This window comes from Streptomyces sp. NPDC033178, assembly GCF_055577685.1.
Genome location: NZ_JBVIPT010000001.1, coordinates 501,412 through 559,082 on the forward strand (window position 1 = coordinate 501,412; position 57,671 = coordinate 559,082).

Genomic DNA, 57,671 nt, shown 5'->3' on the forward strand with positions numbered 1-57,671 from the left:
CGGCCTTCCCCGGTTGCCGGTCGTGGACTGGCCCACGACACACGACATACGCCCGGACGGCACGTTCTGGAAGACCCGTCACCTCGTCGCGCACGCCCAGGGCCGCCCGTTCGCCTGGGTCGACGACGACCTCGACGACACCGACCGCGCTTTCGTCGCCTCGCACCACGGGAGCCCGGCGCTTCTCCATCATGTCGACGCCCGGATCGGCCTGCTCGACACCGACTTCGCCGTCCTCGACTCCTTCGCCCGCGCGCTGTGATCCCCGGCGGACCCGGCCCTGCCGTACAACCTCCGAGCTGCTCGGAAGTCTTCCTTTCCGGGGTGGAACATGGGGTCGGAACACCAGATCGCCTTCTTCCTGAGGGAGTTGGCGGGACGGAACACGCAGCGTCGCGTGGCGGCGGCGAAGGGGCTGGGCAGGGTCGGCCGTCGCGAGCACGCCTGGGTGCTCGCCGAGGCGGCCGGTGACCCGGTGCCCCAGGTGCGCGAGGCCGCGGCCATCGGCCTCGGCCGACTCGGGGTTCCAGAGGCGGGCAAGGCTGTGCTGCCGCTCCTGATGGGCGACATGGATCCATGGGTACGCCGCAGGGCCTCGCTCGCCGCGATCCACCTCGAACTTCACGGCGACGGGATCGTACGGGCCTTCGCGGAGCTGCTCAAAGACCCGGAGTACCACGTCCGTATCAACGCTCTCGTCGGGCTGACGGCACTGGGCGTACCCGGAGATGTCCCGGCGCTGGTGAGCCTGCTCGGCGATCCGGACGGCGCCGTGTGGGGCCGGGCCCGCAGTCTGATCTACGTGCTGAGGGACGATCCGGCCGTGAAGGCCGAAGTGATCCGGACGGCCCGGGAGGGCGACGCCGCCGCACGCGTAGAGGCGCTCACGCTGCTGCCGCGCCAGTGCACCGAGCGACTGCTCGACTCACTGCTCGCGGGGCTGCGCGACCCGTCCCCGGACGTACGGATCGCGATGGCGGGACGGCTGTCCGACGTGGAGACGCCACAGGTTCGAGACGCCCTTGCCGCAGCTCTCGACGCCGAACGGAGCCCGGCCGTGGCAGCGCGCCTGCTGCGCATGCTGGAACAGCCGGACGACCGGCAGCTGATCGGCCCGGCACGGAGATGGCTTCGCGACCCGGTGGCCGGCCCTGCGGCCGCTCACGCGCTGGGCGAGGTGGACACCGGGACCGCCGTGGAACTCCTGCGCGGCGTCATCGCCGACACGGCCATAACGGGACCGACGCGTGCCGCCGCCGCGAAAGCCATCGGCGAGTGCGGGAGATGGGACGCCGTGTGGCTGCTGCTCCCGCTGCTCGACGACCCGGACACGGACGTGCAGGCAGGTGCCGTCGACGGCCTGGGCGCGGCCGTCCACGGCGGGCTGAGTCTCTGGGAGCGTCGGCCCGTGACCCGCGCCCTGATCGCCCGCCTCGCGGCGGAGCCGAGCACCGCATGGCGGACGGGCTATGCCCTGATCGGGCTGGCGGACGCCCTGCCTGCCCTGCGACGCCTGGCCGACAGCACCGAGGAGAGCGAGGTCCGGGCTGCGGTGCTCCGGCTGCTCGTCCCGGAAGAGGATGGCCCCAGTCACGACGGTTACGGCGGTTACGGCGCTGAGGAGGACGTACGCCGCTTGGTGCGGGGTCTCGACGACCCTCAGGATCCGGTCCGGTACAGCGCCGCGCTCGGTCTGCAGGAGTGGCTCAAGGTCGGCTTCGCGCTGCCGCCCGACCGCGATGCGCTGCACGACCGGCTCATGGACCTGGCCTGGGAGGACCCGTCCCCGCGGGTACGACAGGCCCTCGCCGCCGTGCTCCAGGCCCTCGCCGATCCAGGTGGCCGGAACTGACTGCCACGGAAAACCACCTGACAGGTCGACACGAGGGCGCTACTGTCGCTCGCGATGACGACTCACTCTGTTGACAGAATGGGGGTCCCGTCCGCGCAAGGTGAGTGCTGATGCTCACTGACGCCGCGTACGAGGATCTCCGCCTTTCCTTCTGGCCGCGCGTGCGAGAGTTCGCCGTGCCGCCCTCCATGATCGAGACTGCCACCACCCGTCGCCTCGCCGGGGACTGGGCAGGGGCGTGCGCCGCCGCGGGCGTCGATGTCGATCTCGATCTGCGGTCCCTGGCTAGAACCCGAGGCCGGGATCTGGCCGCACAAGTCCGCGTGGATCTCCGCCACTTGGCGCCTGATCTGTTGCGCTGGCACATGCCGAGGATCGCTCCCCACGGGTTGCTGCGTCCCGGACTGACGATCGCTCTGACGCGGTACGACGCGGTGGAGCGTGGCGGCCCGGGCACGCCTGACGGCCCTGGCCCGGTGTCTCTGGTGGTCCGGACGGCGCCCGCCTGGGCGGATGCCGGTCAGCGCATCAGCCTCGCGCTGTGGGACGGGTCCCCTGCCGATGCCGGCGCCCTCCGTCACCCGCACCCCCGTCCGAACCGGCGGTTCCGCCTCGATCTGCACCGTCATCTGTGGGACGCGCGCAGAAGCGAAGAGCTACGCGTCCGGTCGGGAGCCGATCGGCCGGCCGACGAGGTCCTTCCCCCGGTGAACCCGGATGTGCCGGAGCCGGTGCCGTGGGATCCACGTTGCGCCGTCGACCGGTGGGCCGCCGAGGCAGGGATACTGCTCCGCGCCGAGGAACGGTCCACCGGTACCGTCGCCGTGCGGCTGGGGTCCGGGCAGCGGTTGCTGCTGGACCTGGTCGCGGACGGTGAGGGCGCGGGACAGCCCGGGTTCACCGTCGCGGTGGCGCGCACGAGAGGGACCACCGCCGCGCTGCCCGTGCTGCCCGACGCGGCGACCTGGACGCTGCCCGACCTGGAACTGCTCCGCAGTGGTTCGATCGAGGTCGATCGGCTGCACCCGCTCGTCGCTTCGGCGTTGGCACCGGGCCACTCCCCGAAAGGTCCCTCCCGGACCCCCGGGCGGGCGACCGCCGTGCCAGGGCAACCGCACCTCGTGGAGTGCCGGGGAGAACAGCACCGGATCGGCCTGGTCGACGGAGTCCTGTCGCCGCTCGACCACGACCCCGCCGAGATCCGCCGGGAGGAACTCCTGGCGGAGCTGACCGGCACACCACTCCCCTGCCTCCAGGTCATCGACACGGCCCACCGTCGTCCGGACTGCCTCACGGGAGTCCGGGAACGCCTCCACCACGGCGACATCGCCGGAGCACTGGCCGTCGTCGAGGGCCTGCTGGGCCCCGACGCACTGCTGCGCGACGGCGCGCTGCGGGACGAACTGGAGACGGCCGCGCGGCGGCGCATCGCCCACGGGCTCTTCCGGGCGGACCTCGTCGGCCCGGGACCAGGACGGGTCCGCCCAGGTCTGCCTCGCCCTCGCAACCACCGCTCCCATCCACGCCACACGACCGGCCACTGATCCAGGGGCATCTCTGCCTGCCTTCCACTCGCCCCGGTCTTCTGCTCGCCCCGGCCTTCTACTCACTCCCGCCTTTACTCGCCGCTCCACGAACCCTCAGGTGATCAAACATGCCCTCATACAGCCCGTTCGCCGCGCCCGACGCACCCTCCGACCCGACGCACATCTCCCAACTGGACATCGCCGGCGACCTGTTGGCCCGCCTGCGCGACACCACCACGGAACCGCGCCCCGACGTCCAACTGGAGGCCCTGACACTGGCCGTCGCCGCGGACCTGCCCGTCCTTCTCTGGGGCGAGCCGGGTATCGGCAAGACCGCGGCCCTGACACAGCTCGCCGCGTCCCTGGACCTGCCACTGACCACCGTCATCGCCAGCGTGCACGAGCCGTCGGACTTCTCCGGGCTGCCCGTCATCGGCGACGATCCCGCGGAACAGGGCGTCCCGATGGCCCCGCCGGACTGGGCCGTCCGACTGGTACGGGCCGGCCGCGGGCTGCTGTTCCTGGACGAGCTGTCCACCGCGCCTCCCGCCGTGCAGGCCGCGCTGCTTCGCCTCGTACTCGAACGACGCATCGGCGCCCTGCAGTTGCCGCCCGGCGTACGCATCGTGGCCGCCGCCAACCCGCGGTCCTCGGCGGCCGACGGCTGGGAGCTGAGCCCGCCCCTGGCCAACCGGTTCGTCCATCTCCAGTGGACCCACGACCACGACGTGGTGGTTCGCGGACTCGGCGGGACCTGGCCGCGGGCCACACTGCCGCGGCTGGATCCGGAGCAGCTGCCGGAGGCCGTGAGCTTCGCCCGCCGCGCCGTCTGCGAACTCCTCTCCGCCCGCCCCGGACTCGTACACCGGCTGCCCAGCAACGAGACGCGTCGGGGCGGACCTTGGCCGTCTCCACGGAGCTGGGAGATGACCCTGTGTCTGATCGCCTTCGCGACCGCGGCCGACTCCTCCAGGGAGGTGCTGTCCCTGCTGGTCAGGGGAACCGTGGGAGACGGCCCCGGTCTTGAACTGCTGGCCGGCCTGGACCGTATGGACCTGCCGGACCCCGAACTGCTGCTCGCCGACCCGGAGTCCGCCGTCCTGCCCGAGCGGGGAGATCTGCGACAGGCCGTGCTCGACGGTGTCGTGGCGGCCGTCCGCAAGCGCCCGGACAAGGCGCGCTGGGACGCCGCCTGGGCACTTCTGGTGCGGGCACTGGACACCGGAGCCCCGGACCTTGTGGTCGTCCCCGCGACCACTCTCGCCTCGCTGCGACAACAGGACTGGGACGTTCCTGCATCGATCGAACGGCTCGCCGGAGCGGTGTCCATCTCCCGGCGGGCCGACCGGGCGGCGGCCCGGGCCGCGGTCGCCACCAAGGCCAGTCGGTGATCCCGGAGCCGACGAGGGCGCTGGACCTCGACAAGCTCTTCGCCGCCCGACTGCAGGCGGCCCGGGCCCGGCCCTACCTGGCGACGGCGTTGTTCGCCCTGCACGCCGTGGAGTCGCGTTCGGTGCCGACGATGGCCGTCGACCGGCACTGGCGGTGCTACGTCTCACCGGCGTTCGTGGATCACACACCGGTGGAGGAGCTGGCCGGTGTGTGGGTGCACGAGGTGTCGCACCTGCTGCGCGACCACCACGGGCGCAGTGACAGGGTCGCGAAGGAACGCGGGCTGACCGGCCCCGGGGAACGCCTGCGGATGAACATCGCCGCGGACTGCGAGATCAACGACGACGTGTACGGCGACGGGCTGGCCTGGCCCCAGGACATCGTCGAACCGGGCTCCCTGGGACTGCCCGAGGGGCAGCTCATGGAGGACTACCTGCGGCAGTTCCGGCTCGGGCCGCGCACCCAGAGCCACACCTGGCTGGACTGCGGCAGCGGGGCGGACGGTCTGGACAGGGAGTGGGAGCTGGGACCGAACGGCGCGCAAGGCCTCAGCGCCCAGGAACGCGACGCGGTTCGGTTCCGGGTGGCGCAGGGCATCAAGGGCCGTCCGGGGAACGCCCCGAAGGCGTGGCAGCGGTGGGCCGAGGAGGCGTTCCAACCACCGCAGCCGTGGCGGGAGTTGCTGGGCGCGGCGATCCGTTCGGCGACCTCGGGCTCCGGCGCGGGCCAGGACTACAGCTACGGCCGACCCTCACGCCGCTCGGCCGGGGTGCCGGGCGTGGTGCTCCCCAGTCTCCGGCGCAGACCGCCCCGGGTCTCCGTGATCATCGACACCTCCGGCTCGGTCAGCGACGCCGAACTGGGCAGCGCGCTCCGCGAGGTTGCCGCGATCTCCCGTGCCGTGGGCGGCCGCCGGGACCTGGTCTCCGTACTGCCGTGCGACGCGGCGGCCGACGTCGTGCACCCGCTGTGCCGTGCCGAGGGGATTCCGCTGCTGGGCGGCGGGGGCACGGACCTGCGCACGGGTTTCGCCAAGGCGCTCCGTACCCGGCCGCGGCCGGACGTGATCGTGGTCCTGACCGACGGCCAGACACCCTGGCCGAGCGCGCAGCCGTCCTGCCGGACGGTGGTGGGCCTGTTCCCGCGGCCGTACGACTCCGAGCCGTACTCCGGATCGTCGGACGAGGACGATCCCGAGTACGTCCCCGACAACCCGCCCGCGTGGGCTCGCGTGGTGGAGATCGGCTCGGCTCCCGCCGTTCGTTGATCCCTTCAGGTCAACTCGCGGACCGGGTTCAGGAGTTCATGCCCGTGGCCCGTTGACGTGATGTCCGGCTCGGCGGCCCCGGCCGGACATCACGCCTGTGCGAAAGGACTGCGCGCCGACGCGAAAGACGGCGTCCCACGGCGCTGCGAGAGTCGTCACCAGGCCGAACCCGGGGCTGTCCTCGGAGCGACGGTTCGACAGCAGCCCTCTCCCACCACACCCCGGCCGCCCGCTCGACGGGCGGGTCCCGGGCGAGCATCGAAGGATCCGCATGACCTCGACCCCGCAGGTACAGACCGTCCGCGGCCCCGTGGCGGCAAGTGACCTCGGCGCCGTACTGATGCACGAGCACGTCTTCGTCCTCAGCGAGGAACTCCGGCAGGCCCTTCCGGAGACCTGGGACGAGCAGGAGCACATCAGCGACGCCGTGACCCGGCTGAAGGCCCTTGCCGCGACCGGAGTCACCACCATCGTCGACCCCACCGTCATCGGCCTCGGACGCGATGTCGCCCGAGTCGCCCTGGTGAACGAGCAGGTCGACCTCAACATCGTGGCGGCGACCGGGCTTTACACGCTGGCCGGCATCCCCGACTTCTTCCGCTACCACGGACCGGGCACGATGCTCGGCGGCCCCGAGGGCATGACCGACCTGTTCGTCCGTGAACTCACCACGGGCATCGCGGACACGGGCATCAGGGCCGCGTTCCTGAAGTGCGCGATCGAGGACGAACTCACCCCGGGTGTGGAGCGGGTGATGCGGGCGGTGGCGCAGGCCCATCTGCGGACCGGTGCTCCGATCACGGTGCACACCAGCGCGAGCGCCCGTACGGGCCTCGTCGCACAGGACGTCCTGCGCAGCGAAGGTGTGGACCTCGGGGCGGTCGTCATCGGCCACAGCGGCGACACCGCCGACCTGGACTACCTGCACCGGCTCATCGACAACGGCTCGTACGTCGGAATGGACCGCTTCGGCCTCGACATCCTCCTGCCCACCGACCGGCGGGTGGCGACCGTCGCGGCTCTCGCGCGCGAGGGGTTCGCCGAGCGGATGGTCCTGTCGCACGACGCGTCGTGCCACATCGACTGGTTCCCGCCCGGCGTCCGGGAGCAGATCGCGCCCAACTGGCACTACACCCACCTGCACGACGAGGTGCTTCCGGCGCTGCTTCGCGTCGGCGTCACCGAGGCGCAGCTCACCACCATGCTGGTGGACAATCCCCGCCGGTACTTCAGCCCGCCCAACGGCTAGCCACGTCTGGCTTCGCGGGGCGTCATGCCGAACTCCGACCGGAACGCGGTGGCGAACGAGGCATGGCTGCCGAAGCCGCAGGAATGGGCGATCTCCGCGATCGAGTACGTGGCCCAACTCGCACTGACCAGACGGGCTCGGGCGACGTTCAGCCGTTCGCGGCGGATGAGGTCGCGTGAAGTGGTGTTGGCCGCCTGCAGCACCTGCTGGACATAGCGCGCGGACCAGCCGAGCGCCCGCGCGACGCCGACGACGTCCAGGTCCCTGTCGCAGGCGTGCTCGCGGATGTAGCGCCGGATCGCGGCCTCGACCGTCGCTCGTTGCCCGGTGGGCGCCGAATCGTCGCCGCCCTCCGCTGCCAGACACACCAGGTCCAGCAGCCGGTCGCACGCGATGTCGAAGGTCGACTCGGAGAGTTGGTCGCGCTCCTCGTGCAGTGTCGTCGTCAACTGCCGGATGACTCGGCCCAGTCCGCGGGCACCGCTGAGTACGTGCGGCCCCCCGGCCGCGACAGGGCTGCGCCCGGCGACGTTCTGGCCGGCCATGAGGAAGGAGATCCCCACGAGATCGTCACCGTGCGCGAATGTCAGCGGACGGTCGATGTCGCACAACACCATGCTGCCGGGCCCTATCTCACCGGACGACGACCCCTGTTCCACCCAGGCCGTCCCGGCGAGCGGTACGAGGAGTTCGTACGTGCCACGGGGATCGGACCGGATGTGCCGGGTGTCCCTGCTGACCACTTCCTCTCCGCCGGCGCACAGGGCGAGGCCGTAGGCCTTCGACCGCTGCCACTCCAGGCGTCCTGCCCACGGAGCGTGGCGATCCGGCACTTTGATGCGGCTCGCGCCGTGGAGGTCGGAGAAGACCTCGTCCCAGGCGCTCGCCGAGGAGACCGTGAGGTCTTGGCTCCAGGAAGACACGCCTCATCGTATGGGCCGGCCGAGGACCACTCCACAGCTGTGATTCAGCTCACGTCGCCCGGATCGAACTCCTGGGCCGGCCCTGCGTCTTGTCTGCGCGCAGCCGAACGGCGTCGTACCGGGATCCGCTCCATGAGATCCCCTCAATCAAAGGATGGACATGTTTGACCGCGTTGCGGAATTGACGGTTCGGTGGCCCAGAGCTGTGCTTGTGGTGGCCTCCGTCCTCGTGGCTGCGATGAGCGTCGTGGGCGTGGGCGCCTTCGGGAAACTGGTGGGCGGCGGCTTCGACGACCCGGACTCGCAGTCCACACAGGCCAGTCGGGTCATCGACGAGAAGTTCGGCGGCGAAGCCAACCTGGTGCTGCTGGTCGGCAGTGGCACGCAGCGCGTCACCGACCCGGCGGTGGAGCAGGACGGCCGAAAGCTGGTGGCCGAGCTCCGCAAGGAACCCGAGCTCGGCAACATCGTCTCCTACTGGGACACGCAGAGCGACTCGCTGCTTGCCCGTGACGGCCGTTCGGCCATGGTCCTGGCCCATGTGAAGGGCGACGAGTCGACGCGGGAAGAGCACGCGCACGACATCATCGACAGCTACACGGGCCGGTACGAAGGGCTCACGGTCGAGGCCGGCGGCGGTACGGCGGTGGGCGCCGAACTGTCGGAGCAGGTTCTGAAGGACCTCCTCCTCGCGGAGATCATCGCGGTCCCCGTGACGCTGCTCCTCCTTCTCATCGTGTTCGGGGGCGTGGTCGCGGCCCTGCTGCCGCTCGCCATCGGCACGGTGGCGGTGGCCGGGACCTTCGCGGAACTCGCGCTCCTGGGCAGCGTCACCGACGTGTCGGTCTTCTCGATCAACCTGACCACCGCCCTCGGGCTCGGACTCGGCATCGACTACGCACTGTTGATGATCAGCCGTTTCCGGGAGCAGCTCGCCTTGGGTGCGAGCGTCGCCGACGCGGTCCGAACGACGGTGCACACCGCGGGACGTACGGTCGTGTTCTCGGCCGGCACGGTCGCGGTGGCGCTCACCGCACTCCTGGTCTTCCCGCAGTACTTCCTCCGCTCGTTCGCCTATGCCGGCGTGGGCGTGGTCGTCATCGCGGCCGTCGGCACACTCTTCGTGATGCCCGCTCTGCTCATGCTGTTGGGGCACCGGATCAACAGCGGCAGGCTCCCCTGGCCCAAGGCCGACCGTCATCGCCGGCGCGCACCGTTCTGGGGCCGACTGGCCGGGACCGTGATGCGCCGGCCGGTGCTGACGAGCGTGCCGGTCCTCGCTGTGCTCCTGCTCGCCGCGGCCCCGCTCCTCGGTGTCACGTTCGGCACCCCCGACGAAAGGGTCCTTCCCGAAGACGCCGCGAGCCGGCAGGTGTCCGCCGCGCTGCAGACGGACTTCGAGGGCGACGACGAGGCGGCCATCCAAGTGGTGGCCGACGGGTCCGTGAACTACGAGGCTGTCGACGCGTACGCGGGGAAGCTGTCGCTCCTCGACGGGGTCGTTCGCGTCGAGGCGGCGACAGGCACCTACGAGAAGGGGAACGCTCAGGCCCCCGGCCCGGCGAACGAAGCCCTGGAACGCCCCGACGCGCAGCGGGTCACCGTCATCGGTACCGCTCCGCCCAAGTCGGACGACGCGCAGTCTCTCGTCCGGGCGGTCCGGGACGTCGCGGCGCCCGTCGGCTCCAAGGAGGTCCTGGTCGGAGGCGGCGACGCGGAGCTGCTGGACACCAAGGAATCGATCGCGAGCCGACTGCCCCTGGCCGGTGGCCTGGTCGCTGTCACCACCTTCATCCTGCTCTTCCTGTTCACCGGAAGCATCGTCCAGCCGGTCCGTGCGCTGGCCCTGAACATCATCAGCCTGGCGGCGGCGATCGGCGCGATGACCTGGATTTTCCAGGACGGCCATCTCAGCTCCGTACTGGGATTCACGGCCCAGCCGATGGACACATCCATGACGGTGCTGCTCTTCTGCATCGCCTTCGGTCTGTCCATGGACTACGAGGTGTTCGTCACCAGCAGGATCAAGGAACTCCACGACGACGGTGAGAGCACCGAGGACGCCGTCGTCCACGGCCTCGGACACACCGGGAAGATCGTCAGCGCCGCGGCCTGTCTCCTCGCCGTCGGATTCTTCGCGTTCGCCACGGCGAAGGTCAGCTTCATGCAGATGTTCGGCCTCGGCAGCGGTCTGGCCATCCTCATCGACGCCATCGCCGTACGCGGAGTGCTGCTGCCTGCCGCCATGCGGCTGCTCGGCCGCTCGGCCTGGTATGTGCCGGGGCCGCTTCGTAAGTTCCACCAACGTTTCGGAATCAGTGAGAACGGCCCCGCGAGCAGCCACGCCACCGCGGGAGTCGAACCAATTTCAATGAAGGAGTCCGCACGAAATGCGTAACTTTGTGAAGATCGGCGTTGCCGCCGGTGTCGGCGTCGTCCTGCTGACCGGCTGCCAGAGCGACGATTCCACCGACGACGCGTCGAACGACAGGCCGTCGGCGCCGGCGACGAACGCGGTCGAGGAAGTCCCGAGCACCCCTGGAACACCGAGCAGCACCGACGCGAGTGGCCAGGCGGACAGCCTCGACGGCGGATGGCTCGGAGAATCCGATGTCGACAAGGTCGCGATGATCGTCCAGAAGAAGAAGGTCATGCTCGCCTTTCAGTCCGCGGACGGTCAGAAGCGGCAGGCGTGCGAAGGCCTTCTTCAACAGAGGTCGATCCTCCTCAAATGCGTCGAGGACAACAAGGACCGGCTAAAGGGCACCGTCGAAATATCGAGCGGCGAGAAGATCGCGATTGCCTGGTCGTCAGGCAAGAAGGACCTCCTGACGAAGAGCGGTAACGGCCAGATGGACTTCTCGCAGTGGGGGCTTCCGTCGCCTCCGGCGGCCGGCTGATAACTCATTTCCCTCCCGCTTCGGCGGCTACGCTCCCCTGAATGGAGACGAATGCCGCCGAAGCGGGCGACCGTGCCCGACCATTGCGGGAGGCTTCATGGCACCCCTTTCACCGCCTGCCCCGGAAGGCAACCGGAATCGCACAGGCAATTGCGGTGTGAACTCGGTCGGTCGTCTCGTCGGACGGTCGGCGGAACTGGCGATCATCGACGGGCTCTTCGACACCGCCGTGGCAAGGGGTACGGCGCTGATGCTGACCGGAGAGGCCGGGGTGGGCAAGAGCGCGCTGCTGGACGCCGCGGCGCTGCGCGCTGCCGAAACCGGCTTCCGGGTTCTGCGTGTCATCGGCTCCCAGTTCGAGGAAGGCGTCAGCTTCTCGGCACTCAACCAGATACTGCAGCCGCTGGCCGGAGAGATCGCCGCGCTGCCCGCACGACAGGCGGAAACCCTGCAGGTGGTCCGCGGGCTGTCCGAGGGGCAGCCGACCGAGCTGCTGGCCATCGCGAACGCCGTGCACATCCTGCTGTCCCGGGCCGCCGCCGGGAGCAGCCCTCTTGCTCTCGTCATCGATGACGTCGCGTGGGTGGACCGGCCCAGCGCCGCGGTTCTGAGTACGGTCGCCCGCTACATACGCACCGGCTCCATCGCCCTGCTGGCCGCGTCCCGGACCGGCGACGAGTCCTTCCTCAGCAGCACCGGGATAACCACGTACGAGGTTCAGCCCCTGGACGACGTATCGGCGAACGAGCTGGTGACCGAGCGGTTCCCCGCCATGGCGGCCAGGGTCCGCCGGCGCCTTGTCGCGGAGGCCCGGGGAAACCCCCTGGCGCTGCTGGAGTTGCCCGTCTCGCTCAACGACGCACAGCAGTCGGAGCGGGGAACGCTGCCGACGGTGCTGCCGTTGACCGAGCGGCTCAAAAGGATCTTCTCCACGCGGGTCGGCGCGCTCCCGGACGCCACCCGGAAACTGCTCCTGCTCGCCGTCCTGGACGGCTCGGGCGAACTGCACATCCTTCGGCAGGCCATGGGCGCCCCCGACGGCCTGACGGAGCTGTCTCCTGCCGAGAGGAACGGGCTCGTACATGTCGACACCCTCACGGGTCGCCTGGTCTTCCGGCACCCGCTCACCCGGTCCGCGGTCATGGATCTGTCGACCAGCGCAGAACGCCGGTGGGGACACCTGGCGCTGGCCGCGGAACTCCCGGAAGGATCCGAGCGCCGGGCCCGGCACCTCGCCGAAGCCGCCGTGGGCCCCGACGACCAGGTGGCCGTCCTCCTGCACCAGGTGGCCTACAGCACCCTGCACCGCGGTGACGCCGTCGGTGCCGTCACCACCCTGCTGCGCGCCTCGGAACTGAGCAGCACGGGGACGGCCAAGGGGCGAAGGCTGGCCGAGGCGGCCTACCTGGGCGCCAACATCACCGGTGACCTCCGCAACGTACGCGCTCTGCTGGACCGTGCCGGCCGCGCCGATCCGGTCGGCACCGACTCCCTGGCGGCCGCCGTCGCCGCGGCCAGCCAACTCCTCAACGGCGAGGGCGACGTGGACACCGCCCACCGGCTTCTCGTCGGCGCCGTCGAACACCACGACCTGCCCGACGGGGCGGACGACACGATCCTCCGCGAGGCGCTGCACACCCTGCTGGGGGTGTGTTTCTTCGGCGGACGGCCGGACCTGTGGCGCGCCTTCGACCGTGCCGTCGCGCGATGCCGGCCGTGCTCCTCGGATCCCCTGCTGACGGTGATGCGGGGCACCTTCGGCGATCCGGCCCACGCGGCACTGTCCGTACTGGACGATCTCGACGAGCTGATCTCCGGCCTCCACCAGGAGGCCGACCCCACACGCATCATCCGGACCGCCATCTCCGCCGCCTATGCCGACCGACTGCCGGGCTGCCGCAGCGCGTTGCGGCGCGTCATCGACGACGGCCGGAACGGCGGCGCCATCACGTCGGCGATCGAGGCCCTCTTCCTCCTGGCGAACGACGCGTACACCAGCGGACAGTGGGACGAACTCCGCAGGACCACGGACGAGGGTCTCGGGTGGTGCGCGACCTACAACTACCGCGTGCTGGGATGCGCTGCCCAGTTCCTTCAGGGGCTGGTGGCCGCCGCACAAGGAGACAGCACCACCGCACGGCAGGTCGCGGACCGCCTCATCTCCTGGGGGAACCCCCGAGGCCTGGGCATGCTCCGCAGCTACGCCTCCCATATCCGGGCCCTGTCGGCGCTCGGCAGCGCGGACTTCGACGCCGCCTACCGCTTCCTGGGCGAAGTGGGCACCCCCGGAGAACTGCCGCCGCACATGCCGCACGCTCTGTGGCTCCTGCTGGACTTCACCGAAGCCGCCGCTCACTCCGGCCGCCACTCCGAAGCGGCCGCGCATGTCGCGGCGGTCAGAAAGACCGACATCCCGTCGATCTCGCCGCGGCTGGCCATGCTGACGGACGCCGCCGAGGCGATCGCCACCCCGGACGTCGTGGACCATGAACTGTTCGAAGCCGCCATCGCCACTCCCGGCGCCGAGCGATGGCCGTTCGACTGGGCCCGGATCTGTCTGGCGTACGGCGAAAGGCTGCGCCGGGCCAAAGCGGGCGTCGAGGCCCGCGTGCACCTGGAAGCCGCGCTCAGCACGTTCGAGCGCCTGGGAGCCGCCCCCTGGAGCGCGCGGGCCGGCAACGAGCTGCGGGCGAGCGGGATCCCCATCAGGACGGTCATACCCGGCGCGGCTCCGCCCTCACAACTGACCCCGCAGGAACGGCAGGTGGCGCAACTGGCCGCCACCGGGCTGACCAACAAGCAGATAGCCGCGCGGCTCTTCCTGTCCCCCCGAACCGTGGCCGCCCATCTGCGCAGTGTCTTCCGGAAGTTGAACGTCACCTCGCGCGCCGGACTGCGCGACGCCCTGACCGGACTGTCCCACCCGTCTTCGCCGCCTGCGCTCGAAGACAGCACGCCTTCGACTCCGTGACGGCTCGTCGCGGACGGCCCGCCTGCGAAGGGGAACAGGCGGGCCCTCGCTCAGTGGCGACCTTCTATCGGCGCGTGCCGCGGTCGGCCCGCTCGATGAGCTTGGTGACCGCCTCCGGGTGGCTGATCATGACGGAGTGGGAGGCGCCCCGGACCTCGACGGTGCCACGGGCTTGGGCGCGCTGGTACTCGAAGCGCTGCAGTGCCGGCGGAATGGCCTTGTCCGAGGTCGCGACCAGCCCCCAGGAGGGAATGGTGTGCCAGGCGGCGGCCTGGGTGACATCGGTCAGGGAGGACGCGCTGAACGGCCTCTGGGCCGCCTGCATGACGTTGGTGACCGACACCGGAAGGTCTCCGGCGAAGGCGCTGCGGAACTTGTCGGCCTTGAGGTAAAGGTCCGACCCGGTGCTGCCGTCCGGGTTCGGGAACGGTACGGGGTTGACCGCGTCGGGGATCTCGCTGCCCGGGTACTTGCCGAGGAGCTCACCCACCTGCTCGCCCTTGTCGGGCACGAACGCGGCAACGTAGACGAGCGCCTTGACGTTGGGGTTGCCGGCCGCGGCGTTGGTGATCACCGCGCCGCCGTAGGAATGGCCGGCCAGGATGATCGGCCCCTTGACGGACTTGAGGACGCTCGCCAGGTAGGGCGCGTCGGTCGGCAGCCCACGCAGCGGGTTGGCGGGGGCGACGACCGGATAGCCCTCCTTCTGGAGCTGCTTGATCACGTCGTTCCAGCTCGCGGACGCGTCGGCGAAGCCGCCGTGCACGAGCACCACCGTCGGCTTGGCAGCGTCCTTCGGGGTGGATGTCGGCGCCGCTGACGCCGATGTTGTCAGGAGGACAGCCGCTGCGGCACCAGCTGTACCCGCAGCGACTATTCCTTGACGTACGACCTTCTTGCGCATGTTCTTGGTTCTCTGCTTTCTGGTGGCATTTCTGGTGGCACGAGATCCCGTCGGGGTTCGTGAGAGCTCACGCTCGTGGTGGCCGGCCGTGGCGTTCGGGGTTACGCCTCGTGGGCTGCGGCCTGCTTGATCAGTTCCGCCACGGCTTCCGGCTGGGAGACGTAGATGGCGTGGCTTCCGGCGACCTCGCTGACGGTGGCTCCGGTTCGCTCGGCCATCGCTCGCTGCGCCGGCGGCGGGATCATGCGGTCGTCGGTCGCGACGAGATACCAGCTCGGCTTGGCACGCCAGGCGGCCTCCGTCACCGTTCCGTTGAGGGCCCCCAGACCCCAGGGCACCTGCGAGTCGGCCATGAACTGCGCGTCCTCGGGCGGCACATCGCCCGCGAACGACGCGGCGAACTTCTCGCGGTCCAGGAAGAGGAAGCCGTCCTGGGGCGGCAGGATCGGCGGAACGGGCGCGCCGGGAGCCGGGTCGGCGATCAGGGTGCCGACCGACTCGTCCTTGTCCGGTGCGAAGGCCGCGATGTAGACGAGGGCGGCCACACCGTCGTGCCGGCCGGCCTCGGTGATCACAGCTCCTCCGTAGGAGTGGCCGACGAGCACGGACGGCCCGTTCTGCGAGTCGAGGACCTGATGGGTGACCGCCACGTCGCCTTCGAGGGAGTGGGTCGGGTTCTGCACGACGCTGACGTCGAAGCCGTCGCGGGTGAGGAGGCGGTACACCGCCTGCCAGCCGGAGCCGTCGACGAATCCTCCATGTACGAGAACGATGTTCTTCACGGTGCTCATGCGATTGCTCCTTGTTTGTCGGAGGCTTCCGGGCAGATACAAGCTAGGTCGGACCGTTCGCGCAGGCTTCTGCCAAATGGCCTAGTTCACGAAGCGCGTCACTGCCCGCGCGAAGGTCTCCGGCTCCTCGATGTGGCCGAAGTGCCCGCTGTTCTCCAGGACCAGCAGCTGCGAGCCGGGGATCAGCCCGTGCAGTTCCTCGGCCCATCGCACCCCGCAGATGACGTCGTGGCGGCCGACGACGACGAGGGCCGGCACGGTCAGTGAGCCGAGGTCCGCACGGTCGTCGATGACGTGCGGGGCGAGTTTCTCGTCCAGCCCGGAGATGTGCGTGGCCCGCACGGAGGCGCGCAAGGGGGCGAACTCCTCCTCCCTGCCCCAGTAGTCGGCGAAGTACGAGGGGAGCAGTCCCCTGGCGACGGCTGTCATCTGTGCGTCGTCGGAGATCGTGGGGATGGCCTGGAAGGCCGCGAGGACCTCGGGGAGTCCGGGGTGGTCCGCGTGCCGCTCGGCGAACAGCTGGACCAGGCGCATGGCCTCGGCGCCGTGTTCTGGACCGGTCAGCGGCGCGCTGTCGTAGAGGATCACCCCGGCGACGCGCCCGGAGTGGTGCAGGGCGTGGTGCTGGACGACGAAGCCGCCGTGCGAGTGCCCCAGGAGGTGCACCTCGGGTACGCCGAGGTGGTCGATCAGCGCCCCGAGGAAGCGGCTGTACCGGGGCCGGGTGTAGCCGTGGGGGTGGGAGGGCAGCTTGCCGGAGGCGCCGGTGCCGATCGGCTCCGGGTACACGACCGTCAGATGCCGCTCCAGCGTGGGCATCCGCAGGTACTCCCAGAAGATGCCCGGTCCGCCGGAGTGGGCGATGCACACCGGTCCGGTGCCGTGGACGTGATAGCGCTGCGCGACTCCGTCGATCTCGACGGTGTGCGTTCCGGCGGCCAGGGGGTTGGTCAAAGAGGACGTTGTCATGGGGTCTCCGTGTCCGGCAGGTGTCGATGACACCGGCAGGACGCCGGAGAGAGGGCGAAGTTCGACCCGATCTACGTGACGCCCGTCACATCGGAGTCAGTGCCTGGAGGGCCTGGACCGGCCTGGGGTGCAGGAGGCGCAGCCGGTGCGGACGACCGGCGTCGTCCAGGGTCATGAGCCAGGCCACCGAGGGCGGGCAGTGGTCGGGATCGTCGGCGGGGGCGAGGAGGTCCATCTCCCACACGACGAGGGACCGGCCGGCCACGGCATGGGCCAGGCGCTGCCGTACACCGGCTTCGAGGTCGCCGTCCATGCCCCGCACGATGAGGCTCCGGTAGCCCACCGGTTCGTTCCCCCTGAGCAGTGCGATGTCGGGCGACCAGCGTTCGGTGAGCAGCGCGCCGAACCGTCCGCTCTCGGCGGCGGCCAGTGTCTCGCGTGCCTCGACACGGCTGGCACGGGTGCGCCGCGCGGTGTCGCCGTGCGGGGCGTCCGCGGTGGCGGCGAGGGCGGTCGCGAGCTTGGCCCGTCCCTGGTTGAGCCGGCTGCGAACCGTGCCGACCGGGACTCCGCATGCGTCGGCTATCCGCTCGTAGGACGTGACGCCGGTGCTGAAGTGACGCAGTACCAGGGGCAGTCGCAGTGCCGGGGAGAGCTCTTCGATGGCCTCCCAGATCCAGTCCCGCATCGCGTGGTGCTCCAACCGGCGCTCCGGTCCGGCGTCCGTGGACGGCACCTGCAGATCGTCGATCGGCCGGAAGGCAACGGCACCTCGCAACAGGGAACGGGCGGCGTTGCGCACGATCATCCGCAGCCATGCGCCGATGGCCGCCGGGTCGCGGACGTCGCCCACCCTGCGGAGCGCGGTCACGGCCGCGTCCTGGAGCACGTCGTCGACATCCGGCCCCGGTCCCAGGATGCTCAGTGCCACCGCGCGCATGCCTGCCCGGTGCCGTTCGAGCAGCAGACCCAGGGCAGTGACGTCACCCGCCTGCGCGGCACGCGTAAGCGCCGCGTCCTCCAGACGTGCGGCGTCATCTGCGCTCGGTCTCATGGGGTGTTCCTCTTCCGGCGTCTCCCGTCCTCGGTGTGACCGTACTGTGGGCGGCCCGGTGGCGTCACGGCCGCCCCGGGAGGACCGGGCTCCGGTACTCAGCCGTCCTGCACCGTGATCTGGCGGTCCTGGTCGGGAAGGCGGAGGAGTGCCGCTCCCAGCGGGGTGAGGGTGTGCAGGACGGTGTTCGCATGGCGGTGGCTGGCGATGAGTCCCGAGTCGCGCAGCACCGTGGTGTGGTGGCTGGCGTTGGCGGGGGACACCGAGACCGCGCGGGCGATCTCCGAGTTGGTGGCGCCGTACGTCACCGCGAGCAGTACCGCGGCGCGGGTGCGTCCGAGCAGTGCCGACAACGGCGCCTCGGCAGGGCGGTGTTGGGGCATGGGGCCGCCTGATGCCAGCGGATACAGCAGGACGGGCGGCAGATCGGGATCGGCGAAGGAGACCGGCTTCTGCCAGCAGAAGTACGAGGGGATCAGGACGAGGCCGCGGCCGCCCAGGTGCAGATCACGATCGACACCGCCCACGTACTCCACCTCCAGGACGGGGGCTCTCCAGCGCATCGCGGGACCCAGTCCCCCGAGCAGTGCTTCCGCTCCGCCGTGCAGCAGATCGCGGCCTCGGCGGGCGCACTCGGCGTCGACGCGGGCCTGCATTCGGTCGCTGTAGGGGGCGATGGCCGCGTTGTGGTACTTGCGCAGCGCCGCGACCAGGTCCGCGCGGACGTCCTTGTCGGCCAGGCGGTACATGTCCGTCGGCACGTTCCTCACCTGCGCCAGCAGACCGATCTCGTGCCGGACCCGGGCAGGCGGCGTGTCGAGAATCGCGTCGAGCCCGCTCTTCAGCCCGTGGCCCGCCTCGGCCGGGGTCAGGAAGTCGGGGAAGTACGTCGCGCGCGGGAAGAGCGGAAACAGCAATGTCCGTACGACGGCGCCCAGTTGCTGTGTGGCGATGGCGGCGCGGGCGTCGCGGTACCAGGCGGCATGGGCCCAGCGCCCGAGCTGGGACTGTAACCGGTGCAGACTGGCGGCGATCTCCCATAAGGGGTCGGGGCGGCAGGCGAGCCGCGTTCGGACGAGGTCCTCCGACGTGAAGTGGATACGCAGCACGGTCCCCCCATGCGTGATTCCTGCCCGATGCGGCAGACAATGCCGCGCCGGCCCCGTGAAGACAATGACTGGAACGGATCAACCTCGGGCGCACACAGCGGAGTCAGTGCTGTGTACGCCCGGGCCGTCAGCCCTGGATCAGGGCGGCCACCTCTGTGCGTATGGCGGGCATGTCGGCGAAGACCGTACCCGGGCAGTCGGTGGCTGCCCAGTGGAGGTGTCCGCCGATGGCAGGCGCGACGCGACCCACTCCGCTCACCGGATTGAGGTAGGACACCTTCCCCAAGGGGGTGATCGCATGGCGCTCGGCCAGTTCGGCCAGGAGCTGGATGAGCGCGGTGCGTGCGGCGGTCGTCGGGGGCGTGGTCGTCAGCGTCCCCAGAAGGGCTATTCCGATGTTTCCGCTGTTGTATCCCTGGACGTGCGCGCCGGTGACGAGCCGCCCCGACGCGTCGTGCGCGGGCGTGCCGTCGGTGCCCGACCAACGCCCTTCGTACACAAGGCCGTTCCTGTCGATCAGGAAGTTGTAGCCGATGTCGCCGTAGCCCTTGCCGACGGTGTCGTTGCGGTAGATCGCGCGTACCACGGCGGCCGGGTCCGGATCGGTGCTCCCGTCGTCGGTGTGGTGCACGGTGAGGGTCTGGACCGGGTAGTACTCCGGCGGCCAGGTCTCCGTGCCGTCGGCGGCGTACCGCAGGCTCTCGTCCGCGCCCCAGGCCGCGCGCGAGCGCAAGGTGTACGCGGCGGAGGCGGCAGCGGCCGCGGGCGGTCGGGGTACGACGCTCAACGCGGCGGCGGCTCCGAGGGCACCCAGGAACACGCGTCGCGGTACCGGGGACGCCGTGCGAGCTGGGCTCCGGGAGCCTGCGGGGTTCGAGTCCGGGTCCGTCATCGCGTGATTCCTCCAGTGGGGGTGTCCGGGCCGGTCGAAGCTGCCCGCTCCTTCGGTCGGAAGCGGGCAGCCGGTGGAACGGAGGAGTGCCCTACAGGGCGCAGGCGGGCTTGGGGCTGTACAGGCGGGACCAGGTGCTGGAGCCCACGATGCCGTCGGCACCGCCCGTGGTGCCGTTACAGGTCTGCACCCAGTAGATGCCCTGCGCGGTGGCCGGACCGTAGTCTCCGTCCACCTCAAGCCAGTTGGGGTAGGCGCTGTAGGTGTTGATGAGGCACTGCACCTGGCGGACCGCGTTGCCCTCGTCGTTGGGACGGACCGTGGGCCGGGCGGTGTCGGAGATGTAGTTGCAGTTCGGCTCGGCGACCGCGGCGCTCGCGGAGGGCGCGACCGCGAGGCTTCCTCCGAGGGCCAGTACGGCGGTACTGCACAGGAGGGCTAGGCGGTGGGTGCGCATGATGTCTCTCCCGAGGTGTGTGGTTGTTGTGATGAAAGCAAGAGTGCGTGTGAACACGACCGCCGGTCCACGAGATTCGAACAGGCCGAAAGAAGGCAGGTCAGGCGTTCCTCCGCGCCAGATGTCAGGACGCGGGATTCCAGACACCGTCGAACAACGCCAGTTCCAGCGGATCCGGGCGTGACCCGGGCCACCCGATCCCCGCGGAGGCGAGTTGCTCGCTCGCGGAGTGGATCCACCCCAGGTACACCCCGTACCGATGGGAGGTCCAGCCGCTGTCCGACCAGATCCAGGCGGCCACGTCCGACGCGGAGGCCAGTGCCATGTCCGCGCCGACCCGCGTGGCATGAGCCCTCATCACACACGCGACCCGCTGATCCAGGATCAGCGCGCGGGGAGCCCCTCCCTGCGAAGGGCGGCGCCGGATCCGGCCGGCCAAAGTCCCAGCGCGCGCATCGCGGTCGGGGGCAGCAGCCGCTTCCTCATCTCGTCGTCCAGCGTGTCCGCGAGATCCTGACGTCCCATCCCGCACCCCCGTTTCCCGCAACGCCTCGAAAACCCGCAGGGTACTGGGGACTTACCGACTTCAGGCTCGAAGTCGGCCCGCGGGCGGGGTCCGAGTGGGCTCGGAGGCGGGTCCCAGTGGGCTCGGAACAGGGGTGTCAGTGGTCTCACTTAGAGTTCCGGTCACTTGATCAGTGAAGTGCGGGGAGGCACATATGGGGTGGGTCACGGCCGGGGACTACGAGGTCGGCCTCGACGGCGGAAAGGTGGTGTGCCGCAACGCCGCGGGGCGGCAGTTGAAGTCCGTACCGGCCAAACTCGCCGACGATCCCGCGGTCATGGGACTGCGGCAGCTCGCCGAGTGGCTGGAACGGCACGAGCGCCAGTGCCTCGCCGATGTCGAGAAGTGGATGGTGCGCTCACTTCCGGTGCCACTCCCCGTCATCGCCCGCGTGTGGCCGGATCCCGCCTGGCAGGGCGCGCTGCGCGATCTCGTCGTCACCGGTCCGGACGGCGAAGTGGCGGGATTCCTCAGGGACGCCGACCTCGACCGCGGGCTCGGCCTCGTCGACCTCGACGGGGACAGCGTGCGCATCGCCTCCGCGCTCGTCCACCTCCCCCACCCCGTCCTTCTCGACGACCTTGAGGAACTGCGGGAGTTCGCGGTCGAACTCGGCGTGGAGCAGCGTGCCCAGCAACTCTTCCGCGAAGTGTGGCAGCGCCCCGTCGGCCTCGACGCCGAGGCCACCACCGTGGAGGACTACGCGGGCGGCGCGTTCAAGCAACTGCGCTTCCTGCACGGCAGGACCACCAAGCTCGGCTACCGCGTGCGCGGCGGCAACGCCGTCTGCTCCGTGCGGGAGGACGCCCGCGGCGTGGAGGCCCGCGTCTGGATCGGCGACTACGACGGCTACGAGGAGACCGAGACCGGCCCCCTCATGTGGACCGACGGCTCCGGCCGGGTGCTGAAGCTCGGTCAGGTGGGGCCCGTCGCCTGGTCGGAGGGCATGCGCATGGCTGCCGCACTGTTCGCCGGGCGTGACATCGAGGACGAGGAGCAGGCGGCATGACCACCTACGCACACACCACCGCGGCCGCGCTGCTCGAAGCCGGCGCCGTCCTGCCCCTGGGCACCACTGCGGGCGAGGATGCCGACTCCCTCACCGTACGGACGTACACCCATCCCGCGCTGGACGGCCGGCTCGCCGTCCGTCTCGTGCCGGGCACCCTCGGCGAGGCCGAGGATCTCGCCCTGGAGTTCCTCGGTCTGGTCCGCGAACCGGAGACCCCCGAGGTCGGACAGGTGCGCCGCGAGACCCTCGGCTTCCCCGCCTGGGCGCTGGTCAACGACCCGGCGAACGGCCATCACGCGCTGGCCCTGGTCAAGGACGTCGAACGGCTCGCACGCCAGGCCAAGTCCCGCCCCGGCACCGCCAAGGAGGGCTTCGAGGAACTCGGCGAGCGGCTCGGCCGTGCCGTGCCGCACTTCCTGCCCACCTTCTACGAGCAGGCCGCCCGGATCTTCCTCCAGCACGAGAACACGACGTACGCCGCCGCCTTCTTCGGCAAGGCCCGTGAGGCCGAGCGGGTGCACGCGCTCACCGTCGACGAGGAGCGGCAGCGCGCCGTGTTCCTGGAGTTCGCCTTCGCCGGGGCGCTGACGGTCAAGGCCCTCAAGGAACATGTGAAGGACCTGGCCCGTCGGCTCGACCCGGCCACGGCGTGGTCGCAGTTCCGGCAGCTGTGCGTGGAGCGCTGCGCGGCGGGCATGCCGCCGTACGCGTCGCTGCCGCAGGACGCCCGCGTCCTGATCAAGGCCGCCGGGCTGCCCCGGGTCACCGAGGAGTGCGCCCTGGTGGCCGACCTGGTCGCCTCGCCCGCCGCGGTGCGCGCGCCCGTCTCCTTCTGGACCGCCTACCGGGCAACCCTGACGGTCCTCGCCGAGCGGCAACCGGCCGTACGGGCACGGCTGTTGGAGATCATGCCAACCTCCCTGGGACGCGAGGTCAAGGACGACGAGTTCTGGTTGACGCTGCTCGCCGAGTGCGGCGCCGATCGCCTCCTCACGGGCGAGGACGGCGGGGACGGCGGGGACGGCGGGGACGGTCAGAACAGTCAGGACGGCGAGCAGGCAGGAGTCGTCGACGCGGCGGAGTGGCTCAGCCGCTGGGCCGCCCACCGCAAGCACGGCGGCACGGTCAGCGCACGCTCCCCGCTCACCCTCCAGCTCGTCGAACGGATGGCGCCGCGGCTGTGTGCCGACGGCCGGGCCGTGGACCTGTTCACTGGCCGCTGGCACGCCGGTGCCGACCTGGACCTGCTGGACCTGTGCGTGGCACAGGGAGTTCCCCTCGCGGTGCCGGACGCGGACAAGGAGGTGTATCTGTCCCTCGACCGCTGGCTTCGCGATCGTCAGCCCGGCGGGCGCGACCTGACCGCCACCGCCGCGGATCCTCGTTTCCGGCCCCTGCTGCACCGGGCCATCGACACGCTGAGCGACGACCGGACACTCGCCGGCGTGCTGGAGGCCCTCGCCTCCCATCCTGTACTGGGTGACGTGCTGCGCGAGTGGCTGGACGACGCGGCCGAGACGTTCCGCGCCTCGACGGGCCTGCCCGGCGCCCGCGCCGCACTCCACCGCCTGCGCCGCTTCCGTCCGGTCGCCGCCAGGGTCAGCCCTCAAGCGGTCGCGCGTATCGCGGAGCACGAGATCGCGCCGCTGCTCGGCCGCACCCTGCGTGCCGGCATCCCCGACGAACTGGGCTGGCCCGCCCTGGACGAGGCGCTGCGCCTCCTCGAAACCGACACCGAGACCAAGAGCAAGCACGGCCGCAACCGCAATCGCAACCACGACGACGACCCACTGCGCCTGACCGAGGCCTGGCCCGCGCTGATCCTCTCCCGCAGACACAAGGCCGTCGTCGTCGGACCGGACAAGGTGCTGCTCGACCACGACCTGCGCCTGCCCGTCGAACTCGACCGCTGGCAGCAACCGCAGTTCCGCTACACCGACGGCGAACTGCTCGTGATGTGGCGGCAGGACAGCAAGCAGTTCGGCTACTGGTCGGCCCGGCCGTCCGAGGTTTTCACTCTCGGCGGCGAGCAACTGCCCCACTGGTACGGCAACGACGCCGGTGATCCCTCCATCCCCCTGTCCGGCGGCGGCCGTGCCACCGGCGGACGCACGCTGCACGCCGGTGACACCGTCCTGCCGCCGAGCCGGTCCGTCATAGGCGACGGCACGACCTGCTGGCGCCAGGGCAGACAGGGCCGACAGCAGGTCTGGCTGGAGTACGACCCGGCCACCGGCACGCACGGACGGGCCTCCCTGCCCGCCTTCCTGCGGTCCGGCATCCGCGAGGACGCCACACTCCTGCAGCACCTCTGCGAGGTCCTGCCATTGCAACCCGGCCTGGAACACAGCCCCTTCGGCACCGACGGCACGGTGCTCGGTCGCTGGGTTCGCTCGCGGGTCGAAGACACCGAGACACCGATGACCGCCGGTACGCCGGACGGCCGGACCGTCACACTGCGGGCGGCCGGCTTCCCTCTCGGTGCGCTCCGACTGCCCGGAGGCGCCGAGCCCGTCGCCGCGTACCTCCATCAGCATGTCGCGCTGTTCGCCTCCGACGACACCTCGGACACCGGCGAGCTCGGCCGGGTGACACCCGGTCAGCGGGGCGGGGAGTACGCCGCCGGCACCCGGCTCGTACCGCCTGTCGCCTTCTGGCACGCACTGCGCGCCCGTGACGAGCTGGCGTCCGCCGTGCTGCGCGCGCTGACGGACGAGACGGCGGCCCACATGCTGGAGGCCGCGGCCCAGGCGCTGGCCGAGCGTGAGGCTCAGCTCGTCAAGGCCGGTGACGCCGCCAGTACCACCGTCGACGGCAAGCCCGTCGTCCCGTCGGTGGACGACTTCATTCGGCCTGCCGTGTCGAGGGCGCTGCCCGGCCTCACCGACGAGCGGCTACTCATCGGTGTGTCCGCCCTGGTCCGTACTGCGCTCCAACTCGCCGGGACGGCCGCCGCGTTCGTGGCACCGCCGGCCGAGAAGAAGCGGCCCGAACAGCGGCAGAACGAGGAGATGTTCGCCGACTACCGCCCCAAGCACGGCGAGGACCGGACCCTGCGCGCGGTCACCGCCGGAATCGCCGATCTGGGGGGATGGTGGGGAGGCAACCACGCGTGGACCGCCCTGCGCCAGATCCGAGCCGTGAACCACGTGCTGTCCGGACGCCCCGCCGAGGGCAAGCCGCTGCCCGATCTCGCGCAGACGGGCACCCTCGGTGACGGCTGGCGGAGCGAGGAGCGCACGGTCCCCGACATCGGCGTCGTGTGGCCGTCGCTCCTGGCCGTACTGCGGCCACTGGCCTACCGGGCCGCGACGCCCACCCTGACCGACGCGGAACGGGAAGCCCTGCTCCTGCTGCTGGAGGCGGTCGCCGAAGGACCGCTGGCCGCACCCGGACACGGCCTGCGCGAGATCCTGCTGAGCGAGCCGCACAACAAGCAGCAACGCGCCGGTCAGGTGCTCCGCCGGGACGGACGCACCGTGGTCCTCCTCGGCTGCCAGTCCGTCGACACCGAGCGCAACCGAGTCGGTTGGCTCGCCCTCGACCACGACCCCTCCGGCGCGTTCGGCGCCGTCGCCCACTTCACCCTGGACAAGGAGACCGCGGTGCCTTCGGTGTTCCCCACCGACGGGCTGGCCGCCCTCACCCGGACGATCCGGGACAAGGGCGCCGCCCCCTGGCACTCCGAGGCGCCCGCCGCGTTCGCCGCCACGACCCGTGACGGTCTGGGCCCCATCCAGGCCACCGTGCTCCTCGCCGCGCGTCCGCAGCACCCCAGCGCCGACGTACTCGCCACGATCGGTCTCAGACCTCGGCAGATGGACCTGGGCAACGGCCGTCTGTCGTCGCTCGGCCGCGAGGACCGGTTCGCCCTCATGAGCGCCCTGCTGCCCGAGGACCCTGCCGATCTGTGGACGACCGGACCGGACATCGCGGCCGCGGGCCGGGTGTGGGCCGAGCGCCTCGGTTCCGTCGTCCGCCTGCCCGAGGACCTCGCGGTCGATCTCGCCGGTCTGACCGCCGACTCCGTCGAGGCCGTGCTCAATCCGACGATCACCCCCTGGATCAGCCGCACGACGGTCCAACGGCCGGACAAGGACGGCAACCTCGCCGCCGAGGACCCCGCGGCGCTGCCCGGACGGCACGACCTGACCCGTGCCGTCGCCGCCCTGGCCGCACTCGCCTACGGCCTGCCGTACGGGGACCCGCTGCGCGCCCGCCTGCCCGAGGGCCTGGCCGCCGTGCGGCGCCGCCTCACCGACCCCGGGCTGCTGCTCGAACTCGACGTCATGTGGACGGACAAGGGCGGCTCGACAGCGGTCGAACTGCGCAAGGCGTATGGGCTTCCCGCCACCGGAGGCGCCGACGCACACGGTCTGACGCCTGTCGGCGAGGCTCTCGTGCTGCGCCCCTGGTACGGCGAGCAGGAGGCGGTACTGCTCCGCCCCGCCGTCCTCACCGGTCCGGACGACGCGGTCCTCGGGCTCCTGGAAGGCCTGGTGGGTCCGGATCGCGACAGTGGGCTCCAGGCCCTGCGCGCGATCCTGGGCGACGGACTCGGCCGCTCCCTGGCGGCCGGCCTCGGCCCCGACGGGCCCGTCGGTCACGCGCAGGACCCGACCGTCGTCGCTCCCGCGCTGGTCGCCGAAGTGGCCTCGGCACACGGTCTGAGCGAGGACGCGGCCGCGCTCTACCTCCAGTTGCTGGCCCTGCCCGATCCGACGGACCGCAACTGCGCGCGCTGGACCGGCTGGAAGCCCGCTCGGCTGAAGAAGGCCCGCACCGAACTGGCCGCCACCGACCTGGTCGTCGAGGCGAAGCGACCGCGCGCCGGACGCACCCTCTTCCTGCCCTGCGGCTGGCGCGACCTCAAGTCCCCCGCCCTGCCGGTGGAGACGTGGAAGGAGGGCCTCTACCCGGTGCGCGACCGCTCGCGTGCCGTGCCCCGCCTCCCGGTGCCCGACCTGTTCGCCCGCGCCTGGGCCCGCGTCCGGGACGGCGACGCGCCCGCCTACGAGAAACTCACCACCCGCGCCACGCGCAAGGGCCGCCGCCGATGACGCCCACCGAGCCGACCGCCCGAGCCCGCAGGACGAGCCGACAGAACGAACCCGTGCTGACTGCTCCCTGGATGACGCGCCCTCAGCTGACTACCCCTCTGCTCACGCCCTCCCGACCCGACCGGACGGACCACCGATGACCACCACCCTGGCCGCCGACACGGCCCGCCAGATCACCCCGCCCGAGGACAGGCACGCCGCCGAGCTGGCTTTCCTCGCCGCCTACGACGACGGGCCACGCCCGCCCGCGTGGCGGCTCACCCCCCGTGCCGTCGTCACGTTCGTCATGGGCAGCGACGGCCGGGCCCTGCGGCTGCCGGACGGCGCCCCGACGCCCGAGGGTGTGCCGCGGCGCGTGGTCGTCGAGGGCAAGTTCGTCGGCGACCGAGCCCTGGTCGAGCGGTGCGTCGTCACCCTCGCCGGTGAGCGCGGGCTGCTGCTCGTCGGCGAGCCGGGCACCGCCAAGTCCATGCTGTCCGAGCTGCTGTCCGCAGCCGTCTGCGGCACCAGCGGCCTGGTCGTCCAGGGCACCGCGGGCACGACGGAGGACCAGCTGAAGTACGGCTGGAACTACGCCCTGTTGCTGGCCCAGGGACCCAGCCGGCAGGCCCTCGTGCCCTCGCCCGTCCTGACCGCCATGACCCGGGGAGCCGTCGCCCGGGTGGAGGAGGTCACCCGCTGCCTGCCCGAAGTGCAGGACGCACTGGTGTCGTTGCTCTCCGAGCGGCGCGTCGCCGTACCCGAACTGGCGGGCACCGAGGACTCCCTGGCCCACGCGGCGCCCGGCTTCAGCCTCATCGCGACCGCCAACCTGCGCGACAAGGGGGTCTCCGAGATGTCTGCCGCGCTCAAGCGGCGCTTCAACTTCGAGACCGTCGGCCCCATCGCGGACCTCGATGCCGAGACCGCGCTCGTACGCAGTCAGGCGCGCGCCTCGGTCGAGCGGGCCGGAGCACCCTTCCGGGTCGACGACGCCGTGCTGGAGGCCCTCATCACGGCCTTCCGGGACCTGCGGGAGGGCCGGTCCGCGGAAGGCTGGGAGGTCGAGCGGCCCTCCACGGTGATGAGCACCGCGGAAGCCGTGTCCGTGGCGGGCGCGCTGGGGCTCGCCGCCGCCTACTTCCCGGGCGACCGTGACGTCCTGGGCCTGCTGCCCGGTCACCTCCTCGGCGTGGTCCGCAAGGACGACCCCGCCGACGCGGCCCGGCTCCGCGGCTACTGGGACGGCCCCGTCAGGCGCCGCGCCGAACAGGGCTCCGCCACCTGGCGCACCCTGTGGGACCTGCGCACCGTCCTGGAGGACTGACCACCGTGCCTCTCTCCCCCGACGAAGCCGTCACGGCCCTCACCGACCCGGCGGCGCCCTACCTCATCGGCGTACGGCACCACGCGCCCTCCCTGGCCGCGGCCGTGCCCGCGCTGCTGGACGCGGAGAAGCCGGACGTGCTGCTCGTCGAACTCCCCGACGAGATGCAGGAATGGCTGCCCTGGCTCGGTCACGAGGAGACGCGGGCCCCGGTCGCCCTCGCCGCCGCTCCCCGCGACGGGGGCGGCGGCCGGGGCCCGGCCTTCTATCCGTTCGCCGACTTCTCGCCCGAACTCGCCGCCGTGCGCTGGGCCGCGCGGCACGACGTGCCGGTCGTCGCCTGCGACCTGCCGCTCGCCGACCGGGCGTGGAGCACCGAACGGCACGCCCCCGCATGCCCGGACGACGGCACGGACGGGTCCTCCGCGCCGGAGCCGCCCGGCCCGACCACCGATCCGGCCTCTGCACAGGCGCCCGGCAGCCCCGCCCCTCCAGCAACCGCACAGACAGCCGAGGGCCCCGCCCCCTCACCGGACACCGGCGGCACACCGGACGCTCCCGGTCCCGTCGGCGTCCGCGAGACGTCCCGCCGAGTCGGCCTCGCCACCGCGCTACGGGCCCGGCTCACGGGCCGTACCGGTGACGACCTGTGGGACCGACTTGTCGAGGCCGCCGCCCCGGGCTCGCCTCCCGAAGCACTGCGGCGCGCCGCCCTCCTGACGGGCTGGGCTCTGCGCGAGGACGCGGCCGCGTCGGGAGGAGGCGTGCCCGAGCTGGATCTGCGGCGCGAGGAGTGGATGCGCGCCCAACTGGCCGCCGCCACCGCGAACGGCGAACGCGCCGCCGTGGTCGTCGGCGCCTTCCACGCCCCGGCGTTGACGTCACCGGGCACACCGGCCGAACCCCGGTCGCCCGCCCCCGTCGGCCCGGACGCCGAGGCCCCGGCATGGACGACGTCGTTCATCCCCTACACCTACGCGCTCCTCGACGAGCGGTCCGGCTACCCGGCGGGCATCCGGGACCCGGAATGGCAGCACCTGGTCCTGGGCGCGGCAGGCGACCCGGCCGCGTTGGAAGACGCCCTGACACGCGCCGCCGTACAGATCTGCGCCCAACTACGCACTCTCGGCCACCCGTCGGGACCCGCCGACGCCCGGGAGATCTGCCGCCTCGCGGGCGACCTCGCCCGGCTGCGTGGACTCCCCGCGGCCGGCCGGGGCGAGCTGGTCGAAGCCGTGCAGACCGTACTCACACAGGGCGAGCCGTACGGGCGCGGCCGGGCCGTCGCACAGGCGATGGAGCGCGTGCTCGTGGGAACGCGCGGCGGCCGCCCGGCACCGGGAGCACCCCGCAGCGGACTCGCCCCGGCGGTGGAGGCGGAACTGGCGGCGTTGGGGCTGCCCGGGCCCGACAGTCACGGCACCGACGCCAAGCGGGATCTGCGCATCGACCCACTGCGTTCCGACCTGGACCGCCGCCGCGAGCTCCTGCTGCAGCGCCTGACCGTGTGCGGCGTGCCGTACGGAGACCCCAAGGAGGTCGTCGGCGCCGGCGGTTCCGAGGCGCTGACCTCCCGTTGGGAGGTGCGCTGGACGCCCGCCACCGCGGCCATGCTGACCGCGGCCGGTGTCCGAGGAGTCACCCCGGCGCAGGCGGCCGAGGGATTGTTGCGCGAACGTCGGCGCGCCGAGCGGGACGAGGGCGGGCCCACGGCCGCGCAGACCCTGCACGGCCTTCGGCAGGCGGCGGAGTGCGGCCTGCCCGCCCTCACGGACGAACGCCTCGCCGACGTCCGCGACGTACTGCCGCAGTCCGCCACGCTGCCGGAACTCCTCGCCGGTCTGGCCCTGTTGGACCGACTGCGGGCAGGTCATGTCGCGGGCCTCGTCACCGACGAGGAACGTGACGCGGAACGTACGGACACGGTGGGCGCGGTCGCCGAGCTGCTGACCGCCGCGGCGGTGCGGCAGGTGGACGGTCTCACGGGTTCCGAGGACCGGGGCGACGCGCGCGCGCTGCTCGAACTCGCCCATCGCGCGGACCTCTTGGGTGGCATACGCCTCGCCGACGCACTCGCCCGGCTGGCCGCCGACGGCTCCCCGCTGATGCGCGGCGCCGCCGGAGCCGTACGCGTTCTCCTCGGTCACGAGGATCCGCATGTTCTGGGCGATCGCATCGCCTCGTGGGTCGACTCGGCCAACACTCCGGAAGCCCGGACCGCCCTCACCGACCGGCTCATCGGGGTGCTGACCGCCGCGGGCCCGCTCCTGGAGGCGGCGGCTCCCGCCCTGGAACCGCTGCTCAGCCGCGTCATCGAGATGCCCGACCGGCAGTTCCTCGACCGGCTCCCCGCGCTCCGGGGAGGCTTCGACACCCTCAGTCCGGCGGCACGCGACCGGCTCCTCGACACCGTCGAAGAGCGCCTCGCCACCACGCATCTGGCCGACACCGGCGGCGTCGACCCCGCCGCACTCGCGACCTGGACCCGCGCGGACCTCGCGGCCCGCGCCGCCCTGCGCACGCTAGGGCTACTGCCTCCAGCCAGGGCGGACGACCTCGTTCCGGCGTCCGGAAACCCCGAAGCGGGCGAGGCCACCGAAGCCCTCGGAGTCCACGGGGCCGGAGCCGAAACAACTGAAGCAACCGAAGCATCCGAGCGAGTTGCTGAGCACTCCCCCGAGGATCACGTCCTCACGTCCGCCGACCGCTGGCGGCTCGTACTCGGCCGTCGTACGGATCAACTGCCGCGCTCGGCCTCGGCGTTCGCTACCGCGCTGGACGAGTTGTACGGCAGCGGACGCGGCGAGGGCAGCAGGGGCGACCTGACCGGACCCGGCCGACGCGGCGGGGGCGGCCGGGAGGCCTCGTACCCAGGAGTGCGCGAGTGGTCCGAGGAACTGGCCGCCCTGTTCGGACCGGGCATCCGGGAAGAGGTGCTGGCGGCGGCCGCAGCGTCGGGCCGCAAGGACGTGATCGCCGAGCTCAACCCGGACGTCGTGCGGCCCTCCGTCGACCTGCTGCGCACCGTGCTCCAGCACGCGGGAGGACTGCCCGAGGCGCAACTGGCCGCTCTGCGCCCGCTGGTCCGGCGCCTGGTCGAGGCGCTGACCCGGGAACTGGCCACGCGGCTGCGTCCCGCGCTGCACGGCGCGGTCCTGCCGCGACCCAGCCGACGGCCGGGCGGCGGCCTCGATCTGCCCCGCACGCTGCGCGCCAACCTCGCGACGGCGCGCCGTGGCCCGGACGGCACCGTCCAGGTGATTCCGGAGCACCCCGTCTTCCGTTCGCGCGCCAAACGCGCCGCGGACTGGCGGCTGATCCTGGTCACCGACGTGTCGGGGTCCATGGAGGCGTCGACGGTCTGGGCGGCCCTCACGGCTTCCGTCCTGGCCGGGGTTCCGACCCTGTCCACGCATTTCCTGGCCTTCTCCACGGAGGTCATCGACCTCACCGGCCATGTCGACGACCCGCTGTCGCTGCTGCTGGAGGTCAGCGTGGGCGGCGGCACCCACATCGCCGCCGGGCTGCGCCACGCCCGCGAACTCGTCACGGTGCCGTCCCGCACCCTCGTCGTGGTCATCAGCGACTTCGAGGAGGGCTACCCCCTCGGTGGTCTGCTCGCCGAAGTCCGCAGTCTCGTCGGGGCGGGCTGCCACGTACTCGGCTGTGCGAGCCTGGACGATTCCGGCCGCCCCCGGTACTCGACCGGCGTCGCGGGACAACTCGTCGCCGCGGGCATGCCCGTCGCCGCCCTCAGCCCACTCGAACTCGCCCGCTGGGTAGGGGAGAAAGTCTCTTGAGCCTCGACCTGCCTCCGGTCGCCCCGGCCGTGACCGTCGAACTCGTCCAGGGGCTCACGCCCCGGCTCCGCAAGCGGCTGGACGCCGGCGTCACCAAGCTGGCGGAGCGGCCGTCCGTCCGCGACGGCGACACCGTACGCATCGCCGTCGACGACGACACCCATCTGGAACTGCACGCCCCCGGCGGCACCGTGACCAGCACGGAAGCGATCCGCTGCGGCTGCCTGCTGGCACCGGACTGCCTGCACCGCGCGGCCGCGGCCTCGGCGGCACCGATCGCCAATTCCGACTCGGAGCCCGAGACCGAGTCGCAGTCGCGGTCACACTCACAGTCGATACCGGACGCCGTAGCCGTAACGGTCAGTCAGGACGCCCCTGCCTCCGCGAATACGGCGATCTCGGCGGACCCGCCGAGCACCCAGTCCGCGTCGCCCACGGAGCCCGAGACCCCCACCCCCGAACAGCGTGCCGCCGCGCAGGCCATGTACGGTGCCGCGGCCGCCGTACTCGAAGCCGGTACGGACGGGGCGGGCGCCGTGCTGCAGGCGGAGTTGCTGCGCGCCGCTCACACCGCACGGATCAGCGGTCTGCCCCGGATCGCGGCCTCGGCGGTCTCCGTGGTCACGCAACTGCGCGCCGCCCGCGGCGCCGAACCGGCGTACCGCCTCACCGAGTTGACCGCCGCGCTCCGCGACGTGCTCGGAACAGCCCATCGCCTTCCGGGCTCCACCGGCCCCGAACTCGCCGCCCTGCGCGGCACCGCACGGCAGCCGTACACGCCGGACGGATCCCTGCGGCTGTACGGGCTCTTCTCCGAGCCGGTCCTCACGGCGACCGGCTACGCGGGAGCGGTCACCTGGACGGCAGACGCCGAGGGCCGTCTCCATACGGTCTCGGATGTCGTCCCGGGAGGGCCCGGCCGGGCGGTGGGTGCGGCCGACCGGGCCGTACGCATCGGGGACACGGCTCTCACCCACCGTGAACTGTCGCGGGCCGGGCTCGCCGTCTCCGGTGCGACCGTCTCCCCGACGGGCCGACTGGGTGCGGGCGCGGGCGTACGGGCGGTGCGCGCGTCCGGCGCCGCCTGGCGCGAGGGCCCTCTCGCCGACCTGTGGGCACTGCCCGTCGCCGACCAGGTGTCACGTGCCCTGACCGGCGGGGACGGCCTGCTGTTCCTCGACGTGACCCTCACCGGTACGGTCCGCGAGGCAGCTGGAGCCTGCCTGCTCGCCGACTGCGACGGACTGACGCTCCGTCTCGCCGCCGCCCATGACCACCCAGCGCTGCCCTACCGCGAGAACCTGCGTCTCCTCGCGGCCGCCCCGGGCACCCGACTGCGGGTCGTCGCCCGACTCGACCCGTCCCCTCTGCCCCGGGCGCTGCTCCTCGCCGCGGATCACCCGTCTGCTCCCGGGGTCCATGTCGACCTGGGTCTCGACCGCCTCCAGCACGCGGATCTGCCCGCCCCGGCGATGGCGCCCGCCGGATCGCCACCCACCCCGGACGAGGCGCCGCTGCATCTTCTGCGCCGCCGTGTCCATCAGGCGGCCTCGGCGGGCCGCCGTGTGCTCGCCTTCCCCGGAGACAGCGCCACCGACAGCCGGCGCCTGGGCCGCTACGGTTTCGCCTGCGCCGGAGACCTCCTCGACGAACTCCATTCGGCCGCGGCGGACCGGTCCCGCGACGTCTTCGGCCGTCTCGTCCCCGCCGACATCAACCGGTTCGCCCACGCCTGGCTCGCGGCGGCCCACTACACCGAGGAGGTCGACCGATCACTGTGCGCCGCGGCGTGGGGAGCGGATCCGGCGTTGCCGCCCTCCCCTTGAACGAGTCGGGGCCTCCCCCTTGAACACGTCGATTGAACACGTTTCGATGGTTCCCTCAGAGCATCAGGAACTCGGACAGGCCTTCCAGGAGCCGTTCGATGTCCTCAGTGTTGTTGTAGGGGGCCAGACCGATCCGGAGGCCACCGGTGTCGCCGAGGCCGAGTCGACGGGAGGCCTCGATCGCGTAGAAGGACCCAGATGGCGCGTGCACGCCACGCTCCGCGAGGTACCGGTAGGCCTCCACCGACGCCGCCGACGAGCGACCCTCGAACGTGAGCAACAGGGTGGGCGTGCGGTCGACCGCCCTGGAGTGGACCTGGACACCTCGGAGCGAGGACAGCCCCTTGTCGAGCTGTGTACGCAGGGCCTGTTCGTGTGCTTCGAGTGCCGTGAACGCCGTGGCAAGGCGCTGTCGCCGTGTCCCTGTGGCATCCGTGTCGAGGCCGGCGAGGAAATCGACCGCGGCTTCCGTGCCCGCGAGGAACTCGTAGGGCAGGGTGCCCAGTTCGAAGCGCTCCGGTACCGCGTCGGTGGAGGGCAGGAGCTTGTCCGGCCGCAACGTCTCCAGCAACTCCGGCCGGGCGGCGAGCACTCCGTGGTGGGGACCGAGGAACTTGTACGGGGAACAGACGAAGAAGTCCGCGCCGAGCCGCTCCAGGTCGACCAGCGTGTGGGCGGTGTGGTGGACGCCGTCGACATACGTCAGAGCTCCGGCATCGCGCGCCAGGCCCGAGATCTCGGCGATCGGGGGACGCGTTCCGATCAGGTTGGAGGCGGCGGTCACGGCGACCAGCCGGGTACGCGGGGACAGAACGGCACGGACGTCGGCGGCGGTCAGTTCTCCGGTGGCGGGATCGAAGTCGGCCCAGCGCACGGTGGCACCGGCCTGGGCAGCGGCCTGAACCCATGGGCGGATGTTGGCGTCGTGGTCGAGACGGGTGACGACCACCTCGTCCCCGGGCGACCACGTCTTGGCGAGAGTGCGGGAGAAGTCGTAGGTGAGCTGGGTGGCGCTACGGCCGAAGACGATCCCTGCCGGGTGTGCTCGCAACAGGTCGGCCAGGGCCTGACGGGCCTTGGTGACGATGCTCTCGGCGTTCCGCTCCCCCGGTGTCCCCTGCCCCCGATTCGACAGAGGCTGCGCCAACGCGTCGGCGATGGCCCGGATGACGGGCTGCGGGGTCTGGGTGCCACCGGGGCCGTCGAAGTGCGCGGTTCCTGCGCTCAGCGCCGGGAACCGGGAGCGGAGGGCGGCGATGTCGTACGTCACGAGAGCTCCTGTGGGTGCCGTGCCGGGGCAGTTCCTGGACGAGAGTACGCACCTCGTCCAGGGCTGCCCTCACAGAGATCTCGTCCAGGGCCGCCTCATGGAGATGAGGCCCTCCTGAGCCGATCAGCCGTGCTTCCGGAGTCACCGTGACGGGCGGAGCATCCTCGGCGGTGTGAAGTTGGTGTACGCAGGATCCAACGGCAGGTCCGCACCGGTCCCGAGGTCCAGCACCTTCTGGTACGCCGGGCCCATCGCGCTCACCGAGGCGTTCAGCCGTGTCGGTGTGGTGCTCGGCCACTTCCCGTCGTCGATCCGGTCGAGCAACGTCCGCAGCATGACCAGTTCGTCGGCGGAGCTGAACGAGCAGTGCCCACCGCGGTCCACCCAGAGCTGGCGCAGCGAGGCGGAGTTGCCATGGCGGCGGATCTGATCGGCGTACCACCGCTCCTGGTCGGTCACCGCGCCGCCGTCGCCGGTCGAGTGCAGGGTGACGACGGGCGCCGGCGTCGTACCGCGGACGATGCCGTGGCGGTACTGGTACGCCACCGCCTTCGCGTCGGGCCGGATCCGCGGCGCCTTCGCCAGGCGCTTCAGGTCGGCCGCCAAGTCCCCTCCGGGTGCGGCGGCGTACGCGTCGCGCACCAGGTCCTGCCGGCTCGACCGGGCGAGCAGCCGGCCGTAGTCGATGCCGGTGTTCCAGGACGGGTTGCCGCCTGCGCGGGCCTCCAGCTCGGTCCGGCCGACCGGGCCGATTCCAAAGCTGTACGCCCATTTCGTCCACAGCGCCTGGGCGGCGACCAGTTCCTCGGTCGTCCTCGGCCGCGGCTCGTGCGCCGCGTACCACCCGGGGATGTTCGCCACGGCGCCGGCGAGGGCCAACCGCGCCCGCCCCTCGGGCGTTTCGAGGGCACGGTCGATCGCGGCGGCCAACGCGTCCCGGCTGGCCGCCGCGTCCTCGCCAGCCCGGACCAACTCGATGTCCTCGCCGGGCGCGAGGAGGGTCCTGACCACGAACGTGATGTCGAGACCGGAGTTCCACGTCGCGTGCGTGTCGTACTCCGCGCACATCGCGGCCACCCCGTCGAAGCGCTTCGGATGCCGCTCGGCGAGCAGCGCCGCGATCAGGCCGCCCTGCGACATGCCGCTGGACACGGTCCGCCGTGGCTCGCCCACGTGCTCCTCGAACCAGTCGAGCAGCGCGACCTGGTCGGTCACCCCGTCCTGGACCCCGTAGCCGACGCCGTCGTTCTTGAACTTCGACGCTGCCACCGCGTAACCGTGCTCGATCAGCCACTGCTCGGTCTCGACCCGGTTCGCCACCTGGACGCCCTCCGGCACCCATTCGGCCAGGAAGTACCCGTGGCTGTAGAGCACCAGCGTCCCGTTCCAGCGGGCGGGCAACTCGACGCGGTACTCCGCCCCGTCGATCTCACCGGTGAACGTCTTCCGCCCGTCCACATGTGCCGACGCCTCCACCGACGCACCGGCGGGCGGCCCTGCGACCACCAGACCGGCCACCAACCCCGCCAGAGCCGCACCCACCAGTCCCACCCGGGCCGTGCGCCGACGCCACCGGCCCGCCCTGCTCGTCCGTCCACTCACTCTCGTCTCCCGTCGTCGTTCCCAGGCGTACTCAAGGGCAGACTGCACAACGGGCGCGTTCTCATCGGCGCCGAACGACCCGCCTTGGGCACCAGCGGCCGTACGCTCAGCCATTCGCTCACCACGGGAAGTGCCTGCGTCCGCCGAGAATCACTGAGCTGTGGGCAGATGCCGAGCGAAGGCGTGGACGACCCGGGCAGCCAGTTCGGCGCCCAACGGCAGTTGGAGGTCGGCTCCCCCGACCCGGACTCGCAGGAACTGGCCGTCCGCGCGTATCTGCTCGATCCTCGCGCGGGGAATGCAGTGGGTGTCCACGCCGTGGCGGCCACCGGCCCCCTCGGCGTGCACGGGGTCGGCGAGGACGACGAGCTCGCGGGACGTGAGCACGACGGCGGCGTACGCGGCTTCGGCCCACCGGGGCACGGGCAGGGCACCCGCGACCGCGGCGACCGTGTCGCCGTCGTCCAGGCACGCCGCACCTGAGGCGAGCAGTCGTCGCCATTTGTACGGCAGCCCGGCGTTCGGCTCGGGAACGGCGGGCAGTTCCAGTTCGGTGCCGGCTACACGGCGACGCAGGGACAGCAGCAAAGGGCGCAGTTCGTGGTCGGCGACGGCGTTGTAGTGGATGTTCAGCCGCGCATCGGTGGCAAGGATCGTCAGCCGGGCGTACAGCAGTATGTGCGCGGTCTCGATGGCGGCCACCTGCTCCGGACGGAGGGCCACCCGCACTCCGGGGAGGGCGGGAGCACCGACCCACATCGCCACGCCGCCGGGTCCGAACCCGAGCACACTGGCAGGCGTCAGAATCTGCCGGCGGCCGCCCGCGAGGCGGCCGGGCCGGGCCTGGGCAGGAACGACGAACAGGTCGTCGACCCCTCTGATCCCAACGGCCTGACGAAGTGCCGCGAGCGCGTCGCCGGGCACGTCCTCGGCTCGGCGCGGACGATAGGGGAACCCGCGGATCCCGGTGAGTACCTGGACGCGCACGGCCTGCTCGTCGACCTCCTCCTCCCACGGTTCGAGCAGATCGAGCATCGGACGTACGGCAGGACGCCGCCGCCGGAGGGAGCGCCGTGTCAAGGCGAGACCGGCCAGGCCCGCCGTCCGCCACCCAGGTCCTCTCGACACGGCGCACCTCCCCGGTGAGTTCCCGTCCCAATCCGACGCGAGAGATCGGCTTCGAACTGCAACGTCGTCAGATCCGGACGAGATCGATTGCTTTTCGATCGAAACCAATCGATAATCGATACATGCATCGTCTCTTCATAGCCGCACTCCGGGCCGGCATCGCCGCAGCGATCCTGGTTGGCCTCTTCGGCCAGATCGTAGTCATTCCGACGACGGCGGCGGACGAGGTCGACCGTTTCCCTCCCTACGCCCCGTTCGCCACGCCCTACGTGACGATGGCGATCATCGGCGTCGCCTGTGTCCAGGTCGCCCTCGTCGCGGTGTGGATGCTGCTCGCCATGGTCCGACGCGGCGCGATCTTCTCACCGCTGGCCTTCCGGTGGGTCGACATCGTCATCGGTTCCTCCGTCGTGGCGACGCTGCTGGCGGCCGGCGTCGCCGGACATCTCTTCGTGGCCGACATTCCGTCTCCCGACGACGGCATGGAGGAACTGAGCGCCCTGGGCGCCGCGATCACGAGCGTCGCCGTGGGAGCGGCGTTCGCGATGCTCACCGTCATCATGCGAAGCCTCCTGCGCAAGGCGACGGATCTGCAGACCGAGATCGCCGCGGTCGTCTGATGGCGATCATCGTCGACCTCGACGTCCAGCTCGCCAGACACAACCTGTCGGTCGGGGAGTTCGCCGCCGCCGTCGGCATCACGCCCGCCAACATCGCCGTACTGAAGAACGGCCGCGCGAAGGCGGTGCGGTTCACGACCCTCGACGCGATCTGCCGCACACTCGACTGCCAGCCCGGAGACGTACTGCGCTGGGTTCCCGACGATGACACGAACGACGGCTGAAGAGATCCCGGACGGATTCGCCATCCGTACCGGTCCCGGCGAACCTTATGCGTTCTTCATCCGTTGTCCTCAAGGGCCGCCACCCGTGGCGGCCCTGTTCCTGACCGAGCCCAGCGGTTCCACCGTCCGTCGGGAGGAAGCTCGGCCGGAAGCCGCTCAGGCAAAGACAGTTGAGGAGGGGGTAGCGCATGGCAGAGCAATCCCGTGCGTCCTCCACCTCCGACAGCCGCAATCTCACGCCCGTCACCGGCGCGATTCTGTCAGCGCTCTTCGCTCTCCTCGGCGTACTCGGCCTCCAGGGCACCCCCGCCGCGGCGGCGCCGGTTGCAGCCGCCCTGCACCAGGTCTTGACACCGGCCGCGGAGATCCCCCCGGCGACCAGCGTCGCCACCACGGCCGACACCCGTAGCGACGCCGCCGGCAAGTGCACCAGCTCCTGCGGCCAGCAGCCCCGCGTAGGCAGGGCCACGCCGGGCGAGTGGCACACCGTGTCTCCGGGCGGGGTGTCCGTCCCGCCCGGCCTGGTGCTCCCCCTGCCGGAGTTCGGGCCGCAACTGCCGCTCTCCCAGGGCACCTTCACGCCTCCACAGCATTCCGAGCGTCACAGCGGGCGGGGCCCGCCGCCTTCCAACGGCATCTGACGTCACCCAGTCGATCCCCACCGCACCCTTCTCACGGCTGCGGTATGCCTGTTGGAGGCACCCTTGACACGCGCCATCCGCGTGCGGGCGTTCTTCGCCCTTGCCGTTCTCGCCCTGTCGCTCTACGTCACCCTGACCGTGCCGGTCCGCCTCGGACTCGATCTGCGCGGCGGCACTCAAATAGTCCTGGAAACCCGCGCTTCACCCACCGCCAAGGCCAACTCGGAGGCCACCGACCGCACTTTGGAGGTACTGCGCCACCGCATCGACGCGCTCGGCGTCGCCGAACCCACCATCGCCCGTTCCGGAGACAACCGGATCATCGTCGAACTGCCCGGCATCCAGGACCCGCGTGAGGCCGCCGATGTCCTCGGCCGTACCGCCCAACTCGCCTTCCATCCCGTCCTCGGTACCGCGGACGGAGGCGAAGCCTCACAACAGCCGATGCCCGAGCAGTCGGCCCAACGCGTCCTCCCCGATGAATCAGGCCGACCCGTGCGCCTGGGCCCGTCGGCGCTCACCGGCGCGGACGTCGACAGCGCCGAGGCGCGTATCGACCAGCAGAGCGGGGTCGGCTGGTACGTCGGCGTCGACTTCAAGGGAGCGGGTGGCGACGCCTGGGCCCGCCTGACGGGCGAGGCGGCGTGCCGTCCCGCAGGCGATCCCGCCCGCCGCGTCGCCATCGTCCTGGACGACAAGGTCATCTCCTCCCCGCAGGTCAACTCCTCCGTCGCCTGCCGTACGGGCATCGCCGGCGGATCCACCCAGATCACCGGCTCCTTCAGCCGGGAGGAGGCCCGTGAACTGGGCCTGCTCATCAACGGCGGAGCCCTGCCGGTGCCGGTCGAGACCGTCGAACAGCGCACCGTCGGCCCGACCCTGGGCGCAACCGCCATCGAGGCCAGTGCCCGGGCCGCCGTCATCGGCACCGCGCTGACCTCACTGTTCATCATCGCCGTCTACCGGCTCCTCGGTGCCCTGGCCGCCGTGGCCCTGGCCTGCTACGGAGTCATCTCCTACGCGGCACTCGTCGCGCTCGGCGCCACCCTCACCCTCCCTGGGCTCGCCGGGTTCGTCCTGGCCATCGGCATGGCCGTCGACGCCAATGTGCTCGTCTTCGAACGGGCCCGCGAGGAATACGCCGCCCGCCAGGGCAAGGGCCTGCGCGCCGCCCTCACCGCCGGATTCCGCAACGCGTTCAGCGCCATCGCCGACTCGAACATCACCACGCTCATCGCCGCGGGCCTGCTCTTCTTCCTCGCCTCCGGACCCGTCCGCGGCTTCGGCGTCACCCTGGGCATCGGCGTTCTCGCCTCCATGCTCAGCGCCCTGGTCATCACGCGCGTCCTGGCCGACTACGCGGTCGCCCGGCGATCCGTACGACGCCGTCCCCGTCTCACCGGCATCGCGGACACCGGGAGGGTCCGCGACTGGCTGGTCCGCCGTAATCCCGACCTGATGCGCCGTCGGCGCACGTGGCTGGCCGCGTCAGCCGTCGCCCTCGTCCTGGCCACCTCGGGCATCGCGCTCCGGGGGCTGAACTTCGGCGTCGAGTTCACCGGCGGACGGCTCATGGAGTACTCCACCTCCGCTCCGGTCGACGCCGACCGCGCCCGGGACGCCCTGGCCGACGCGGGTCTGCCCCGCGCTGTCGTCCAGACCTCCGGCGACGGCGACCTCTCGGTACGCACCGGCCAACTGTCCAACGCCGAGGCGGCGGAGGTGGACGAGACGATCGGCGACCTCGCGGGCCGTGCCGAGAAGATCCGCGACGAGCTCATCGGCCCCAGCCTCGGGGACGAACTGCGCCGAGGAGCTCTCATCGCCCTCGCCTCGGCCCTGGCAGCGCAGCTGCTGTATCTCGCAGTGCGCTTCCGCTGGACCTTCGGCACTTCCGCGGTCGCGGCGATGGCCCATGACGCCCTGATCCTCGTCGGTGTCTTCGCCTGGCTCGGCAAACCGATCGACGGAGTCTTCCTCGCGGCCCTGCTGACCGTCATCGGATACTCCGTCAACGACTCCGTCGTCGTCTTCGACCGGATCAGGGAACTGTCGACCGGCGACCGGAAGACACCTTTCTCGCGCCTCGCCAACACCGCGATCCTGCAAACCCTCCCCCGCACGGTGAACACGGGCATGGGAGCCGTGTTCATCCTCTCCGCCCTCACCCTGCTCGGCGGAGACTCCCTGACCGACTTCGCCCTCGCCCTGCTCATCGGCATCGTCGTGGGCACGTACTCCTCGATGTTCACCGCCGCGCCCCTGGCCATCGAACTCCAGGCCCGCAGCACCCCGCCGCCGCCCACCGCCACGCCCCGTTCAACCCCACGCGGCGCGGCAGCGATCTAGGGACACGGAACGGTGGAAATCCGCTTCTGACCTGGCCATACGAAGTCGATCGAGCATGGCACGACATCTCCGGATCAGTCACCTCTCACCAGGCGGTCCCGCTGATATCGTCCTGGCCCACCGAACAGGCAGGGGCTCCCCTGCGACGGCGGGACGAAGGAGTGCTGCGCCATGCGAGTTCTCTTGGTCGGAGCGGGAGGCGTCAGGACCGCGATCACGAGGATCGCGGCCCGGCGTTCCTTCTACGAGCACATGGTCGTCGCCGACTACGACCCGGCGCGGGCGGAGTCGGCCGTCGCGGCGCTCGGGGAGGACGAGCACAGGTTCACAGCGGTGCGGCTGGACGCCTCGGACACGGCCGGTGTGCGGGCCGCTCTCGCCGAGCACCGCTGTGATGTCCTGCTCAATGCCACCGACCCCCGTTTCGTGCTGCCGCTGTTCGACGCGGCACTCACCCATGGCGCCCACTACCTGGACATGGCGATGTCCCTGTCCCGGCCGCACCCGACCCGCCCCTACGAGGAGTGCGGCGTGAAACTGGGAGACGAGCAGTTCGCGCGGTCCGCCGAGTGGGAGGCGGCGGACCGGCTCGCGCTGGTCGGCATGGGTGTGGAGCCGGGCCTGTCGGACGTCTTCGCCCGCTACGCAGCCGACGTCCTCTTCGACGAGATCGAGGAGATCGGCATCCGCGACGGCGCCAACCTGGTCGTGGACGGCTACGACTTCGCCCCGTCCTTCAGCATCTGGACGACCATCGAGGAATGCCTCAACCCACCGGTCGTCTACGAAGCGGAGCGGGGCTGGTTCACCACACCGCCCTTCAGCGAGCCGGAGGTCTTCGACTTCCCGGAGGGCATCGGTCCGGTGGAGTGCGTCAACGTCGAGCACGAGGAAGTGCTGCTGGTCCCCCGGTGGTTGAAGGCTCGGCGGGTCACGTTCAAGTACGGTCTCGGCGACGAGTTCATCGGCGTCCTCCAGACCCTGCACAAACTGGGCCTGGACCGCACCGATCCGGTCACCGTGAACGGCGGCACCGGCACCGGCACAGGAACGGGCAAGGTCACGGTCTCCCCGCGGGACGTGGTCGCCGCCTGTCTGCCCGACCCGGCCGGCCTCGGGGACCGGATGCACGGCAAGACGTGCGCGGGTACGTGGGTCAGGGGAACCAAGGACGGCCGGCCCCGGGAGGTCTACCTCTACCACGTCGTCGACAACCAGTGGTCGATGCGGGAGTACGGCTCCCAGGCCGTGGTCTGGCAGACCGCGATCAACCCCGTGGCCGCTCTCGAACTCATCGCGTCGGGAGCCTGGCACGGCAGCGGAGTGCTCGGCCCCGAGGCACTGCCACCCCGGCCGTTCCTCGACCTGCTGACGGAGTACGGGTCACCGTGGGGCATGCGCGAGGACACGGCCGTACACGGAGACGGGACCGACGGCTCCGCCCTCTGACTGCCACATACCGCCTACTGCTTACCGGCTACTGCCGCCCAGGCGCTCGCGGACGCCTACCCAGATGACATGCGTATCCAAGAGGCCCTCAATAGCATAAAAAGTTCCACAACGCCCTGTTGTATGGATTCACGCACAACCGGAGCGAGGGAACATGGCCAACGACACTGCGGACGCACCCCCACCTGTCGGGTTGAAGGCCAACGCGATCGGCTTCGTCGACGCGCTCGTCATCGGTCTCAACTCCACCTCCCCGGCGTACTCGCTGGCGGCGGTCATCGGTCCGATCGTGGCGCTGGTGGGCATCTACGCCCCGGGTGTGATGGTCGCGTCGTTCGTGCCGATGCTGTTGATCGCGTCGGCGTTCTACTACCTCAACAAGGTCGACCAGGACTGCGGTACGACCTTCTCGTGGGTCACCCGGGCCATGGGGCCGTGGGCCGGCTGGCTCGGTGGATGGGCCATCGCGATGACCGGCGTTCTGGTCGTCGGATCGCTGGCGGACGTGGCCGTGAGCTTCGCCCTGCTGGCCTTCGGCCTCGACAGCTGGGCCGACAACGACTTCGTACGCCAGTTGCTCGCGGTGCTGCTCATCCTCGTGATGACGGCCGTGTGCGTCGTCGGCACCGAGGTGTCGGCCAAGGTGCAGAACGTCCTCATCCTCGCGCAGGTCGCCTGTCTGCTCGCCTTCGTCGTGGTGGCGCTCTACCGGGTCTACGCGGGCACCGGTTCGTTCGACTCCATCGATCCCTCCTTCACATGGCTGGACCCCTTCGGAGCCGGCGGCGCGTCGCTGACGGGGGCCCTGCTGCTGGGGGTGTTCATCTACTGGGGCTGGGAGTCGGCGGTCAATCTGACCGAGGAGGTCGAGAACTCCGCCACCGCTCCAGGCAAGGCGGGCGTCTGGTCGACGGTCGTGCTGCTGGTGACCTATCTGTCGGTCGGTTTCGCGGTCGTGGCCTACGCCGGCACGACCTTCCTCGCCGAGAACGCCGACGAGGAGGAGTTCATCTTCGCCCTGCTCGCCACCGAGGTGATGGGCGGCTGGGACTGGGTCGTGCTGCTGGCGGTGTCGACGTCCGCGCTGGCGTCGACGCAGACGACGATCATCCCGGCGTCCCGCACGGCGCTGTCCATGGCCCGCCGTCACGCGCTGCCCGAGCACTTCGCACACATCCACCCGCGGTTCCGTACGCCCGACGTCAGCACGTGGTGGGTCGCCGGCATCGCCATCGCCTGGTACCTCGTCGTCAATCAGATCAGCACCAACGCTCTCTTCGACTCGCTCACGGCGCTGTCGTTGCTGATCGCGTTCTACTACGCGCTCACCGGTGTCGCCTGTGCGGTCTACTACCGCCGCCATCTGACCGAGAGCGTGCGCCACTTCGTACTCATCGGTCTGGGCCCGCTGGTCGGTGCCGGACTGCTGGCGTGGCTGCTGGTGGAGTCGGTCTCCGACATGGCCGACCCCGAGAACTCCTACAGCGGTGTCTCGTGGTTCGGGCTGGGTCCCCCGCTCGTCATCGGCATCGGGATCGCCCTCATCGGTGTGGTGCTCATGGTCGTACGGCGACTGATGTCGCCGGTCTTCTGGTCGGAACGCCCCGGTGTGGCCGACGCCGATCTCGTCCACGGCAAGGAGTCCTGAGATGTCGGTTGTCCTCGGATACGACGAGTCGCCGGGCGCGGCACGCGCACTGCGTGTCGCGATCGAGGTGTCCGCCGCGTTCGACGAGCCGCTCGTGCTGGTCTACGGCGCCGCGGCTCCGGGAACCCTCGGCGAGGAGTACGGGGCTCACCACGAAGCCGTCCGCGAGGCCGGACGCGTCGCACTCGACCACGCCGTCAGGGTGGCCGACGAGGCCGACGTACGGACAACCGTCGAAATCATCGACCAGAAGCCGGCCCAGGCGCTGATCGACGCCGCGTCACGGCACGGGGCGAGGTTCATCGTGGTCGGCAGCTGGGGAGAGAGCCCGATGCGCGGGGCGCTACTGGGCTCCACTCCCCACAAGCTGCTGCACCTGTCGAGCGTGCCGGTGCTCTGCGTACCGACCGAACAGTGACTCACCCGGCCATCAGGTTGCGGAGTCGGCCAGCAGGGTGTCGATCTGGCCCATGGCTGCGGTCATGCCCTCGGCCATGCCCATGGACACGAGCTGTTCCATCGCCTCGGCGGTGGGGAACGTGCTCTCGACCGTCATCAGGGTGGCCGACTCGCCGTCCGCCGTGAGCCGCACGCGGACGGTCATGGTCGGCATGTCCGGGTTGGGCTTGCCGGTGTCGTCGGCGAAGCCGTCCTCGAACTCCAGCCGGTGGGGGCTGTCGACGGTCAGGACGCGCCACCACCCGTAGTGCTTGTCGCCTTCGGGCCCGGTCATGAAGTACGTGACCGCGCCACCGGGGCTCAGGTCATGGTCGACGACTGTCGCGGGATAGGTCGGCGGCCCCCACCACCGCTCCAACTGCCGAGGATCCTCCCAGACCTGCCACACCCGCACCGGCAACGCGTCGAACCGCGCGGTGATCGTCAACGCGAGGGCTTCAGGATTCTTCTGAACGTCGATCACGGTCATGAGAGTGCTCCTTGCCGTCTCGGGGGTCGGGGTGGACATCGGCACCGACATCCACCCCGGATTCGGGATCGCGACCTGGATCCGGACCTGGATCGGCAAGGATCGTGCCGATCCGGTCAATCCGTCCACGCCACACATCTGCCAGCTGGTCGAGCAGCCGATGGGCCTCACGCAGGGAGTCCGCGCTGCCGCGAACTCGCTGCTCCCGTCCCTGCCGCTCCTTGGTCACCAGCCCGGCCTGTTCCAGGACCGCCACATGCTTCTGCACGGCCGCGAAACTCATCGGGAACCGCCGGGCGAGGTCCGAGACCGAGTACTCACCGGCCAGGGTGAGAGCCACGATCTCGCGCCGCGTCGCATCGGCCAAGGCATGAAAGATGCGATCGGCTCGCTCGGCGGACTCGGTACGTACAACCATTTGGTTACACGTTAACGGATGCGGCCGACCCGAGCAAGGTCGGGCCGCCACCCCGGCCACTCGCGCCCCCACCAGGGGAGGCCCCGCAGCCGGAGCCGAGGAGCAGTCGCAGCCAGGGGGCTGTTGCGGCCCTCGCATGCCGACGGGAGACACTGGAGGCGTGCTGATCATGGACGCCGTACTCGAGACATACGTGGCCGCCGACTTCGCTCTGTGGCCCCTTGCCGACTCGCCTCCGGATCGGCTCCTGGCCCTGTCGGGCGAGCTGTCCTCACGCGAACTCGGCACTGCCATGGCGGTTCTGACGACCTATAACAAGGGGCAGCGGCAGCGCCGGCCAAGCGCGCCCGAGGACAGTCTGGAACAGGTCGGGCGTCTGTTGGCGAGCGAGTGCATCGTTGCTCCCGGTGGCCTGCGGATCCGGGACACCGCCAGCGGGGTCGCAGTGGTGCCCGGGTGCTGTTTCGGTCTGGAGAACTGGCGGGACTGGCTTGATCTGATGAACGGTGGCGAGCCGTGGCTCGGCCACGATCCCGGGCCGGGCATCGAGCATGCCGGGGCGGTCGCCCGGCTGTGGCCTGACGGGGATCGGCCCGAGGGTCTCCCCATCGAGCTACCTCTGGCTCAACTGCCGGGGCTCCTGGGCTCGGTTCAGGATCGGCTCGTCGGTTTTCTCGGCGCCGTTGAGGTGTGGGCCACGAGCCAAACCCCGTCCATCGCTGCTGCCGTGGTCGCGAGGCTCGACGAAGATCTCGCCATCAGTGCGCCTCTCGATCCGGTTCAGAGCTGAGGCCTGTCGGTCGAGTCGAACCGCCTCAGGCCGCCGGGGTGTCCAGTGGGCGGAGCTCGTCCGCGTACGAGACGGAGATGCGGCGCATCAGGCCGTCCTCGGTGATGTCGTACTGGCCGAGGCGCCACAGCGGTGGCGAGTAGGCGTGGATCGAGACGGCGTCGTCGGTGGCGCCGGTGAGCCGGTGGATGTGCTCGGGGCCGAAGCAGAAGGACTCGCCCGCGCCGACGGTGACGGACAGGTGACTGCCGCCGATGCGCGGGTTGGACTCGTGGAGCGCGCCCTGGACGATGCCGACGGCGCCGGAGGAGATGTCGTGATCGTGCCAGCCGGTGTCGTTCTGCCGGGTCCAGCACAGCAGCCAGACGTCGACGTATTCGTCACGGTACAAGGACGCGTAGTGCCGCTGCTCGTCGGAGAAGGCGACCTGTTCGCGCCAGAGGTCGGGACGGGTGGCGAGGTCGTCGACGAGGGCTTGGAGTTCGCGCTTGTCGAGGGTGCGGTCGGGCAGGGACTCGTACGTCATGAATGGCTCCCTTCGGTTCGGGTCCGCCACGGGGACACGGCTCAGGCGTGGCCGTACAGGAGGCGGGCGGGGTTGGTGGTGCGCAGGGCATGGACGGCGGCGGCCGCGCCGAGGTCGGGGATGACGGGCGGTGCGTACGGGCGGTCGCTGCCGCCGACGACCACGTCGATGCCTACGGCACGAACGACCGCGTCCACGGCGCGACTTCCGTAGGAAGAGGTCTCGTAGAACGCGTCGAAGTCGACCTGGCCCCGCCCGCCGCCGCGGATCGCGAGCCGTTCGCCGTGCAGTGGGGCGAGGCCCGCGAGGGCGGCGAAGCAGACGCGCAGGCGGGGGTGGCGGACGCGGCCGAAGGCGCGGAAGGCGAACCAGGACGCGTGCATCTGGTGCACGTACGGGACCAGGGCGGGCCACCAGGGCGGGGCGTCGGGGGTGGGCCGGACCGCGCCCGGGTGGATGAAGAGGGGTTTGCCGTGGCGGGTGAGGACGTCGAGGAACGGGGCGCACCGGGTCCAGCCGGCCGCGTCGAGGAGGGCTGTGGCGGGCAGTTGGAGGCCCGCGCAGCCGCGCCTCAGTTCGCGTTCGACGGCCTCGGGGTCCGGTGCCGACAGGCAGGGAGAGGCCCAGACGCCGAAGGGGGCCGGGAGTGCCAGGGCGCCGTCGTGGAACGCCGCCAGCAGCGGGGCGGCCTCGGCGGGCGGCAGGTACTCGACGCCGAGGGGGCTGGAGAGGGACACTAGGGCGAGGCCTAGGCCGTCGGCGGCGGCAAGACGCGTACGGGCCGTGATGTCGTGGTCGGCCGGGTCGACCTCGTAGGGCGGTTCGCTGCCCGCGTGCAGGGTCCAGCCGTCGAGGTACGGCGGTGTGGTGCGGGAGCGCAGCAACTCGATGAAGTCGGTTGGCCAGATGTGCTGGTGGACGTCGGTGGGCACGCGGCGGTCCTCGGGCTGGCAAGGATGTTGGTCACAGTAAGGCGGGCGGTCAACTTAGGTTAAGCGTTTCACTTATACGGTTAACTTAAGCGATTAACAAGCGGGCCTGTCAAGCATGCGTCGGCGGGGGCGACGGGCTCGCTCCCAGGGCGGCGCCCGACCACGGTCGGGGCCACGGCGGCGACCGGCGGGCCGTGTGCCCACAATGCGGACGCGTCCCGGTAGGCTTCCGGGCATGGCCAGGCCCAGCAAGCGCACCACCCTCCGGGAGGTGGCCGAGGCCACGGGCCTCTCCACCGCCGCCGTCTCCTACGCCCTGCGCGGCAAACACGTCTCCAAGGAGACCGAGGAACGGGTGCGCCAGGCCGCGGCCGAACTCGGCTACGAGGCCGATCCCATCGCCCGCGCACTGGTCAGCGGCCGAACCAGCATGGTCGGCGTCCTCGCGGGCGACCTCCAGGACCTCTGGCAGCAGCAGCTGATGGCGGCCATCGGCCGGGAGCTGCTGGCCGGTGACCGCTACGCGCTGATTCTCGACGCGGGCGGCGACCCCGACCGTGAACTGGCCCTCGCCAAGCAGCTGCGCGACCAGCGGGTCGACGCGCTGCTGGTCTCTCCTGTGAACCCCTCCGCGAAGGGCTGGGCCACTATCGCGGACTCGCTGCCGGTGGTTGCCGTCGGCGACTCGCTGAGCCGGGCCCGCACGGCCGGCCAGGTCATCTTCGACAACCGGGCCGGGATCGACGCCGTGTTGGAGTATCTGCACGGCCTCGGCCACCGCCGGGTGACCGTGCTGACCCCGACCCGCCCGAGCACTCCGGACCGGCCCGCCGACGTGTATGTCCGCGAGGCGGCCGACCGCCTCGGACTCCAGGCCGAACTGGTCCCCTGCCCGCAGGAGTTGGGCGAAGCGACGGCGGTGGCGCGCGGCGTCCTGAACGGGGCCCGCCCCGCGACGGCCGTGTTCTGTTTCTCGGACTCACTGGCGTACGGGGTGTACGCGGCCGCGGCGGACGCCTCACTGGAGGTGGGCCGGGACGTCTCCGTGGTCGGGTTCGACAACCACCCGGTGTCGCGGGTGCTCACACCACCGCTCACCACCGTGGACTGGGGGCTGACCCAGATCGCGGCGGAGGCGGCACGACTGACGGTCGCGGCGATCGAGGGCAAGCGCGTACGGAAGAAGCGGGTGCTCTGTGCACCGCAGATGAGCGAACGCGGGTCTGCCGTGCGGGTGTGAGAGCCGTGCGGGTGTGAGGCCTGAGACCTCGGCGGTCCAGCGGAACCTGGCCGTCCCGTGGACCCTGACCGTCCAGCGGGCCCTGGCCGTCCGGTGGAAGGGGGACCGACACCGCGGCTCCGCTGCTCCGTCGCCCCGGGTCAGCTCGGCGGTCGTCTCGGTCAAGGCCGCCTGAAGGTCGCGGGCGGATCACCTCCGGGCGACGGAATCCTCGATGGCCGCGACATCGGCGAGCGCCTTGCCGAGCGCACCCTCACCGAGCCTGCCCGGAAACCAGAAGCCGCCTGTCCCGATCCGCGACGCTTGCCCTTTCCCCCACCTTCAGCGATCCGCGACGCTTAGCCTCGCCTCCGCCCTCCCCTCCCTCACCGGCCCGCGTCCCGTCGGCGAAGGCCGTCGAGGATGACGTTCATCAGAGGCCGTGCCGTCGACTTCCATTCGTCCCGGTTCAGTCGGCTGAGGTAGGCGATGAGCAGGAGGACCCCGCGGGCGTCCACGTCCGTGCGGATCGAACCGGCCGCTTTCCCGGCGTCCAGCAGGTGACCGAGGGCGCCTTCGATGGGGTTCTGGCTGTGGGCGACGAGGTCCTGCCACGCGGCCGGCTCCAGCGCTGCCAGGACGCCGTGCTTGATCTCGGCGTAGTCGATGACTCGGTCGAGCCAGTGGCGCAGGGCTTCCACGGGCTCGTGGTCCGCCAGCAGAGCGGAGGAGGCGGTCACAAGTTCCTCGACGTCGCGCCGGTAGACCTCCGCGAGGAGCGCCTCGCGGTTGGGGAAGTTCCGGTAGAGCGTGCCCTGTCCTACACCGGCGCGCTTGGCGATCTCGTTGAGGTGGACGTGGCGGGACTCGGCGAGGGCCGCACGGGCGGCCTCGACGATGCGGGTCCGGTTCCGCTCCGCGTCCGGACGGCGTGCAGGCGTACTCATACGGCTCTCCCGATGTTCCGCCTCTGACAAGTGGACACGTGTCCGGTAGGCTCAGCCATACAGCGGACACGTGTCCACTTTACTTGGAGGCAGTAGTGCCATCTCTTGACGGCAAGATCGTCGCCATCACCGGAGCGAGTGGCGGCATCGGCGAAGCCACGGCCCGGCTGCTCGCCCAGCGCGGCGCCGCGGTCGTCCTCTCGGCGCGCCGCAGCGACCGCATCGACGCGATAGCGCAGGACATCAGGGAGCAGGGCGGTCGCGCTGCCACGTGCGTCGTCGACGTCACCAAGGCCGAGGACCTGCGGCGCCTGGTCTCCACCGCCGTCGACCAGTACGGCCGTATCGACGTGCTGGTGAACAACGCCGGCATCGCCCCGATCAGCCCGCTGGTCGACCTCGACACCGAAGGCTGGTCGGCCATGATCGATGTCAACCTTCGCGGCACGCTCAACGGCATCGCCGCCGCGCTGCCCGCCTTCCGCGAGCAGGGGTCGGGCCACTTGGTGAGCATCGTCTCGGTGGCCGGCCTGTCCGTGTCCCCCTCGATGGCGGTCTACGCCGCGACGAAGAACGCGGTGCGCACCGTCCACGAGGGGCTGCGTACGGAGTCGACCGACGGGGTGATGCGCACGACAGCCATCTCGCCTGGATACATCCGTACCGACCTCGCCGACTCCATGGCGGACCCGCACGTCCGTGAGCAGACGCGCAAGAACATGGACGCGATGGGCATCCCTCCGGCGGCCGTCGCCCGCGCGGTGGCCTTCGCCATCGAGCAGCCCGCCGATGTCGAGATCGGCGAGATCAACGTTCGCCCCACCGTCCAGGCGTGACACTCACCGTCACCGGTCAAGTGGGACCGCCGCCGGCCGCCTGCGCAACGGCGGCACCCTCAACCGTCTGACCGCCGGATTCCAGGTCGGGGTTGCCACCTCCTGGCAATATGTCCGCGAGGCGGTCACCTTTCCCGCCGCGACCGCCAACGACCTGCACAGGCGACGACCAGGATCCGGCTGCCGACCTACGTCATCCTCGACGGCACGCTGATCCCGGTCGACCGCGTGCACGATCAGAGCCGTACTGCTCCGGGAACACCGACAGCACGGGATGAACGCGCAGGTGATCGCGGATGCGGCGCCGGACGCCTGGTCCGGGGTGCCTCGCCTTTTCCGTGCGTAGTCCGTTCAGGCGGGACCGCTACCGGCCGGAGCTGTCGCGCCGGCAGACGGCCGTGCCGACCGCCCCCAGTGATGAGTTTTCGCGTCCGCACCCGTCACACCTACGACGGGACACCACGAGTCGGAAGGATGACGTGATGAATGCGGACACGCGGCTGGAGGAGCTGGGCTTGAACGGGCTGGGCGGGAGCGGGCTGGGCGAGGTCGACGAGTCGGCGTTCTCGGGGCTGGCGGAGCGGCACCGGCGGGAGCTGCACGTGCACTGCTACCGGATGCTCGGGTCGTTCGAGGATGCCGAGGACACCGTGCAGGAGACGTTCCTGCGTGCCTGGCGGCGGCGGGAGACCTTCGAGGGGCGGTCCACGTTCCGGGCCTGGCTGTACGGGATCGCCACCAACGCCTGCCTGGACCTGCTCGCCAAACGCCGTCCGGAGCCCGCGACCGGCGGCGAGGTGCTGTGGCTGCAGCCCTACCCGGACCGGCTGCTCGACGAGCTGCCCGCGGCCGACGCGGACGAGCCGGAGACCGTCGCCGTCGCACGGGAGACGATCGAGCTGGCGTACCTGGTCGCGGTCCAGCACCTCGCGCCGCGCCCGCGGGCCGTGCTGATCCTGCGGGACGTGCTCGGCTGGCCGGCGAAGGACGTCGCGGAGCTCCTCGGAGACTCCGTCAACTCCGTGAACAGCGCGCTGCAGCGGGCCCGTGCCGGCCTGCGGAAGCACCTGCCCGCCGAGCGGCAGGACTGGACCGGCGGCGAACAGGACGCCGGGACACGCGAGTTGGTACGTCGCTTCACCGACGCCAGCGTGGCCACGGACGTCCCGGCGCTCGCCTCGATGCTGCGGGACGACGTCCGCTTCTCGATGCCGCCCACACCGGGCCTCCACGTCGGTCGCGACGCGGTGGTGAACGACTGGGTCGAGGACGGCTTCGAGGGCATGAAGGGCCTGCGCGGCGTCCCCACGTCGGTGAACCGGCAGCCCGCCGTCGCCTTCTACCTCTGGAACGAGCGCGAGGGCGCCTACCTGCCGCTGACGATCGACGTCCTGCGCGTCACCGGCGGGGCGATCACCGAGATGTTCACGTTCCACGACGACCGGTTCCCACAGCTCGGGCTGCCCGAGCGCCTGCCGGCGGACGGTACGGAGTAATCCCGGTGTGGACGCTCGCGCTGCGCGGTGGCGCGCGCGTCGCGGTGGTCGAGGCGGAGTGGTACGACGCGTTCTGCGTTGTCACCCGCGGGCGGGTGCAGCTGGAACTGCGCGACGGCGAGCCCGGGCCGGTCCTCGGACGCGACGCCGGGTTCTGGCTCCGCGGCACCGGCGTCCGCGCCCTGCGGAACCCCGGCCGTCGCACGGCGAGGGTACGCATCGTCACGCCGGGGGCCAGGACCGTCACATGCCGTCAACACCCCGTACGCCAGTTGCCGAATGACGGAGGAACGACGTGAACAGCATGAATGACTCCGGGGTCGTCGCAGGCCCGGCATCGGGCCGGACCAGCCACACCCACCGACTCCGCAGGTTCGTCGGCACCGGCTTCATAGCCACGCTCGCGGCGATGGTGGCCACCACCCTCGCGGCGGCTCTTGCCCAGGCCGTAGGCGTCGACTTCGAGATCCCCGACGGTGGCGAGACGATCCCGTTGTCCGGGTTCGCCGTGGTGACCGGCTTCTTCTCGGTCGTGGGCATCGGCATTGCCGTCGCTCTTCTTCGTTGGAGCGCTCGCCCCGCCACGCGATTCGTGTGGACGGCAGTGTCGCTGACCGCGATCTCATTGGTCCCGCCCCTCCTCTCCGGGGCAAACACCGCCACCACCACCGCCCTCCTAGGGCTGCACCTCGTCCCTGCGGCGATGATGATCCCCACCCTGGCGCGGAGCCTCCGCACCCGGACCGATTGACGATCCCGCAACGGGACAACGCGCAGCGCAAGGGCGTGTGCGAAGAAGCGCAGGGCGGGCACAGCGCACGGGGCGGCGGTCACAGCGCTGGGCCTACGCCTGGCCGCGCCGCGCCTTGCACGGGCGAACCCTGGCGGCACGGTTTCATCGTGCTCAGGCGGCACCGTCGTACTGCTGGAGCTTGGAAATGACCAGCTTGGCGAACGAGGTGGCGATCCCGCAGAGATCCTTGGGAGCGTCCGGTTCGTATCGCCCGACCAAGATGCTGAAGGAGTTGTAGGAGTCGTCGGAACTGATCCTGACGTTCTGGTAGCAGGATTCCTTGTCGGCGGTCTGCATCGTCGAATAGCCGGCTACCTCGATCACTTCCGCTCCTGGCTCGTTCGCCTTGGTCTTTCGCGCCTTTTCGCGGGGATACGGAATCCAGCCCAATTGGATGCCTGTTGACACCAGCCAGTAGCACGACAGTGCAGGCCCCTCGGACAGATCGATCTCGCGAGGAGGCTGTGTGATTCCGTAGGCGGCGAGTTCCTGGTCGTCGAGCAGGGCGCACGAGGACATCGCGTACCTCGACAGTGCTTGCGCGAGATCGGACGGACTCGGAGACGGCGTGGGCGACGACGACTTCGAGGGCGAGGGAGCGGCCGAGGAACAGCCGACCAGCGCGAGCAGCGTCGCGAGCACGATCGCCGCAGGGCCGACACGGTGTCCTTCGCGGTTCGGGGACATGCGCCGGAGGCTAGGTGTGCGGCGTGGGGAGGGGTCCCAAAACCGCCGAGCAGGCCCCATCATCCTTACTGTCCGTCCACGGACTGCAGCCGATCGAAGCCGCCCTGCACGCGGCCGCCACCACCTACAGGCCCGCATCGCCCGGACGTTGGAGGATCGCGTGACCGAAACGACCAAGCAGGCAGCATCCGAGGACGCCGAAACCGGGCGGACCGATCCACTCGTGCAGGTGTCCCTGCGGCAGTTGCGAAGGCGTACCAGCATGAAGTGGCGCGTCCATCCCGAGGACGTACTGCCCCTGTGGGTGGCGGAGATGGACGTGCCGCTGGCTCCCTGCGTCGCCGACGCGCTCCACAGGGCCATCGGTCTGGGAGACACCGGGTACCCCCACGGAACCGCCTACGCCGAGGCCCTGGCCGCCTTCGCCGCCGACCGCTGGCAGTGGGGCGGCTTTCGCGTCGAGAACACGACCATCGTGCCCGACGTCATGCTGGGCATCGTCGAGGTTCTGCGTCTCGTCACCGACCCCGGCGATGCCGTCGTCGTGTGCCCGCCCGTCTATCCGCCGTTCTACGCGTTCGTCGCCCACGACGCCCGCGAGGTGACCGAGGCTCCCCTCGGCCCCGACCTGCGCATCGACCTCGGTGCACTGGAGGACGCCTTCGTACGGGCGCGGCGGCACGGCCGATGTCCGGCGTTCCTGCTGTGCAACCCGCACAACCCGAGCGGTGTCGTGCACACCCGCCAGGAACTCGAAGCCATTGCCGCGCTCGCCCGGCGGCACGGCGTCCGTGTGGTCTCGGACGAGATCCACGCACCGCTCGTACTGCCGGGCGCCACGTTCACGCCGTTCCTCAGTGTGTCCGGGTCCGAGAACGGCTTCACCCTGATGTCCGCCTCCAAGGCGTGGAACCTCGCCGGGCTCAAAGCCGCCCTGGCCATCGCGGGCGAGGAGGCTGCCACCGACCTTCGCCGGATGCCCGAGGAGGTCGGTCACGGACCCAGCCACCTGGGGATCCTCGCCCATACGGCCGCGCTCCAGGAAGGCGGGGACTGGCTCGACGAGCTGCTGGGCGGGCTCGACGCGAACCGAACCCTGCTGGGCCGGCTCATCGAGGAACACCTCCCCGGCATCCGGTACCTGCAGCCCCAGGGCACCTATTTGGCCTGGCTGGACTGCACACGGCTGGGACTGCACGACGAACACCCGGCCAACGGCCCGGGTGTCGTGGCCGACCTCGCCGGACCGGCGAGGATGTTCCTCGACGAGGCCCGCGTCGCCCTGAGCTCCGGCCACGTCTTCGGCACCGGCGGCGCGGGATGCGTACGCCTCAACTTCGCCGCGTCACCGGCCGTCCTGCGCGAGGCACTGGCCAGAATGGGGCGTGCGGTGCGGGAGCCGAGGTGAGGCCGTCGCGCGCGCCCCGGCGTCAGCGGCCGGTGCGGATCAGGCTCGTCAGATAGCGCCACAGAGATGAGCGCTGCCGGGCGGACGGGTCCGGCAGCGCCGTCTCGGCCGGTTCCGCCGCCGGGTCGGGCGCCGGCGGCTGATCGGGCACCGAGGCGAGTTCGTACCGTACGGGCAGTGAGCGCAGGCCCCGCATGAAGGGCGAGGAGCGCCAGGGGAGTTGATCCACGGGGAGCGCGAGGTCGAGGTGGGAGAACCGCTCGAACAGGCGGCTCACGCCGACCGCCGCGACCGTGGACGCGAGTTCGCGCGCCGGGCACTGGCGGCGGCCCGCGCCCCAGGACAGGTGCGCCCGGGTGCTGACGGTGGTGCTCTTCGCCGCGCTGTCGGCGAAGAGCGGGTCGGCGTGCGCCGCCGCCGAGGAGACCCAGACCGGGTCGCCCGCGCGGATCGTGTAGTTCCCGAGCGGGGTGTCCTTGGCGGCGAAGCGCGGGACGAAGTTCACCAGCGGCGGCTTTCGCATGACCACCCGGTTCATGGTCTCCCTGACCATCCCGGCGGACAGGCTGGCACGCGCGCCGCCGTCTCCCGAGAGGACCTCGACCACCGTGTTGGAGATGAGGATGCCGACGTGGTCGGACGTCATGCCCAGCAGCATGAACAGCTCACGGGCCAGCTCGTCGAGCGAGAGGTCCGGGTGTGCGGCAAGCAAATGCGAGGGGAAGTCGTCCCCCGGCGTCTTCAGCTTCATCGCCGCCAGTTCCGCCAGCGTCGCCAACAGGCGCTCCAGGGCGGGCTCCGCGTCCGGACCGGCGTCCAGGACCCGCCACATGTCCATCAGCGCGTCGTCGCCCTGTGAACCGGGGAAGCCAAGCAGGTGACTTGCCACCATCAGCGGCAGCGGCCGGGAGAACTGGGCGGACAGGTCCGCGAGGCCCGTTCCGCCGGCCTGTCCCACCAGGGTGATCAGTTCGTCGGCGTAGGCGGTGACGGCCGTCTTGAGCTTCTTGGCCTGGGGATGGCGCGGGTCCTGGAACGGCCTGAGAGCCGTGTCCCACGCCGTACGCAACCGCGGGTATCCGGGACCGCCCTGGATCAGAATGTGGTTGACCTCAAGGGACGGACCGAGGGGCCAGTCGGACGGCACGCGGCCCTCCGAGCGGGCACGCCAGTTCTCCAGGCCCTTCGGCCATCCGTCGTCGTCCTGGAGCACATCGAGTGCCTCCCGGTAGCCGAGGACCAACCAGGCGGGTACGCCCAGGAGATCGACCGGCGCGACCGGGCCGTGGCGCTGCCTCAGCCGTTCGTACACCAGTGAGGGGCGTGTCTCGTAGTCCCGGGTGAGCAGCGGTTCGGGAGTCATCGCCTCCAGCGGTGTGTCGTCCACGTCCACGGACCCGCCGTCGCCCAACTGGGATTCCATCGCCTTGCCGCCCTTCCGCACTCCCCGTACCGGCCCGCCTTCAGCCGGTAGTTGGAAACGTGGGGACCTTACCCCAGGGCGCATACGTGGGCGAACGACGGGTGCCACCGTGACGTCGTCGTTCGTGTGCGGGAGCCGTACCTCGCGTGTCAGGCCGCGGTGTACCCCAGTTGGCGTCTCATGTAGGGGGTCATGAGGGTCTTGGCCTTGGCCAGGGTGGTGGTGCGCCCGCCGAGTACCGCGGTCTCGCCGCCCAGCACGGGCAGCATGGTGACTCCGTCCGCCTGGCCGAACGGCACGATGAGCGGGGTGCGGTGGATCGGCCGGTAGGAACGGGACTGGGTGCGGTGTTTGCCCGAACTGCCCAGGTAGGCGCGGATGTTGTGGGCGGCGAGGTCCGCCTGGGCGAGCGCGGCGGGGGTGATCTTGAGCTCGCTCGCGTCGTTCACGTCACCGACCGCGAAAACATCCAGTCGGCCCTCGGCCCGGAGCATCCGGTCGACCTTCACGTG

50 protein-coding genes (2 of these 50 only partly in view) are annotated in these 57,671 nt (G+C 71.0%); 29 read left to right on the plus strand and 21 right to left on the minus strand.

Going from position 1 to position 57,671, the window contains the following annotated elements:
• From ACZ5VQ_RS02520 to ACZ5VQ_RS02545, 6 genes are all read left to right on the plus strand, one after another.
• A protein-coding gene (locus ACZ5VQ_RS02520; protein ID WP_469103296.1) for a hypothetical protein crosses the window boundary here: on the plus strand, positions 1 to 262 show its end. It extends 275 nt beyond the left edge of the window; only the last 262 of its 537 coding nucleotides appear in the window; its start codon lies off the left edge, out of view; its stop codon occupies positions 260 to 262.
• 69 nt (positions 263 to 331) lie between these two features.
• Entirely contained in the window at positions 332 to 1,852 is a 1,521-nt protein-coding gene (locus ACZ5VQ_RS02525) for a HEAT repeat domain-containing protein (protein WP_469103297.1), read from the plus strand.
• 110 nt (positions 1,853 to 1,962) lie between these two features.
• Complete coding sequence (locus ACZ5VQ_RS02530) at positions 1,963 to 3,396, plus strand: hypothetical protein (RefSeq protein ID WP_469103298.1); 1,434 nt, start codon at positions 1,963 to 1,965, stop codon at positions 3,394 to 3,396.
• Between the two features lie 110 nt (positions 3,397 to 3,506).
• Positions 3,507 to 4,769, plus strand: coding sequence for an AAA family ATPase (locus ACZ5VQ_RS02535; protein ID WP_469103299.1), 1,263 nt, complete (start codon positions 3,507 to 3,509; stop codon positions 4,767 to 4,769).
• Entirely contained in the window at positions 4,766 to 6,037 is a 1,272-nt protein-coding gene (locus tag ACZ5VQ_RS02540; protein WP_469103300.1) for a vWA domain-containing protein, read from the plus strand. Before ACZ5VQ_RS02535 ends, ACZ5VQ_RS02540 begins: the two co-directional genes overlap by 4 nt.
• A 271-nt stretch (positions 6,038 to 6,308) precedes the next feature.
• A complete protein-coding gene (locus ACZ5VQ_RS02545) occupies positions 6,309 to 7,286 on the plus strand; it encodes a phosphotriesterase family protein (RefSeq protein ID WP_469103301.1) in 978 nt (325 codons plus the stop codon).
• Here the strand turns inward: ACZ5VQ_RS02545 and ACZ5VQ_RS02550 are convergent.
• Entirely contained in the window at positions 7,283 to 8,209 is a 927-nt protein-coding gene (locus ACZ5VQ_RS02550) for an AraC family transcriptional regulator (protein WP_469103302.1), read from the minus strand. The genes ACZ5VQ_RS02545 and ACZ5VQ_RS02550 overlap by 4 nt on opposite strands.
• Before the next feature lie 160 nt (positions 8,210 to 8,369).
• Here ACZ5VQ_RS02550 and ACZ5VQ_RS02555 point away from each other — a divergent pair, with 160 nt between their 5' ends.
• The 3 genes from ACZ5VQ_RS02555 to ACZ5VQ_RS02565 all read left to right on the plus strand — a co-directional run bounded on the left by ACZ5VQ_RS02555 (position 8,370) and on the right by ACZ5VQ_RS02565 (position 14,080).
• Positions 8,370 to 10,607, plus strand: coding sequence for an MMPL family transporter (locus tag ACZ5VQ_RS02555; RefSeq protein ID WP_469103303.1), 2,238 nt, complete (start codon positions 8,370 to 8,372; stop codon positions 10,605 to 10,607).
• Entirely contained in the window at positions 10,600 to 11,109 is a 510-nt protein-coding gene (locus ACZ5VQ_RS02560) for a hypothetical protein (protein WP_469103304.1), read from the plus strand. Before ACZ5VQ_RS02555 ends, ACZ5VQ_RS02560 begins: the two co-directional genes overlap by 8 nt.
• 157 nt (positions 11,110 to 11,266) lie before the next feature.
• The gene (locus ACZ5VQ_RS02565) at positions 11,267 to 14,080 is read left to right on the plus strand and encodes an ATP-binding protein (protein ID WP_469103305.1); all 2,814 of its coding nucleotides are present in this window, start codon (positions 11,267 to 11,269) and stop codon (positions 14,078 to 14,080) included.
• Between the two features lie 64 nt (positions 14,081 to 14,144).
• Here the strand turns inward: ACZ5VQ_RS02565 and ACZ5VQ_RS02570 are convergent, their stop codons facing one another.
• The 9 genes from ACZ5VQ_RS02570 to ACZ5VQ_RS02610 all read right to left on the minus strand — a co-directional run bounded on the left by ACZ5VQ_RS02570 (position 14,145) and on the right by ACZ5VQ_RS02610 (position 20,781).
• On the minus strand, positions 14,145 to 14,855 hold the full coding sequence (locus ACZ5VQ_RS02570; protein ID WP_469103306.1) for an alpha/beta fold hydrolase: 711 nt from the start codon (positions 14,853 to 14,855) through the stop codon (positions 14,145 to 14,147).
• A gap of 230 nt (positions 14,856 to 15,085) precedes the next feature.
• Positions 15,086 to 15,775, minus strand: a complete 690-nt coding sequence (locus tag ACZ5VQ_RS02575; RefSeq protein ID WP_362070795.1) for an alpha/beta hydrolase — start codon at positions 15,773 to 15,775, stop codon at positions 15,086 to 15,088.
• An 81-nt stretch (positions 15,776 to 15,856) separates the two neighbouring features.
• Positions 15,857 to 16,744: an alpha/beta fold hydrolase gene (locus ACZ5VQ_RS02580; RefSeq protein ID WP_469103307.1), complete on the minus strand. Its 888-nt coding sequence runs from the start codon at positions 16,742 to 16,744 to the stop codon at positions 15,857 to 15,859.
• Between the two features lie 85 nt (positions 16,745 to 16,829).
• Positions 16,830 to 17,798: an RNA polymerase sigma factor gene (locus ACZ5VQ_RS02585; RefSeq protein ID WP_469103308.1), complete on the minus strand. Its 969-nt coding sequence runs from the start codon at positions 17,796 to 17,798 to the stop codon at positions 16,830 to 16,832.
• A gap of 98 nt (positions 17,799 to 17,896) precedes the next feature.
• Positions 17,897 to 18,907, minus strand: coding sequence for an ArsR/SmtB family transcription factor (locus ACZ5VQ_RS02590; protein WP_469103309.1), 1,011 nt, complete (start codon positions 18,905 to 18,907; stop codon positions 17,897 to 17,899).
• A 127-nt stretch (positions 18,908 to 19,034) separates the two neighbouring features.
• Complete coding sequence (locus tag ACZ5VQ_RS02595; protein WP_469103310.1) at positions 19,035 to 19,694, minus strand: N-acetylmuramoyl-L-alanine amidase; 660 nt, start codon at positions 19,692 to 19,694, stop codon at positions 19,035 to 19,037.
• Positions 19,695 to 19,890: 196 nt separating this feature from the next.
• Entirely contained in the window at positions 19,891 to 20,256 is a 366-nt protein-coding gene (locus tag ACZ5VQ_RS02600; protein ID WP_362070805.1) for a peptidoglycan-binding domain-containing protein, read from the minus strand.
• A gap of 124 nt (positions 20,257 to 20,380) precedes the next feature.
• A complete protein-coding gene (locus tag ACZ5VQ_RS02605; RefSeq protein ID WP_469103311.1) occupies positions 20,381 to 20,614 on the minus strand; it encodes an 8-oxoguanine DNA glycosylase OGG fold protein in 234 nt (77 codons plus the stop codon).
• Between the two features lie 26 nt (positions 20,615 to 20,640).
• Positions 20,641 to 20,781: a hypothetical protein gene (locus ACZ5VQ_RS02610; protein ID WP_469103312.1), complete on the minus strand. Its 141-nt coding sequence runs from the start codon at positions 20,779 to 20,781 to the stop codon at positions 20,641 to 20,643.
• A gap of 194 nt (positions 20,782 to 20,975) precedes the next feature.
• Between ACZ5VQ_RS02610 and ACZ5VQ_RS02615 the strand changes: the two genes are divergently transcribed.
• From ACZ5VQ_RS02615 to ACZ5VQ_RS02635, 5 genes are all read left to right on the plus strand, one after another.
• On the plus strand, positions 20,976 to 21,830 hold the full coding sequence (locus ACZ5VQ_RS02615; protein WP_469103313.1) for a DUF4132 domain-containing protein: 855 nt from the start codon (positions 20,976 to 20,978) through the stop codon (positions 21,828 to 21,830).
• Positions 21,827 to 26,893, plus strand: a complete 5,067-nt coding sequence (locus ACZ5VQ_RS02620) for a hypothetical protein (RefSeq protein WP_469103314.1) — start codon at positions 21,827 to 21,829, stop codon at positions 26,891 to 26,893. Before ACZ5VQ_RS02615 ends, ACZ5VQ_RS02620 begins: the two co-directional genes overlap by 4 nt.
• A 136-nt stretch (positions 26,894 to 27,029) precedes the next feature.
• Positions 27,030 to 28,199: an ATP-binding protein gene (locus ACZ5VQ_RS02625; protein WP_469103315.1), complete on the plus strand. Its 1,170-nt coding sequence runs from the start codon at positions 27,030 to 27,032 to the stop codon at positions 28,197 to 28,199.
• 5 nt (positions 28,200 to 28,204) lie between these two features.
• Positions 28,205 to 31,999 (plus strand): vWA domain-containing protein, encoded by a 3,795-nt coding sequence (locus ACZ5VQ_RS02630; RefSeq protein WP_469103316.1) that lies wholly within the window; start codon positions 28,205 to 28,207, stop codon positions 31,997 to 31,999.
• Positions 31,996 to 33,825 (plus strand): hypothetical protein, encoded by a 1,830-nt coding sequence (locus ACZ5VQ_RS02635; RefSeq protein WP_469103317.1) that lies wholly within the window; start codon positions 31,996 to 31,998, stop codon positions 33,823 to 33,825. The genes ACZ5VQ_RS02630 and ACZ5VQ_RS02635 overlap by 4 nt, the downstream gene beginning before the upstream one ends.
• A gap of 55 nt (positions 33,826 to 33,880) precedes the next feature.
• On the opposite strand, the gene ACZ5VQ_RS02640 is transcribed toward ACZ5VQ_RS02635, so the two are convergent.
• From ACZ5VQ_RS02640 to ACZ5VQ_RS02650, 3 genes are all read right to left on the minus strand, one after another.
• Positions 33,881 to 35,095, minus strand: a complete 1,215-nt coding sequence (locus tag ACZ5VQ_RS02640; protein WP_469103318.1) for a cysteine desulfurase-like protein — start codon at positions 35,093 to 35,095, stop codon at positions 33,881 to 33,883.
• A 141-nt stretch (positions 35,096 to 35,236) separates the two neighbouring features.
• A complete protein-coding gene (locus ACZ5VQ_RS02645) occupies positions 35,237 to 36,697 on the minus strand; it encodes an alpha/beta hydrolase family protein (protein WP_469103319.1) in 1,461 nt (486 codons plus the stop codon).
• A gap of 150 nt (positions 36,698 to 36,847) precedes the next feature.
• The gene (locus tag ACZ5VQ_RS02650) at positions 36,848 to 37,825 is read right to left on the minus strand and encodes a hypothetical protein (RefSeq protein ID WP_469103320.1); all 978 of its coding nucleotides are present in this window, start codon (positions 37,823 to 37,825) and stop codon (positions 36,848 to 36,850) included.
• A gap of 122 nt (positions 37,826 to 37,947) precedes the next feature.
• On the opposite strand from ACZ5VQ_RS02650, the gene ACZ5VQ_RS02655 reads away from it, so the two are divergent.
• The 7 genes from ACZ5VQ_RS02655 (at position 37,948) to ACZ5VQ_RS02685 (ending at position 45,174) form a co-directional block, all read left to right on the plus strand.
• A complete protein-coding gene (locus ACZ5VQ_RS02655) occupies positions 37,948 to 38,445 on the plus strand; it encodes a DUF2975 domain-containing protein (protein ID WP_469103321.1) in 498 nt (165 codons plus the stop codon).
• Entirely contained in the window at positions 38,445 to 38,669 is a 225-nt protein-coding gene (locus ACZ5VQ_RS02660; protein ID WP_143641626.1) for a helix-turn-helix domain-containing protein, read from the plus strand. The genes ACZ5VQ_RS02655 and ACZ5VQ_RS02660 overlap by 1 nt, the downstream gene beginning before the upstream one ends.
• A gap of 188 nt (positions 38,670 to 38,857) precedes the next feature.
• A complete protein-coding gene (locus tag ACZ5VQ_RS02665) occupies positions 38,858 to 39,310 on the plus strand; it encodes a hypothetical protein (RefSeq protein ID WP_469103322.1) in 453 nt (150 codons plus the stop codon).
• A 63-nt stretch (positions 39,311 to 39,373) separates the two neighbouring features.
• Positions 39,374 to 41,659, plus strand: a complete 2,286-nt coding sequence (secD, locus tag ACZ5VQ_RS02670) for a protein translocase subunit SecD (protein ID WP_469103323.1) — start codon at positions 39,374 to 39,376, stop codon at positions 41,657 to 41,659.
• 171 nt (positions 41,660 to 41,830) lie between these two features.
• Positions 41,831 to 43,108 (plus strand): saccharopine dehydrogenase family protein, encoded by a 1,278-nt coding sequence (locus ACZ5VQ_RS02675; protein WP_469103324.1) that lies wholly within the window; start codon positions 41,831 to 41,833, stop codon positions 43,106 to 43,108.
• Positions 43,109 to 43,262: 154 nt separating this feature from the next.
• Positions 43,263 to 44,756 carry an APC family permease gene (locus ACZ5VQ_RS02680; protein ID WP_469103325.1) on the plus strand — a complete coding sequence of 498 codons (1,494 nt, stop codon included), beginning with the start codon at positions 43,263 to 43,265 and terminating at the stop codon, positions 44,754 to 44,756.
• Between the two features lies 1 nt (position 44,757).
• On the plus strand, positions 44,758 to 45,174 hold the full coding sequence (locus tag ACZ5VQ_RS02685; protein WP_362070834.1) for a universal stress protein: 417 nt from the start codon (positions 44,758 to 44,760) through the stop codon (positions 45,172 to 45,174).
• 12 nt (positions 45,175 to 45,186) lie between these two features.
• On the opposite strand, the gene ACZ5VQ_RS02690 is transcribed toward ACZ5VQ_RS02685, so the two are convergent.
• On the minus strand, positions 45,187 to 45,684 hold the full coding sequence (locus tag ACZ5VQ_RS02690; RefSeq protein ID WP_469103326.1) for an SRPBCC family protein: 498 nt from the start codon (positions 45,682 to 45,684) through the stop codon (positions 45,187 to 45,189).
• The gene (locus tag ACZ5VQ_RS02695; protein ID WP_469103327.1) at positions 45,653 to 46,102 is read right to left on the minus strand and encodes an ArsR/SmtB family transcription factor; all 450 of its coding nucleotides are present in this window, start codon (positions 46,100 to 46,102) and stop codon (positions 45,653 to 45,655) included. Before ACZ5VQ_RS02695 ends, ACZ5VQ_RS02690 begins: the two co-directional genes overlap by 32 nt.
• A gap of 169 nt (positions 46,103 to 46,271) precedes the next feature.
• Here ACZ5VQ_RS02695 and ACZ5VQ_RS02700 point away from each other — a divergent pair, with 169 nt between their 5' ends.
• On the plus strand, positions 46,272 to 46,892 hold the full coding sequence (locus tag ACZ5VQ_RS02700) for a hypothetical protein (protein ID WP_469103566.1): 621 nt from the start codon (positions 46,272 to 46,274) through the stop codon (positions 46,890 to 46,892).
• A gap of 25 nt (positions 46,893 to 46,917) precedes the next feature.
• Here the strand turns inward: ACZ5VQ_RS02700 and ACZ5VQ_RS02705 are convergent, their stop codons facing one another.
• A complete protein-coding gene (locus tag ACZ5VQ_RS02705; RefSeq protein ID WP_469103328.1) occupies positions 46,918 to 47,418 on the minus strand; it encodes a cysteine dioxygenase in 501 nt (166 codons plus the stop codon).
• A 41-nt stretch (positions 47,419 to 47,459) separates the two neighbouring features.
• A complete protein-coding gene (locus ACZ5VQ_RS02710; RefSeq protein ID WP_469103329.1) occupies positions 47,460 to 48,350 on the minus strand; it encodes an amidohydrolase family protein in 891 nt (296 codons plus the stop codon).
• A gap of 235 nt (positions 48,351 to 48,585) precedes the next feature.
• On the opposite strand from ACZ5VQ_RS02710, the gene ACZ5VQ_RS02715 reads away from it, so the two are divergent.
• Positions 48,586 to 49,590 carry a LacI family DNA-binding transcriptional regulator gene (locus ACZ5VQ_RS02715; RefSeq protein ID WP_469103330.1) on the plus strand — a complete coding sequence of 335 codons (1,005 nt, stop codon included), beginning with the start codon at positions 48,586 to 48,588 and terminating at the stop codon, positions 49,588 to 49,590.
• Between the two features lie 13 nt (positions 49,591 to 49,603).
• Positions 49,604 to 49,765, plus strand: a complete 162-nt coding sequence (locus tag ACZ5VQ_RS02720; RefSeq protein ID WP_469103331.1) for a hypothetical protein — start codon at positions 49,604 to 49,606, stop codon at positions 49,763 to 49,765.
• Between the two features lie 190 nt (positions 49,766 to 49,955).
• On the opposite strand, the gene ACZ5VQ_RS02725 is transcribed toward ACZ5VQ_RS02720, so the two are convergent.
• Entirely contained in the window at positions 49,956 to 50,516 is a 561-nt protein-coding gene (locus tag ACZ5VQ_RS02725; protein ID WP_362070844.1) for a TetR/AcrR family transcriptional regulator, read from the minus strand.
• Between the two features lie 95 nt (positions 50,517 to 50,611).
• Here ACZ5VQ_RS02725 and ACZ5VQ_RS02730 point away from each other — a divergent pair, with 95 nt between their 5' ends.
• The 4 genes from ACZ5VQ_RS02730 (at position 50,612) to ACZ5VQ_RS02745 (ending at position 53,599) form a co-directional block, all read left to right on the plus strand.
• The gene (locus ACZ5VQ_RS02730) at positions 50,612 to 51,352 is read left to right on the plus strand and encodes an SDR family oxidoreductase (RefSeq protein ID WP_469103332.1); all 741 of its coding nucleotides are present in this window, start codon (positions 50,612 to 50,614) and stop codon (positions 51,350 to 51,352) included.
• 482 nt (positions 51,353 to 51,834) lie between these two features.
• Entirely contained in the window at positions 51,835 to 52,848 is a 1,014-nt protein-coding gene (locus ACZ5VQ_RS02735; protein ID WP_469103333.1) for an RNA polymerase subunit sigma-70, read from the plus strand.
• 5 nt (positions 52,849 to 52,853) lie between these two features.
• The gene (locus ACZ5VQ_RS02740) at positions 52,854 to 53,147 is read left to right on the plus strand and encodes a hypothetical protein (RefSeq protein ID WP_469103334.1); all 294 of its coding nucleotides are present in this window, start codon (positions 52,854 to 52,856) and stop codon (positions 53,145 to 53,147) included.
• Positions 53,148 to 53,152: 5 nt separating this feature from the next.
• Entirely contained in the window at positions 53,153 to 53,599 is a 447-nt protein-coding gene (locus tag ACZ5VQ_RS02745) for a DUF6069 family protein (RefSeq protein WP_469103567.1), read from the plus strand.
• 153 nt (positions 53,600 to 53,752) lie between these two features.
• Here the strand turns inward: ACZ5VQ_RS02745 and ACZ5VQ_RS02750 are convergent, their stop codons facing one another.
• On the minus strand, positions 53,753 to 54,328 hold the full coding sequence (locus tag ACZ5VQ_RS02750; RefSeq protein ID WP_469103335.1) for a DUF3558 family protein: 576 nt from the start codon (positions 54,326 to 54,328) through the stop codon (positions 53,753 to 53,755).
• Between the two features lie 160 nt (positions 54,329 to 54,488).
• On the opposite strand from ACZ5VQ_RS02750, the gene ACZ5VQ_RS02755 reads away from it, so the two are divergent.
• Positions 54,489 to 55,736, plus strand: coding sequence for a MalY/PatB family protein (locus tag ACZ5VQ_RS02755; protein WP_469103336.1), 1,248 nt, complete (start codon positions 54,489 to 54,491; stop codon positions 55,734 to 55,736).
• Positions 55,737 to 55,758: 22 nt separating this feature from the next.
• Here the strand turns inward: ACZ5VQ_RS02755 and ACZ5VQ_RS02760 are convergent, their stop codons facing one another.
• Both ACZ5VQ_RS02760 and ACZ5VQ_RS02765 read right to left on the minus strand, forming a co-directional pair.
• Positions 55,759 to 57,159, minus strand: coding sequence for a cytochrome P450 (locus ACZ5VQ_RS02760; protein ID WP_469103337.1), 1,401 nt, complete (start codon positions 57,157 to 57,159; stop codon positions 55,759 to 55,761).
• A gap of 149 nt (positions 57,160 to 57,308) precedes the next feature.
• Positions 57,309 to 57,671, minus strand: the 3' end of a protein-coding gene (locus ACZ5VQ_RS02765) for an NAD(P)/FAD-dependent oxidoreductase (protein WP_469103338.1). 744 nt of this gene lie beyond the right edge of the window; only the last 363 of its 1,107 coding nucleotides appear in the window; its start codon lies beyond the right edge, outside the window — the gene reads right to left on this strand; its stop codon occupies positions 57,309 to 57,311.

Coding starts and splice junctions, on each gene's coding strand:
- ACZ5VQ_RS02525 (WP_469103297.1), top strand. CDS start 332: ATGGGGTCGGAACACCAGATCGCCTTCTTCCTGAGGGAGTTGGCGGGA.
- ACZ5VQ_RS02530 (WP_469103298.1), top strand. CDS start 1,963: ATGCTCACTGACGCCGCGTACGAGGATCTCCGCCTTTCCTTCTGGCCG.
- ACZ5VQ_RS02535 (WP_469103299.1), top strand. CDS start 3,507: ATGCCCTCATACAGCCCGTTCGCCGCGCCCGACGCACCCTCCGACCCG.
- ACZ5VQ_RS02545 (WP_469103301.1), top strand. CDS start 6,309: ATGACCTCGACCCCGCAGGTACAGACCGTCCGCGGCCCCGTGGCGGCA.
- ACZ5VQ_RS02555 (WP_469103303.1), top strand. CDS start 8,370: ATGTTTGACCGCGTTGCGGAATTGACGGTTCGGTGGCCCAGAGCTGTG.
- ACZ5VQ_RS02560 (WP_469103304.1), top strand. CDS start 10,600: ATGCGTAACTTTGTGAAGATCGGCGTTGCCGCCGGTGTCGGCGTCGTC.
- ACZ5VQ_RS02575 (WP_362070795.1), bottom strand. CDS start 15,775: ATGAGCACCGTGAAGAACATCGTTCTCGTACATGGAGGATTCGTCGAC.
- ACZ5VQ_RS02580 (WP_469103307.1), bottom strand. CDS start 16,744: ATGACAACGTCCTCTTTGACCAACCCCCTGGCCGCCGGAACGCACACC.
- ACZ5VQ_RS02585 (WP_469103308.1), bottom strand. CDS start 17,798: ATGAGACCGAGCGCAGATGACGCCGCACGTCTGGAGGACGCGGCGCTT.
- ACZ5VQ_RS02600 (WP_362070805.1), bottom strand. CDS start 20,256: ATGCGCACCCACCGCCTAGCCCTCCTGTGCAGTACCGCCGTACTGGCC.
- ACZ5VQ_RS02605 (WP_469103311.1), bottom strand. CDS start 20,614: ATGAGGGCTCATGCCACGCGGGTCGGCGCGGACATGGCACTGGCCTCC.
- ACZ5VQ_RS02610 (WP_469103312.1), bottom strand. CDS start 20,781: ATGGGACGTCAGGATCTCGCGGACACGCTGGACGACGAGATGAGGAAG.
- ACZ5VQ_RS02615 (WP_469103313.1), top strand. CDS start 20,976: ATGGGGTGGGTCACGGCCGGGGACTACGAGGTCGGCCTCGACGGCGGA.
- ACZ5VQ_RS02620 (WP_469103314.1), top strand. CDS start 21,827: ATGACCACCTACGCACACACCACCGCGGCCGCGCTGCTCGAAGCCGGC.
- ACZ5VQ_RS02625 (WP_469103315.1), top strand. CDS start 27,030: ATGACCACCACCCTGGCCGCCGACACGGCCCGCCAGATCACCCCGCCC.
- ACZ5VQ_RS02655 (WP_469103321.1), top strand. CDS start 37,948: ATGCATCGTCTCTTCATAGCCGCACTCCGGGCCGGCATCGCCGCAGCG.
- ACZ5VQ_RS02660 (WP_143641626.1), top strand. CDS start 38,445: ATGGCGATCATCGTCGACCTCGACGTCCAGCTCGCCAGACACAACCTG.
- ACZ5VQ_RS02665 (WP_469103322.1), top strand. CDS start 38,858: ATGGCAGAGCAATCCCGTGCGTCCTCCACCTCCGACAGCCGCAATCTC.
- ACZ5VQ_RS02675 (WP_469103324.1), top strand. CDS start 41,831: ATGCGAGTTCTCTTGGTCGGAGCGGGAGGCGTCAGGACCGCGATCACG.
- ACZ5VQ_RS02680 (WP_469103325.1), top strand. CDS start 43,263: ATGGCCAACGACACTGCGGACGCACCCCCACCTGTCGGGTTGAAGGCC.
- ACZ5VQ_RS02685 (WP_362070834.1), top strand. CDS start 44,758: ATGTCGGTTGTCCTCGGATACGACGAGTCGCCGGGCGCGGCACGCGCA.
- ACZ5VQ_RS02690 (WP_469103326.1), bottom strand. CDS start 45,684: ATGACCGTGATCGACGTTCAGAAGAATCCTGAAGCCCTCGCGTTGACG.
- ACZ5VQ_RS02695 (WP_469103327.1), bottom strand. CDS start 46,102: ATGGTTGTACGTACCGAGTCCGCCGAGCGAGCCGATCGCATCTTTCAT.
- ACZ5VQ_RS02700 (WP_469103566.1), top strand. CDS start 46,272: ATGGACGCCGTACTCGAGACATACGTGGCCGCCGACTTCGCTCTGTGG.
- ACZ5VQ_RS02705 (WP_469103328.1), bottom strand. CDS start 47,418: ATGACGTACGAGTCCCTGCCCGACCGCACCCTCGACAAGCGCGAACTC.
- ACZ5VQ_RS02715 (WP_469103330.1), top strand. CDS start 48,586: ATGGCCAGGCCCAGCAAGCGCACCACCCTCCGGGAGGTGGCCGAGGCC.
- ACZ5VQ_RS02725 (WP_362070844.1), bottom strand. CDS start 50,516: ATGAGTACGCCTGCACGCCGTCCGGACGCGGAGCGGAACCGGACCCGC.
- ACZ5VQ_RS02735 (WP_469103333.1), top strand. CDS start 51,835: ATGAATGCGGACACGCGGCTGGAGGAGCTGGGCTTGAACGGGCTGGGC.
- ACZ5VQ_RS02745 (WP_469103567.1), top strand. CDS start 53,153: ATGAATGACTCCGGGGTCGTCGCAGGCCCGGCATCGGGCCGGACCAGC.
- ACZ5VQ_RS02750 (WP_469103335.1), bottom strand. CDS start 54,328: ATGTCCCCGAACCGCGAAGGACACCGTGTCGGCCCTGCGGCGATCGTG.
- ACZ5VQ_RS02760 (WP_469103337.1), bottom strand. CDS start 57,159: ATGGAATCCCAGTTGGGCGACGGCGGGTCCGTGGACGTGGACGACACA.